General features: G+C 70.4%; 54 protein-coding genes and 1 pseudogene (2 of these 55 cut by a window edge). 27 read left to right on the forward strand and 28 right to left on the reverse strand.

Annotated features, from left to right (window positions below):
• Positions 1–93, forward strand: the final stretch of a protein-coding gene (locus A4R44_RS38920) for a hypothetical protein (protein ID WP_067592569.1). Its footprint begins 234 nt before the window's first position; 93 of the gene's 327 nt are visible here — the last part of the coding sequence; the start codon falls outside the window, past its left edge; it ends in the stop codon at positions 91–93.
• Here the strand turns inward: A4R44_RS38920 and A4R44_RS52855 are convergent.
• Positions 24–455 carry a response regulator transcription factor gene (locus A4R44_RS52855; RefSeq protein ID WP_161269328.1) on the reverse strand — a complete coding sequence of 144 codons (432 nt, stop codon included), beginning with the start codon at positions 453–455 and terminating at the stop codon, positions 24–26. The genes A4R44_RS38920 and A4R44_RS52855 overlap by 70 nt on opposite strands.
• Before the next feature lie 227 nt (positions 456–682).
• On the opposite strand from A4R44_RS52855, the gene A4R44_RS38930 reads away from it, so the two are divergent.
• From A4R44_RS38930 to A4R44_RS51385, 3 genes are read left to right on the forward strand one after another with little or no spacing between them, the layout of a single operon-like run.
• The gene (locus A4R44_RS38930) at positions 683–1,426 is read left to right on the forward strand and encodes an SDR family oxidoreductase (protein WP_157905113.1); all 744 of its coding nucleotides are present in this window, start codon (positions 683–685) and stop codon (positions 1,424–1,426) included.
• A complete protein-coding gene (locus A4R44_RS38935; protein ID WP_095213882.1) occupies positions 1,402–2,139 on the forward strand; it encodes an SDR family NAD(P)-dependent oxidoreductase in 738 nt (245 codons plus the stop codon). Before A4R44_RS38930 ends, A4R44_RS38935 begins: the two co-directional genes overlap by 25 nt.
• Positions 2,140–2,153: 14 nt before the next feature.
• A complete protein-coding gene (locus A4R44_RS51385; RefSeq protein ID WP_095213883.1) occupies positions 2,154–3,044 on the forward strand; it encodes an ACP S-malonyltransferase in 891 nt (296 codons plus the stop codon).
• Between the two features lie 171 nt (positions 3,045–3,215).
• Here the strand turns inward: A4R44_RS51385 and A4R44_RS38945 are convergent.
• Together A4R44_RS38945 and A4R44_RS38950 are read right to left on the reverse strand one after the other, a co-directional pair.
• Positions 3,216–4,421, reverse strand: a pseudogene (locus A4R44_RS38945) (threonine/serine exporter family protein); the annotation flags it as partial.
• Between the two features lie 887 nt (positions 4,422–5,308).
• Complete coding sequence (locus A4R44_RS38950; protein ID WP_067592582.1) at positions 5,309–6,577, reverse strand: NADH:flavin oxidoreductase/NADH oxidase family protein; 1,269 nt, start codon at positions 6,575–6,577, stop codon at positions 5,309–5,311.
• 63 nt (positions 6,578–6,640) lie between these two features.
• On the opposite strand from A4R44_RS38950, the gene A4R44_RS38955 reads away from it, so the two are divergent.
• The 3 genes from A4R44_RS38955 (at position 6,641) to A4R44_RS38965 (ending at position 8,940) form a co-directional block, all read left to right on the forward strand.
• Complete coding sequence (locus A4R44_RS38955) at positions 6,641–7,222, forward strand: TetR/AcrR family transcriptional regulator (RefSeq protein WP_067592585.1); 582 nt, start codon at positions 6,641–6,643, stop codon at positions 7,220–7,222.
• An 81-nt stretch (positions 7,223–7,303) separates the two neighbouring features.
• Positions 7,304–8,239, forward strand: a complete 936-nt coding sequence (locus A4R44_RS38960; RefSeq protein ID WP_067592588.1) for an acetoacetate decarboxylase family protein — start codon at positions 7,304–7,306, stop codon at positions 8,237–8,239.
• Positions 8,236–8,940, forward strand: coding sequence for a type 1 glutamine amidotransferase domain-containing protein (locus tag A4R44_RS38965; protein ID WP_067592592.1), 705 nt, complete (start codon positions 8,236–8,238; stop codon positions 8,938–8,940). Before A4R44_RS38960 ends, A4R44_RS38965 begins: the two co-directional genes overlap by 4 nt.
• Positions 8,941–9,426: 486 nt before the next feature.
• Here the strand turns inward: A4R44_RS38965 and A4R44_RS38970 are convergent, their stop codons facing one another.
• The 6 genes from A4R44_RS38970 to cysD form a co-directional block, all read right to left on the reverse strand.
• The gene (locus tag A4R44_RS38970; protein ID WP_067592595.1) at positions 9,427–10,836 is read right to left on the reverse strand and encodes a TfuA-like protein; all 1,410 of its coding nucleotides are present in this window, start codon (positions 10,834–10,836) and stop codon (positions 9,427–9,429) included.
• Between the two features lie 17 nt (positions 10,837–10,853).
• Positions 10,854–12,017, reverse strand: coding sequence for a YcaO-like family protein (locus A4R44_RS38975; RefSeq protein ID WP_067592598.1), 1,164 nt, complete (start codon positions 12,015–12,017; stop codon positions 10,854–10,856).
• 60 nt (positions 12,018–12,077) lie between these two features.
• Positions 12,078–12,212, reverse strand: a complete 135-nt coding sequence (locus A4R44_RS51965) for a hypothetical protein (RefSeq protein ID WP_255366215.1) — start codon at positions 12,210–12,212, stop codon at positions 12,078–12,080.
• Between the two features lie 67 nt (positions 12,213–12,279).
• Positions 12,280–12,996, reverse strand: a complete 717-nt coding sequence (locus A4R44_RS38980) for a bifunctional 2-polyprenyl-6-hydroxyphenol methylase/3-demethylubiquinol 3-O-methyltransferase UbiG (protein WP_157905114.1) — start codon at positions 12,994–12,996, stop codon at positions 12,280–12,282.
• A 203-nt stretch (positions 12,997–13,199) separates the two neighbouring features.
• On the reverse strand, positions 13,200–15,029 hold the full coding sequence (cysC, locus tag A4R44_RS38985; protein ID WP_067592604.1) for an adenylyl-sulfate kinase: 1,830 nt from the start codon (positions 15,027–15,029) through the stop codon (positions 13,200–13,202).
• Positions 15,029–15,937, reverse strand: a complete 909-nt coding sequence (cysD, locus tag A4R44_RS38990) for a sulfate adenylyltransferase subunit CysD (RefSeq protein ID WP_067592607.1) — start codon at positions 15,935–15,937, stop codon at positions 15,029–15,031. Before cysD ends, cysC begins: the two co-directional genes overlap by 1 nt.
• A gap of 82 nt (positions 15,938–16,019) precedes the next feature.
• Here cysD and A4R44_RS38995 point away from each other — a divergent pair, with 82 nt between their 5' ends.
• Positions 16,020–16,493: a nuclear transport factor 2 family protein gene (locus A4R44_RS38995; RefSeq protein ID WP_067592610.1), complete on the forward strand. Its 474-nt coding sequence runs from the start codon at positions 16,020–16,022 to the stop codon at positions 16,491–16,493.
• Here A4R44_RS38995 and A4R44_RS39000 read toward each other — a convergent pair.
• Complete coding sequence (locus A4R44_RS39000) at positions 16,481–17,371, reverse strand: helix-turn-helix domain-containing protein (protein WP_067592614.1); 891 nt, start codon at positions 17,369–17,371, stop codon at positions 16,481–16,483. The genes A4R44_RS38995 and A4R44_RS39000 overlap by 13 nt on opposite strands.
• Before the next feature lie 87 nt (positions 17,372–17,458).
• Here A4R44_RS39000 and A4R44_RS39005 point away from each other — a divergent pair, with 87 nt between their 5' ends.
• From A4R44_RS39005 to A4R44_RS39020, 4 genes are all read left to right on the forward strand, one after another.
• Positions 17,459–18,628, forward strand: coding sequence for a DUF1214 domain-containing protein (locus A4R44_RS39005; RefSeq protein ID WP_067592617.1), 1,170 nt, complete (start codon positions 17,459–17,461; stop codon positions 18,626–18,628).
• A gap of 4 nt (positions 18,629–18,632) precedes the next feature.
• Entirely contained in the window at positions 18,633–19,412 is a 780-nt protein-coding gene (locus tag A4R44_RS39010; protein ID WP_067592621.1) for an SDR family oxidoreductase, read from the forward strand.
• Between the two features lie 10 nt (positions 19,413–19,422).
• Complete coding sequence (locus tag A4R44_RS39015) at positions 19,423–20,571, forward strand: sulfotransferase (RefSeq protein WP_067592624.1); 1,149 nt, start codon at positions 19,423–19,425, stop codon at positions 20,569–20,571.
• Positions 20,572–20,665: 94 nt separating this feature from the next.
• Positions 20,666–21,241: a hypothetical protein gene (locus A4R44_RS39020; protein WP_067592627.1), complete on the forward strand. Its 576-nt coding sequence runs from the start codon at positions 20,666–20,668 to the stop codon at positions 21,239–21,241.
• Positions 21,242–21,247: 6 nt separating this feature from the next.
• On the opposite strand, the gene A4R44_RS48590 is transcribed toward A4R44_RS39020, so the two are convergent.
• The 4 genes from A4R44_RS48590 to A4R44_RS39040 all read right to left on the reverse strand — a co-directional run bounded on the left by A4R44_RS48590 (position 21,248) and on the right by A4R44_RS39040 (position 26,620).
• On the reverse strand, positions 21,248–21,433 hold the full coding sequence (locus A4R44_RS48590; protein WP_067592630.1) for a hypothetical protein: 186 nt from the start codon (positions 21,431–21,433) through the stop codon (positions 21,248–21,250).
• Positions 21,434–21,615: 182 nt separating this feature from the next.
• Complete coding sequence (locus A4R44_RS39030) at positions 21,616–23,205, reverse strand: hydantoinase B/oxoprolinase family protein (protein WP_067592634.1); 1,590 nt, start codon at positions 23,203–23,205, stop codon at positions 21,616–21,618.
• Positions 23,202–25,259, reverse strand: a complete 2,058-nt coding sequence (locus A4R44_RS39035; protein ID WP_067592637.1) for a hydantoinase/oxoprolinase family protein — start codon at positions 25,257–25,259, stop codon at positions 23,202–23,204. The genes A4R44_RS39030 and A4R44_RS39035 overlap by 4 nt, the downstream gene beginning before the upstream one ends.
• 26 nt (positions 25,260–25,285) lie before the next feature.
• Positions 25,286–26,620, reverse strand: a complete 1,335-nt coding sequence (locus tag A4R44_RS39040) for an MFS transporter (RefSeq protein WP_067592640.1) — start codon at positions 26,618–26,620, stop codon at positions 25,286–25,288.
• A gap of 138 nt (positions 26,621–26,758) precedes the next feature.
• Here A4R44_RS39040 and A4R44_RS39045 point away from each other — a divergent pair, with 138 nt between their 5' ends.
• Positions 26,759–27,811, forward strand: a complete 1,053-nt coding sequence (locus A4R44_RS39045) for a LacI family DNA-binding transcriptional regulator (RefSeq protein ID WP_067592643.1) — start codon at positions 26,759–26,761, stop codon at positions 27,809–27,811.
• Between the two features lie 70 nt (positions 27,812–27,881).
• On the opposite strand, the gene A4R44_RS39050 is transcribed toward A4R44_RS39045, so the two are convergent.
• From A4R44_RS39050 to A4R44_RS39060, 3 genes are all read right to left on the reverse strand, one after another.
• Positions 27,882–28,208, reverse strand: a complete 327-nt coding sequence (locus A4R44_RS39050) for a putative quinol monooxygenase (RefSeq protein WP_067592646.1) — start codon at positions 28,206–28,208, stop codon at positions 27,882–27,884.
• Positions 28,209–28,255: 47 nt separating this feature from the next.
• Entirely contained in the window at positions 28,256–29,584 is a 1,329-nt protein-coding gene (locus A4R44_RS39055) for an FtsX-like permease family protein (protein WP_067592650.1), read from the reverse strand.
• A 102-nt stretch (positions 29,585–29,686) separates the two neighbouring features.
• Positions 29,687–30,448: an ABC transporter ATP-binding protein gene (locus A4R44_RS39060; protein ID WP_067592653.1), complete on the reverse strand. Its 762-nt coding sequence runs from the start codon at positions 30,446–30,448 to the stop codon at positions 29,687–29,689.
• Between the two features lie 66 nt (positions 30,449–30,514).
• Between A4R44_RS39060 and A4R44_RS39065 the strand changes: the two genes are divergently transcribed.
• From A4R44_RS39065 to A4R44_RS39115, 11 genes are all read left to right on the forward strand, one after another.
• Positions 30,515–31,066, forward strand: a complete 552-nt coding sequence (locus tag A4R44_RS39065; RefSeq protein ID WP_067592656.1) for a TetR/AcrR family transcriptional regulator — start codon at positions 30,515–30,517, stop codon at positions 31,064–31,066.
• Between the two features lie 188 nt (positions 31,067–31,254).
• Complete coding sequence (locus A4R44_RS39070) at positions 31,255–32,292, forward strand: LacI family DNA-binding transcriptional regulator (RefSeq protein ID WP_067592659.1); 1,038 nt, start codon at positions 31,255–31,257, stop codon at positions 32,290–32,292.
• Positions 32,289–33,239 carry a carbohydrate ABC transporter permease gene (locus tag A4R44_RS39075; RefSeq protein ID WP_067592662.1) on the forward strand — a complete coding sequence of 317 codons (951 nt, stop codon included), beginning with the start codon at positions 32,289–32,291 and terminating at the stop codon, positions 33,237–33,239. The genes A4R44_RS39070 and A4R44_RS39075 overlap by 4 nt, the downstream gene beginning before the upstream one ends.
• A 3-nt stretch (positions 33,240–33,242) precedes the next feature.
• On the forward strand, positions 33,243–34,070 hold the full coding sequence (locus A4R44_RS39080; protein ID WP_067592665.1) for a carbohydrate ABC transporter permease: 828 nt from the start codon (positions 33,243–33,245) through the stop codon (positions 34,068–34,070).
• Positions 34,071–34,108: 38 nt separating this feature from the next.
• Positions 34,109–35,386, forward strand: a complete 1,278-nt coding sequence (locus A4R44_RS39085) for an ABC transporter substrate-binding protein (protein WP_067592668.1) — start codon at positions 34,109–34,111, stop codon at positions 35,384–35,386.
• Between the two features lie 93 nt (positions 35,387–35,479).
• Complete coding sequence (locus tag A4R44_RS39090) at positions 35,480–36,640, forward strand: ADP-ribosylglycohydrolase family protein (protein WP_067592671.1); 1,161 nt, start codon at positions 35,480–35,482, stop codon at positions 36,638–36,640.
• Positions 36,641–36,974: 334 nt separating this feature from the next.
• Positions 36,975–37,964, forward strand: coding sequence for an ADP-ribosylglycohydrolase family protein (locus A4R44_RS39095; protein ID WP_232791975.1), 990 nt, complete (start codon positions 36,975–36,977; stop codon positions 37,962–37,964).
• Positions 37,961–38,851 (forward strand): ribokinase, encoded by an 891-nt coding sequence (locus A4R44_RS39100; protein ID WP_067592674.1) that lies wholly within the window; start codon positions 37,961–37,963, stop codon positions 38,849–38,851. Before A4R44_RS39095 ends, A4R44_RS39100 begins: the two co-directional genes overlap by 4 nt.
• Entirely contained in the window at positions 38,851–40,800 is a 1,950-nt protein-coding gene (locus tag A4R44_RS39105) for an SUMF1/EgtB/PvdO family nonheme iron enzyme (RefSeq protein WP_067592678.1), read from the forward strand. The genes A4R44_RS39100 and A4R44_RS39105 overlap by 1 nt, the downstream gene beginning before the upstream one ends.
• Entirely contained in the window at positions 40,797–42,005 is a 1,209-nt protein-coding gene (locus A4R44_RS39110; RefSeq protein ID WP_067592681.1) for a CaiB/BaiF CoA-transferase family protein, read from the forward strand. The genes A4R44_RS39105 and A4R44_RS39110 overlap by 4 nt, the downstream gene beginning before the upstream one ends.
• Positions 42,002–42,826 (forward strand): CoA ester lyase, encoded by an 825-nt coding sequence (locus A4R44_RS39115; protein ID WP_067592684.1) that lies wholly within the window; start codon positions 42,002–42,004, stop codon positions 42,824–42,826. Before A4R44_RS39110 ends, A4R44_RS39115 begins: the two co-directional genes overlap by 4 nt.
• On the opposite strand, the gene A4R44_RS39120 is transcribed toward A4R44_RS39115, so the two are convergent.
• The gene (locus tag A4R44_RS39120; RefSeq protein ID WP_067592687.1) at positions 42,823–44,772 is read right to left on the reverse strand and encodes an MFS transporter; all 1,950 of its coding nucleotides are present in this window, start codon (positions 44,770–44,772) and stop codon (positions 42,823–42,825) included. The two genes, A4R44_RS39115 and A4R44_RS39120, sit on opposite strands and share 4 nt — an antisense overlap.
• 55 nt (positions 44,773–44,827) lie before the next feature.
• Here A4R44_RS39120 and A4R44_RS39125 point away from each other — a divergent pair, with 55 nt between their 5' ends.
• Positions 44,828–45,337 (forward strand): MarR family winged helix-turn-helix transcriptional regulator, encoded by a 510-nt coding sequence (locus A4R44_RS39125; protein ID WP_067592690.1) that lies wholly within the window; start codon positions 44,828–44,830, stop codon positions 45,335–45,337.
• A gap of 829 nt (positions 45,338–46,166) precedes the next feature.
• On the opposite strand, the gene A4R44_RS39130 is transcribed toward A4R44_RS39125, so the two are convergent.
• The 4 genes from A4R44_RS39130 to A4R44_RS39145 form a co-directional block, all read right to left on the reverse strand.
• A complete protein-coding gene (locus A4R44_RS39130) occupies positions 46,167–46,694 on the reverse strand; it encodes a pyridoxamine 5'-phosphate oxidase family protein (RefSeq protein ID WP_067592693.1) in 528 nt (175 codons plus the stop codon).
• 54 nt (positions 46,695–46,748) lie between these two features.
• Positions 46,749–47,603 (reverse strand): MBL fold metallo-hydrolase, encoded by an 855-nt coding sequence (locus A4R44_RS39135; protein WP_067592696.1) that lies wholly within the window; start codon positions 47,601–47,603, stop codon positions 46,749–46,751.
• A 28-nt stretch (positions 47,604–47,631) separates the two neighbouring features.
• The gene (locus A4R44_RS39140) at positions 47,632–48,039 is read right to left on the reverse strand and encodes a RidA family protein (protein WP_067592699.1); all 408 of its coding nucleotides are present in this window, start codon (positions 48,037–48,039) and stop codon (positions 47,632–47,634) included.
• Positions 48,040–48,110: 71 nt separating this feature from the next.
• Positions 48,111–49,109, reverse strand: coding sequence for a zinc-binding dehydrogenase (locus tag A4R44_RS39145; protein ID WP_232791970.1), 999 nt, complete (start codon positions 49,107–49,109; stop codon positions 48,111–48,113).
• A gap of 337 nt (positions 49,110–49,446) precedes the next feature.
• Between A4R44_RS39145 and A4R44_RS48595 the strand changes: the two genes are divergently transcribed.
• A complete protein-coding gene (locus A4R44_RS48595) occupies positions 49,447–49,647 on the forward strand; it encodes a hypothetical protein (RefSeq protein ID WP_157905115.1) in 201 nt (66 codons plus the stop codon).
• Between the two features lie 1,061 nt (positions 49,648–50,708).
• On the opposite strand, the gene A4R44_RS39155 is transcribed toward A4R44_RS48595, so the two are convergent.
• The 4 genes from A4R44_RS39155 to A4R44_RS39170 form a co-directional block, all read right to left on the reverse strand.
• Positions 50,709–51,401 (reverse strand): metalloregulator ArsR/SmtB family transcription factor, encoded by a 693-nt coding sequence (locus A4R44_RS39155; protein WP_067592710.1) that lies wholly within the window; start codon positions 51,399–51,401, stop codon positions 50,709–50,711.
• Positions 51,402–51,567: 166 nt separating this feature from the next.
• Positions 51,568–51,900 carry a ferredoxin gene (fdxA, locus tag A4R44_RS39160; RefSeq protein ID WP_067592713.1) on the reverse strand — a complete coding sequence of 111 codons (333 nt, stop codon included), beginning with the start codon at positions 51,898–51,900 and terminating at the stop codon, positions 51,568–51,570.
• A 49-nt stretch (positions 51,901–51,949) separates the two neighbouring features.
• Complete coding sequence (locus A4R44_RS39165) at positions 51,950–53,263, reverse strand: FAD-binding oxidoreductase (RefSeq protein ID WP_067592716.1); 1,314 nt, start codon at positions 53,261–53,263, stop codon at positions 51,950–51,952.
• Positions 53,264–53,335: 72 nt separating this feature from the next.
• Entirely contained in the window at positions 53,336–54,226 is an 891-nt protein-coding gene (locus A4R44_RS39170) for a LysR family transcriptional regulator (protein ID WP_202505834.1), read from the reverse strand.
• A 92-nt stretch (positions 54,227–54,318) separates the two neighbouring features.
• On the opposite strand from A4R44_RS39170, the gene A4R44_RS39175 reads away from it, so the two are divergent.
• On the forward strand, positions 54,319–55,317 hold the full coding sequence (locus tag A4R44_RS39175; protein ID WP_067592722.1) for a DMT family transporter: 999 nt from the start codon (positions 54,319–54,321) through the stop codon (positions 55,315–55,317).
• On the opposite strand, the gene A4R44_RS39180 is transcribed toward A4R44_RS39175, so the two are convergent.
• Both A4R44_RS39180 and A4R44_RS39185 read right to left on the reverse strand, forming a co-directional pair.
• Entirely contained in the window at positions 55,242–56,366 is a 1,125-nt protein-coding gene (locus A4R44_RS39180) for a hypothetical protein (protein ID WP_067592725.1), read from the reverse strand. The genes A4R44_RS39175 and A4R44_RS39180 overlap by 76 nt on opposite strands.
• On the reverse strand, positions 56,357–56,445 hold the final stretch of the coding sequence (locus A4R44_RS39185; RefSeq protein WP_095213888.1) for an alpha/beta fold hydrolase. Its footprint extends 739 nt past the window's final position; 89 of the gene's 828 nt are visible here — the last part of the coding sequence; its start codon lies beyond the right edge, outside the window; the stop codon is at positions 56,357–56,359. The genes A4R44_RS39180 and A4R44_RS39185 overlap by 10 nt, the downstream gene beginning before the upstream one ends.

Here is a 56,445-nt window from a genome sequence, read left to right on the forward strand (position 1 = left end):
TTCCCGGCCACCGGAGTCATTGCCTACGCGATATCGCTCCTCGCCGCCTGCCATCCCGATCCGTCCCCTGTGGACAGTATGCCGAGGCGGTAGGCAAGACTCACCGCCTCGGTCCGATGGGTGGCACCGAGCTTCAGGAAGACCGCGTGCACATGGGCCTTCACCGTCTGTTCCTTGATGCCGAGCGCCCGGCCGATCCGGCGATTGCTCGCCCCTCGGGCAAGCAGGTCGAGTACCTCCGCCTGCCGTTTCGTGAACGAAGCAGACTCCCGCACCTCCGGCGGGGCAGCCGGATTTCCCGAAAATTCGCTTTTCGCGACGGGCACCGGATCCGGAAAAAGGGAGTGCAGATGCTGCAGCTTGTCGATTGCCGCCTGCTGTGATTCGACAGCGTTGCGCAGACTCGAGATCACGCCTTCGATATCGCCCCACCCATCGAGATTCGATGCACGCACAGTCTCTTGAACCCTCCTCCTCGGATAACAACAGCGTAGCGTTTACGTAAAGTAGTCGTGACCGCCAATAGGGCTAACCACAGAGCCGGTTCCGGGTATTAATACGTGCCGATGGTCGCATTGAAATGCCGACCCGCCGAAGGCGAGACTGAGCCAAGGACAACCGACGACCGGGCGAGGGCAGGATGCCGCTCGAATCAGGAGCACTCGAAGGGAAGGTCGCGCTGGTGACCGGCGGGGCCAAGGGAATAGGTCGTTCTGTCACCGACCGGATCGCCCGGCTCGGCGCGCACGTGATCATCAATTACTGTCATGCGGAAGAGGCGGCAAAGGAAACCGAGGAGGAACTGCTCGGACGCGGTGCGTCGGTAGAACTGATTCGATCTTCGGTGGCCCGCGAGAAAAGCGTACGGCACCTGTTCGAGCAGGTTGCGAACCGGTGGCCCGCTCTCGACATCCTCGTGAACAATGCTGCTTCCGGCGCTTTTGGCAGCATTCGCACGCTTACTGAAAAGGATTGGACGAGAGCGGTGGACACGAACCTGTACGGCACACTCCGCTGCTCCCGATCAGCAGCCGCGATGATGCATCGCGGCGGAGTGATCTGCAATCTCTCTTCGACTGGAGCGCACAATACAGTTCCAGGATACGCCGCGGTGGGAACAACGAAGGCCGCAGTCGAAGCATTGACCCGATATCTCGCCGACGAGTTCGCTCCGTTGGGCATCAGAGTGAACTGCGCGTCCGCGGGACCGCTGGACACTCCCGCGCTGTCCGCGCTCGCGGCGGGCGATTCTGTCCACGACTCGCTCGTGGCGCGGACCCCCGCCGCACGCCTGGGAAAAGGCGAGGATCTCGCCAGGCTCGTCGGGTTCCTGGTCTCACCGGAATCCGATTGGATCCGGGGGCAGACTGTGGTCGCTGACGGCGGTCTCACGCTCTCGTCGTGGCCAGCGCGGGACAGCCGGTGACGGCCGCAGCGCCGGTCGCCCTCGTGACCGGAGCATCCGGCCTGCTCGGCGCGCGAGTCGCTGACCTCCTTGGCCGACGGGGAATTCCCACCGCGCACCACTACGCGAACCGGAATCCGTCGTCGGCACCGGGCCTGCCGCAGATTTCCGTCCGGGCCGATCTCGGGAATACCTCGGAAGTCGAGGCCATGATGGACGAGGTGCGCGAACGTCTCGGCCCGGTGGGAATCCTCGTACACTGCGCCGCGACCGCTGCCGATGGGCTGATCATCGACCAGGACGAGAAAACCTGGCGCGAGGTCGTCGACGTCAACCTCGTCGGAGCCTACCGCGTTATCCGGTGCGCTCTCCCGTCGATGGTCCGACGCAGGTACGGCCGCATTGTCGTGGCGTCGTCCCCGTCCGCTCTGCGCGGCGTGCCCGGGCAGTCGGCGTACGCGAGCGCCAAGGCAGGACTGCTCGGCCTGGTCCGGACGCTCGCCGCCGAATACGCGCCGCGGAACATCCTCGTGAACGCAGTCACACCAGGATTCATGGACAGCGAACTCACCGTCGACGTCTCCGAGCAGGCCCGAGCCGCCATTCTGGCCCGCACCGTCCGCAACCGGCCGCTCGATCCGGCACTCGCGGCCGAGGCCGTGCTCTTCCTGCTCGACAACGACGCCGTCACCGGTCACAACCTGGTGGTGGACGGTGGTTTCTCGCTCTGCTGAAAAGGACGGCTCCGATGACCGGCGAACCTGACCAGGTCGCATTGTGCTTCCCCGGCCAAGGAATACCGGCGGCCGATCTCGCCTGCGGGCTGCGCCGGCTGAGCCCCGGCCGAGCGGACCGGTTGCTGGCGACCCTGTCGGCTCACTCGCTCGACGACCTGGACCTCACTGACACAAGGGTCGTGCAGCCGACGATACTGGCGCTCAGCCTGTCCGGTGCCCGCGCGATGGTGCCCCGTACCGGCGATGTCGCCTTGGTACTGGGACACAGTTTCGGTGAAATCAGCGCACTGGCCTACGTCGGCTGCCTGTCCGAGGAGGACGCCCTGCGGGTCGCCGCGATCCGGGGCGAGCTGTGCTGGAAGCAGTCACTGCAGCGGGACGGCGCGATGGTGGCGATCCTCGGCCTGCCCCCGGCTGAGGTCGAATGGCTCCGCAGGCGGGTGCTGGGAAACCTGCCCGGAGCGCAGCTGGAGACGGCTGCCGTCAACGGGCCCCGGCAGCTGGTGCTGTCCGGCGACCGGCCCGCTGTGCACACCGCCGCCGAGGACGCGATCGCGCATGCCGCGGAGGCACGGATCCTTCCGATCAAGGGAGCGTTTCACGGTCCGCACATGGCAGGCGCAGTGCCTGACTGGGCGAGGTTCCTGGACACGGTGGAAATCCGCGAAGCCCGCATTCCCTTCGTGTCGTCGACCGAGGTGCGGCTGTGCGCGACATCAGCCGAAATCCGGCGGGCGCTCGTGCGCGCGCTGGTGCTGCCGGTCCGTTTCGCCGCCGCGCTGGACTTCGCAGCCTCCCAGGGCGTCCGCACCATGGTGGACAGCGGACCCGGCACGGTGCTGAGCAAGCTCGTCCGGCGGCACGGCGGATTCGCGCGCAGATTGACCGCATCGGGTCGATAAGCGAAAACGGCACGCGGACAGCGCCGCCGATGCCGTGACTGAGTGTCGATGTCGTCGCGGCGGTGGCGGACCCCCGGCAGCACTCGGTCCGATGTCAGTCAAGCAAGCGGGCTCCCCCGACATCGCGGCCGCAGGCCGGCGCAGTGCCGCAAGCTGCAACCCGAGCACAACGCCGACCCCGATCGCCGCGGTGGACACAATCGCCTCCGCCACCGCGTCCCCCGACCCGGGGACCCGCGCGAAAACCTGCGACAGGCCCAAATACATCGCGGGCCCCGGCAACACGGCACCGGTCAGACCCGGGATCGTGACCGCGGCAGTGGGCACCTTCAGCGTCCGCGCCGCCGCCCCAGCGAGCACGCCCAGCACCGTCGTGGCGAGAAAGATCGACACCGGAGCCGACAGGCCGAGCACCGACCGTCCCGTCCAGTTCGCCAGCGACGTCACGACCCCGGCCCCGCAGGCGAGCAGCCACCAGCGCGCGGGAGTGCCCATGAGGATCGCGTTGCCCAGCGCGCCGACCAGGGCCGTCACCGGCACCAGGGCCGGCGGCAGCGCGGCGAGGTGCACCCGGCTGGCCTCACCGAGGATGTCGAGGTCGTTCGCCACCGAGACCACGACCATCACGCCGGTCGCGATCGCCCCGGTGAGCAGCAGCACTGTCACGATCCGGGCGGCCGCCATCAACGGGAAATCGCCGACCGCGTCCTCGACCAGCGACACCAGCGACAGAATCGGCAGCAACAGCACGAGATTCGCCGCCGAAAGACTCGCCGCCTCGTGCCCGGTGAGCACACCGAGCGACAGCAACGAGACCGCGCCGGCCAGCACCGTGCTCGCTTTGGCCGCGACCTGGAAGAACTCCGCGATGCCGACCGTGCTCAACGCCCATCCGGCGCGGTTGGCGAAAACGAACAACCCGGCGGACACCACGGCGGCGAGCACGGTCCCGTTCGCCTGGAGGCAAATCATCGCCGCGAGCAGGCAGCCGCCGAGCAAACTTCCGTACCACGGCCATGTCGGCCCCGCTTGAGCGAGGATTCCGGCGTCACGTTCGGCTTCGGCAGGCGAAATCGTACCGGCGGCGGCGCGCACGGCGAGCGCCTCCCAGTCTCCCATCCGGCCGATGTCGCGCGCGTCGTTCGCCTGCACGCTCCCGAACAGCACCAGCGGTTCTTCCCCGCCGCCGCAATACTGGAGGTGAATAGCCCGTACTCCCACCGAAATCCGCAGATCCTCGACGCCGCCTGCCGACGCCAGCCCGCGGACCGTGCGCACGACGACGGCAGTTTCGATGCCCTGCCGGAACATCTGCATCGCCACGTCGAGAGCGAAGCTCAGCACCCGCAGCGCCCGTTCGCGCTCGTCCACTGCCATGACCGCACTCTAAGCAGCCGCCCCGACAAGAAAGCGCCCGCGAACGCGAGGAAAAGAATCCTTCGCCCGATCGTGGCGCAGCCTGACCTCCGCTGAGCAGAACACGCCCGGACAGCCGCTTGCGCGATCGACCGCGAGAGCCGCACTTTTGAGTGAACCGCCGCGATACCTGTGACACGGCCCGCATCCAAACCGATCCACCTTCTGTCGTGGCGGAGGAAGACGGACTGTCCTGGCATCCCCTCGCTGTCCCCGGCCGATTCCGAGCAGTGGACCAATCATCTGGGCGCCACTGCCGAAAGGGGCAGCTCTCCGACCCGCGCGGGGTATTCCGTGTGGCTGAACCGCCCGCCCAACCTCACCCCGATCCCGCCGAACCGGCTGTCTTCGACGAGGTCGTCCAGCGGCTTTCCGGCGGCCCGCCCTTCGCCGCGCCGCCGGGCTGTCGATCGTCCGCGGCGGCCACGTCCGGGTGCTGTTCACTTCTCTGGCCAGCCTCGACGAATGGGGCCCACCGGCCGCATGCACCACATTCCAGGCGATCTGCACCGGCAAACCCAGCGTGTGCAACGGCCGGTCCGCGCGGACGACGATGCCGCCCGCTGCCGTTCTCCGTCGCCGACCGGGGCCGCGGCGAAGGCATCCTTGCCCACGACGCCATCACGGCCGCCGTGCGCGAACGGCAACGCCGGCACGGCGGTGCGCACGCCTGTGTCCCAACTCGGCCTCATCGAGGATGATGCGGTGCCACTACGTCGGCCGAGGCGCGAGCGGGACCATCCAGTTCAGCCCCGATCAGGCGCGGTAGGGCAACCCGGTCGAGAAGCCGTTCCCGGTCGTCGAGATCAGGGCCGACGGGTCCGCCGCGACAGTGTGGAACAAGGCGGTCACGGCTGCGGCGCGGAAAACGTCCTGCTGATGCCGCGGCGGTCGAGCCAACCGCGGTAGCGACGCAACGCGCGTTGCTGCAGCACCGTCTCTTTCGCCAGCGCCAGCTTGGGATTCGTCCGCAGTCGCGGCGAACGGCCCGCTCCCGCCCGCCGCAACTGGCGGCGCACCCGGGCCATCCCCGCGGCCGAGGCCAGCGCCTTGTCCCTGATCGCCACCGGAGCGAGCTCCACCGCGGCGTCCTCGCCGTGGAGCCACTTCTTCGGCAGGTCGGGGTCCACCGCCAGCGCCGTCCCCATCCCGGCCAGGTCGATACCCCCGGCCAGCACCTGCTCCGCGACCGGCCGCCGGACGATGCCGCCGGTCAGCATCAACGGCAGCGGGCTGGTCCGGGCGAGTTCTTCGGCCAGCGTCAGGAAGTACGCCTCCCGCGCCACCGTGCGCTCGTCGGCGGAACGACCCGACATCGCCGGGCTTTCGTAGCTGCCACCGGACAGCTCGACCACGTCCACCCCGAGCGGAGCCAGCATCTCGATCACCCGGCCAGCGTCTGCGGCGTCGAAACCGCCGCGCTGAAAATCAGCCGAGTTCAGCTTCACCGCGACCGCGAACGCCGGTGACACCACGTCGCGCACGGCGCGCACGATGTCGAGCAGCAGCCGCGCCCGGTTCTCCAGACTGCCGCCCCATTCGTCGGCCCTCCGGTTGACCAGCGGTGAAAGGAACTGCGACAGCAGGTACCCGTGCGCGGCGTGGATCTCGACCCCGTCGAACCCAGCCTCCTCGGCACGACGCGCGGTCTCGGCGAACCGGGCCACCGTCTGTCCGATCTGGACTGCCGTCATCTCGGCCGGCCGCGCGAGCCGCTTGCTCTGCTTGCCGACGTTCACCTTGACCGCCGACGGACCCCACGCGACGCCGGGCATGTTCGCCATCACCTGGCGTCCGGGGTGGTTGATCTGCATCCACACCCGCGCGCCGCCGCTCTTGGCCGCGTCCGCCCACGCGCGGAACGGCTCCGGCGGCGACTGCTCGTCCAGGACGATGCCCGCCGGGCCGGTCATCGCTTCGGCGTGCACCATCACGTTGCCGGTGATGATCAGCCCGGCGCCGCCTTCGCTCCAGCGGCGGTACAGGCGGCGGATCCGCTCGCCGGGCAGCTGCCCGGGGCCGGCCATGTTCTCCTCCATGGCCGCTTTGACGATCCGGTTGGCGAGCGCGGGCCCGTGGGCGGGCGCGAACGGCGTGAACAGGGGCGAGGTCGTCATGATTCCTTCGATCCGTGCGGTATGTTTGCAGTGCTCACATGAGAGTAGGAGGCGATGTAAGCAGTGTCAACTTCGACGAAGGACGGCTACCATCACGGCGACCTGCGGGCAGCGCTGCTGACGACCGCGATGGAGATGCTCGAACAGGGCGAGCAGTTCTCCCTGCGGGCCGTCGCACGGAAAGCGGGCGTCTCCCCGACCGCCCCGTACCGGCACTTCGCCGATCGCGACGCCCTCGAATCAGCCTTGGCCGCCCAAGGGCTGCGCGATCTGAATGCCGATCTGAGCCAAGGCGGCACCCCGCCGAAAACAGTCGCCGAACTGGCCGAATTCGGCGTAGCGTACGTCGGCTTCGCCCTCCGCCGCCCGGCACTGTTCCGGCTCATGTTCGGCAACGCGTGCGACGACACCAGCGACGATCGCGTCAGCGCCGCCGCCGCCGTGCACGAGACCCTCGCCCACGCCGTCGCGAACGTGTTCCCCGAGGCCGACTTGGCCGCCATCACCATCGCGGGCTGGGGAATGGTGCACGGATTGGCCTGCCTGCACCTCGACGGCAAGCTCCCCAGCGCCTCCGCCGACGACGTCGCGAACCAGGTCCGGGCGTCTTTCACCGCGGTCTTCGCCGCCCGTACGGGTGAGTGACGACCCTCGTGTTGACAGTGCTCACATCGAGGCCTACCGTCATGTAAGCACTGCATACATGACCCGATGGGAGCGCCCGCGATGGCACCGAGCAGCCCGGCAACGGCCGGATCCGTGGAGGTCGACCTCGGCGGCCGCCGCGTCACTGTCCCCGAGGGCGGATTGTTCGACCGCTACCGGATGGACACCGACCTCGACGAGGTGGCCCGCGACCCGCGCGTCAGCGGCGTCGAGTTCTTCCGCGGGCTGCCCAAGACGAGGGTCGAGTCGCCGATCGGTCCCACGCTGACGCCGAACTTCTACTACCGGATGTCGTCGGCCCGGCTGACCATGCTCGCCCGGTCCCGCGCCATCCGCGCCCGGCTGCCGAGGGAGCTGGCGCCGCTGGAGGTCGCGCCCGGCCTCGGCCTGGTGTCGGTGATGTTCTTCCGCTACGACGTGTGCGACATCGACTTCTACACCGAGGCCGCCGTCGGCATCGCGGTCCGGCCCGCACGGCACGGGAAGCTCGGATTCGTCGACCTGCTCGCCGCGCTGAAGAACGACCACCTCGACACCTACGTCCTCTCGCTGCCGGTCAACACCGACATCGCGCAGGTCCGCGGCCACGACGGCTACGGCTTCCCCAAGTGGGTCACCGGACTCGACGTCGACATCGACGCCGGCCGCACCACCGCCCGGGTCGCCAACGACTCCGGCGAACTCGACCTGTCGCTGTCGGCAGCCACCCCCGCGCAGACGAGGTACCCGAGCGGCGAACGCGTTTCGGCCCTCACCTCCTACACCACCGTCAACGGTGCCTGGCACTCGACGCTCAGCCAGACCAACGCCCTGTCGGCGGGCAGCACAACCTTCCCGCGCCACGTCGATCTCCGGCTCGGCCGCGGCCGGATGAGCGACGACCTGCGCTCGCTCAACCCGACCCGTCCGGTCCGGCTGGACGTGCTCGCCGAAGGCCAGAACGCCCTGCACCTGCCGGTCCCGTACTCGGTTCCCCAGCAAGGAGTTTCGCGATGACCAAGGTTCTCCAGGTGCTTTCCGCGGCCCGGGTCTGGACGCTGAAGGACGGCACTGAGCACCCGACCGGTTTCTGGGCCGAGGAATTCGTCGTCCCCTGCACGCTGTTCACCGAAGCGGGCTGGGACGTCACCGTCGCCACTCCCGGCGGCAAGCAGCCCGTCGTCGACCAGCTCAGCCTCGGCGTCAAAGGCGGCGTTCTTCCGCACACCGCCAAGAAACTGCGCGCCGAACTCGACCGCCTCTCCCCCGTGCTGGCCGAGCCGGCCGATCTGTCCGAAGCGGACCCGGACGACTTCGACGTCGTCTTCTACTCCGGCGGCCACGGCCCGATGGAAGACCTCGCCCTCGACCCGGTTTCCGGCGCACTGCTGACCAAACGGCTCTCCTCGGCCCGGCCGCTCGCACTGCTGTGCCACGCCCCCGCGGCAGCGCTGGCCGCGAAAAACCCGGACGGCAGCTGGCCCTTCGCGGGCTACCGGATGACCGGGCTGTCCAATGTCGAGGAACGGTTGAACCCGTTCGCGTGGAAAGCCAAGTGGCTGCTGGAAGACCGGCTCAAGGAAGCCGGTGCGGACTACACGTCCGGCCTGCCGCTGAAGTCGCACGTGATCGTGGACCGCACTCTTTACACCGGCCAGAACCCGGGTTCCTCGGCCGCGCTCGCGCGCCGCATCATCGACGACGTCTCCGCCGCATAGCGCGAATGACGCGGCACCTTACGCTCCTGGGCTGATTGTGCTCACCCGTCCGGCGCGCGACGATACCCGGGCCGCTTCGCGAGGCGCGCCCCGAAGCGATGATTCCGGACAGAGACGGACGGATTTCCGATGAGACGATCGCGGTTCCGCTGACCGCTGTCTGCCGGTGGCAATTCTCCGACCGGGTAAAGGCCGACTTCACCGTGCCCAACAACGGCGGCCGATGCTGGGCCAATCCGTCCGCGTACGCCGACGTCGGCGGAATCGCGGTCAACCAATACTGCGACTCCCTCGGCTATTCCGCGCCAGTGTCGGCGACAATGTCGCGTCCTGGCGGTACGTCGAGCACAGAACGTCGGTTCCCCTCGACTTCCGCGCCGCGTGCCGCTGGCAGAATCCGGCTTGGGTCGCCAAGGGCTTCAGCCTGGTCCCCTGTTTCACCAAATACGGCGACCGTTTCGGGATCCGGTGCCTGGCCCTGTCGCGCTAGCCAGCACTCCGGCTCACCGCCGGGACCTCAGCCTCGACGGTGAGCCGCACCAGGTCCGGGTTGTACCGGGCGAGCAGGTAGAACGCCCGGGCCGCCATCACCAGGCTGTCCAGCGACTCCAGCCCGCGGTCCATCGCCGCCAGTTCCAGCTCCTCGCGGGCGACTTCCCACCGCTGCGCGAACAGGTCGAGGATCTTCTCGGATGAGAGGTCGTTGACGTCGCGTTCCTCTCCTTCGGCGAACACCCGGTCGTTGACCTCCCAGGCAACGCGGACGAGGTCCCGCGCCTGCTGCCACGACGGCTTCTCGCGCAGGTGCCGGAGAGGCAGTTCCTCCCACGTCAGGCCCGGATTCACCCGGAAGCTGCGGACGAGGAAGGTGCGGAGCCGCTCTGCCGGAGGCAGGGTTTCGCGCTCGTCCGCGGTCAGCCACTGCGCCAGGAACTCCAGCCGCGCGGGGTCGGCCGGGAGGCGGTAGNGGCGGTAGACGCCCTGGTGTTCGCCGTGCCGCACAGCAGTCTCCGCATCGTCGACCGAGGGCGCGGTGCCGCATTTCTCGACGCATTTCGCCGCCAGGGCGCGGAAAATCACCTTTCGGTGAAATTCCGGATAGTCGGCTGCGAACAGCTGGCAGGCGCGCAGCGCGCCGAGGTCGCCCTGATGCGGCGAGTCGCCGATCTCCAGACCCAACGCGGCCGTTTGCCACAGATAGAGGAAGGAAGTCCGGTTCACGGCCGGCGGGTCGAGCGGGGCCTGCCGTTCGCGGCGCAAGGCGTCCAGCAGCAGGATCGCGTCGGTGCGTTTGGGATCCAGCCGGTGCGCGACACAGTACTGGCCGATCTCGCGGACCAGCTTCGGTTCGATCCCGGCTTCTCGACCGGCCGCGGCCAGGCCGTCGTAAGATCGGCGGCCGAAGGGCCAGCGGGCCAGAACGGCGATCAGGCGTTCGGCGGTCGCGCTGTCGCACACCCCGGCCGCCACGGCCTGCGAGAAGGTGGCGCGCATGCACACCAAGGGTTCTGACAGCGGCCGGTAGTCCTCCTCCGGGGTGCTGTGCAGGAGGGTGACCTCGTCGTCCGCCTCCAGCCGCCCGTCGCGGTAGTCCGCGTAGATCCGGCCGATGCCCTCCATGCCGAAGACGTCCAGTTCGGCAGCCCGCAACGCGCCCATGCTGGCCGCGCCGAGCACCCGCACGCCCTCGCCCAGCAACGCCAGGATTTCCTTGTGCCGCACCGTGCCGATCTGGTGGAAGTAGCCGTCGACGATGCCGACCGCGTCGCCCTCGGCCAGCGACAGCCGGGGCAGCTCGCCCGCGGCCACCGGCGGCAGCACCTCGATCTCCGAATCCCGCGCCAGCTGCGCGGCATCGGGCAGGCTCGGACCGGCGAAAAGAATGCGACGGGGCATGAGGCGTCCGTTCCGGGTCACTGGTGCTGGAAGGAGGTGCCAGGGCAGACGACGTGCGCCACCGGGATGCCGATCTCCGGCTGGGTCAGGTCGACGTACAGCGGGGCATGTCCGGTCACTCGCTTGACCCGCGCCGCGACGTCGCGCACTTCACCGTCCAAAGTGGCCAGCGGTGCCGACTCGATTTCGCCGAACGGGATTGCCGGGCCGTCGTCGTCCTTGAACGGCGGCGAATCCGACGAACGCCGGACGCCGAAGACCCGGGCCTCCCGGTAGGGCGCCTTGCCGATGTCGTCCCGTGCGCCCGCGATGGCTGTCGCACGGGACTGGGCGGCCTCGGTGAGTGCCCGGGACAGCGCGACTGCCGCGTCGAGGTGGGCCCCGGAACCGGTGAACGTCGCGGGAAAGGCGTCGCTCCAGATCAGCACGTCGAACGCCGGGATGCCGAACGGATTCGGCAGGAAGCTCATCTGGACGTGCACCTTCGCCGCCCGGTACTTCTCCAGCAGTGCGCCCAGCCCGGCGTTCCCGACGGTCTCCGGATGGACCAGCAACGACTGTTCCCCTCGGCCCCTGCGTGCCATCGAATCGCGCTCCACCACCTCGTACATCCCGTGCAGCAGCGCCTCGTCCAGGGTGTTTCCGCTGGCCAGACCGTTGCTGCTGATCCGGAACAGCGGCGGGAGCCAGCGCTGGTCGAACCGGAAGTCCAGCGTGATCAGCTCGACCGGCACCAGCGACGTGCCGCCGCCCTCGACCAGCCGCGCCGTCCGCCACTCCAGGCGCGTGTCCGGATTGAGGCAGTTCCGGGCGGCGAGGGCGAGTTCGTCGACGCGATATCCGGTGAACCGCTCCGCCTCGCCGGCGGCGGCCGTCTGGGTCGAGAAGTCCAGCGGATGCTCCGCGTGCCACAGCTCGACGCCCTCCATCACTCCCGACACCCGGGCGAGCGCGGCGCTCGCGCCCTTGCCCTGCGAGACCGAGAGGGTCAGCGCGTTCGGCCGCATCGCCTGGAACACCGGGATCCCGATCTCGTCGAGCCAGGTGACGTCCGCGACGCGGGTGATGCCGAGCCGCGGCAGTTTCGGTTTGACCCACTCCCACGTCTCCTCCGGCCGACGGCTCCGGTGCGTTCCGTCGAACACCACTTTCGCCGTACCCCGGGCCGCCTGCTGCGTCATCTTCCCCTCGTTTCCTCGGTGCCGATCGGGCTGGCGGCACCGCCGCCAGCCCGACGCTGGTCAGCAGCCGCAGAGTTCGCTGCTCTCGGCCACGCCCTCGGCGAACGGCGACTGGAAGGTCGAGATCTTTTCCGAGCGCACGCTCGCCAGGTCGGCTTCCAGTTCGGCGGCCGTGGGCAGCACGATTTCGTTCATGCCGGTATTCCTTTCTTTCACCTTTCCCTGAAGGTCAGGGAAATTCGGGGGCGGATTTCCCGGGCGATCAGGCGGAAGCCGCTCGTTCGAGCAGCGCCGCGTACGCGATCCCGCCCTGCCATTCCTTGCGGTCCGCGATCCGCAGCCCCACGTCCGAACAGGCCTTTTCCAGCGCTTCCGGATCGGCGAACAGCCACGGGAACCACGGTCCCGCCACGTCCTCAAGCCACAGCCGCATGCGGATGTCCCCGCGGTACCCGCCTTCGGGAAGTTCGCCGTCGTTGAACGTTCCGGGCGGAAGCTTGCGCCAATCAGTGCTGGTGAACACGATGCGGCCGGTTTCGCTCAGCCACGAAGACAATCGGCGCAGGAATTCCGGCAGGGCGGCGAGCCGGGCCGCCATTCCGCCGTTTCCGCCGACCGCGAGCACGGCGTCCACGGTTCGCGGCGGCACGTAGGAGAAAACGTCCGCCCGCACGCAGGAAACACCCGCCGCGCGCGCCATCTCCACGGCGGCCGGGATCAGCTCGATCCCGTGCCCGCGCACGCCTCGCCGGGCGAGTATCTCCAGGTCACGACCGGTAGCGCAGCCGATGTCGAGCACGTAGCCGTCCTGGACCCAATCGAGCACATCCGAGCCGACCGGCGGCTTCGCTCCCGGTTCCCGTTTCCACCATTCCAGCGGTTGCGGAGCGACCGGCAGCGCGCTGTCCCCTATTTCGACGGTGAAGGAACCCGGCCGGACTTCGCGTCGCAAAGCTTCTTCGAAAAAAGTGACATCCACGCCTGACACTCCCAGCACCATTGCCGAAGCACCCACCGGGCAATCCGCCGGAGGCAGAACTCCAGCCTCGCAGCGCCCGCGACGCGAGGTCAAAGGTCGTTACCCGAAGAAACCGCGACGCCTGCCCGATCGGCTCTCGGCCGGAAATCCGGCCGCGCGCGCATTAGCCCAGCCGTACGAACAGATCCTGCGCCGCCTGGGCGTTACTCCAGGGCAGCGAGAACCAGCGCGGCCATCGCGGCCGGGTCGCCGTTTTCCGGGCGCAGCACCAGGTCCGGGGACGCGGGCCGTTCGTACGGCGCGCCCACTCCGGTGAATCCGGTGATTTCACCCGAACGCGCCTTGGCGTACATGCCCTTCGGATCGCGGTCCTCGCACACTTCGAGCGGGGTGTCGACGAAAACTTCCAAAAACGGCAAACCCGCGGTTTCGTGGACAGTTCGCGCGAGTTCGCGGTCAGCCTGGTACGGGCTGATCAACGACACCACCGCCACCACCCCGGCGTCCGCGAACAGCTTCGCGACCTCCGCGACGCGGCGGATGTTCTCGGCCCGCTGTGCCGGGGCGAACCCGAGGTCGCCGTTGAGCCCGTGCCGGAGATTGTCGCCGTCGAGCAGGTAGGCGGGGCGGCCCGAGGCGACCAGCCTGCGCTCCAGTTCCACGGCCACGCTCGACTTGCCCGAGGCGGACAGCCCGGTGAGCCAGACCGTCCGGCCGCGAGTCGCGCGTTCGTCCCGCGACACCGCCGCCGGATGCCAGACCACATTCGGCGCGGTCGCGCTCGGGCCGGTGATCATGCCCGCTCCGGCGGTGTCGCCGGAGTGTTCGTCGACCAGGAGGAAACCGCCGGTCGGCCGATTGCGGGCGTAGGGGTCGAACAGCAGCGGCTGCCGGGTCCGCAGCCGGATCCGGCCGATTTCGTTGAGCGACAACGATTCCGCGGCCTCGTCGCGGTGCAGCGTGGTGACGTCCAGCCGGTAGTCGAGCGCGCGGACCTCGGCCCTGGTCTCGCGCGTGGTGTGCCGGACGAGGTAGTTCGCGCCCGGGGCGAGCGAGGCCTGTTCGGAGAACCAGCACACCATGGCGTCGACGTCCTGGCCCACGTGCGGACGGTTGCCCGGACGGCAGATCAGGTCGCCGCGGCCGAGGTCCAGCTCGTCGGCAAGCTCGATGGCGACCGCCAGCGACGCGAACGCCTCGGGCACCTCGACCCCGCCGGGACCCCAGATCGCGCGCACGGTCGTGGTGAACCCGGACGGCAGCACAGTCACCTCGTCGCCGGGTTTGAAAACGCCGCCCGCCACCGTCCCGGCATAGCCGCGGAAATCCCGGCTGTGCTCGCGAATCACGTACTGCACCGGAAAACGCGCGTCGACCAGGTTCCGATCGGAAGCGACGTGCACCTGTTCCAGGTGGTGCAGCAGCGAAGTGCCTTCGTACCAAGGCATGCTCGCGCCCCGGTGCACCACGTTGTCGCCGTGCAGCGCGGACATCGGCACGAAAGCCAGATCCGGGGTCTGCAATTTCATCGCGAACCGGCGGAATTCCTCGCGGATTTCCTCGAACCGTTCCTGCGACCAGTCGACGAGGTCCATTTTGTTCACGCACACCACCAGATGGCGGATGCCCAGCAGGCTGGCGAGAAACGCGTGCCGGCGCGACTGTTCGAGCACGCCCTTGCGCGCGTCGACGAGGATCAGCGCGACGTCCGAAGTGGACGCTCCGGTGACCATGTTCCGGGTGTACTGCACGTGCCCCGGGGTGTCGGCGATGATGAACTTCCGGTGGGGCGTGGCGAAATACCGGTGCGCGACGTCGATGGTGATGCCCTGTTCGCGTTCCGCGCGCAGGCCGTCGGTGAGCAGGGCGAGATCCGGATACGCGTCGCCGCGGTCCCGGCTGGTGCGCTCGATCGCTTCGAGCTGGTCGGTGAACACCGTCTTCGAGTCGAAGAGCAGCCGGCCGATCAGGGTCGATTTGCCGTCGTCCACGCTGCCCGCCGTGGCGAGCCGCACCGTCGTGACCCGGCTCATCAGAAGTAGCCTTCCTTTTTGCGGTCTTCCATCCCGGCCTCGGAAATCCGGTCGTCGGCCCGGGTCGCGCCGCGTTCGGTCACCCGGGTCGCGGCGACCTCGGCCACCACTTCCGCCGGCGACGAAGCGGCCGATTCGACGCAGCCGGTGCAGGTCGCGTCGCCGATCGTGCGGAAGCGAACCGTTGCCGGGTAAGGAACTTCGCCCTCGCCCACGGCAAGAAACCGGGTGTCGGCGAGCAGCATCCCGTCGCGCTGGACCACCGGCCGGCGGTGCGCGTAATACAGCGACGGCAGGGTCACGTCCTCCGCTTCGACGTACTGCCAGATGTCCAGCTCGGTCCAGTTCGACAGCGGAAAAACGCGGATGTGCTCGCCCTTGCGATGCCTGCCGTTGTAGAGATTCCACAGTTCCGGACGCTGCCGCCGGGGATCCCATTGCCCGAACTCGTCGCGGAAGCTGAACACGCGTTCTTTCGCCCGGGCTTTCTCCTCGTCGCGGCGCGCACCCCCGAACACCGCGTCGAAGCCGTTCTCGCGAATGCCGCGCAGCAACGTGGCCGTCTGGAGCCGGTTCCGGCCCGCCTTCGGATCCTCGACGCTCCGGCCCGCGTCGATGTCGTCCTGGACGCTCACGACCAGCAGCCGCACTCCGCGGCGCTCGACGGTTTCGTCGCGAAACCGGATCACCTCGTCGAAATTGTGCCCGGTGTCCACGTGCATGACCGGAAACGGCAACGGCGCTGGCCAGAACGCTTTCGCCGCGACGTGCAGCATCACCATCGAGTCTTTCCCGCCGGAGAACAGCAGCACCGGCCGTTCGAAGGTCGCCGCGACCTCGCGGAAGACGTGCACGGCTTCGGCTTCGAGCGCACCGAGGTGGCTCAGCTCGTAGGCCTGGGTCGCCATCGGATCCGTCCTTCCGAGGTTCGAAGGAAGAAAACTAGAACAAGTTCTTGCGCTCGGTCAAGCGGCGGAGGACGCTGAGCGCATGGACCTGGCCGCACTCGAAGAGATCCGCCGCGTGAAATTCCGCTATCTCCGGTGCCTCGACCTGAAGCGCTGGGACGAGATGGCGGAGACGCTCACCGCCGACGCCCGCGTGCACTACGGCACGCCCTCCTACGGCGAACCGCTCAATTTCGAGAACCGCGACGCGCTCATGGAGTTCCTGCGCACCGCCGTCGGCCCCGGCATCACGACGATGCACTTCGCCGGCCACCCGGAAATCGAGATCGACGGCGGCACCGCGACCGGCCGGTGGATGTTCCAGGACAAGGTGATCGTCGCCGAGCACCGAGTGGTGATCGAGGGAGCCGCGTACTACGAGGACACCTACCGGCGCGAGGACGGCGCGTGGCGGATCAGCAGCACGGGGTACGAGCGGCTGTACGAAACCCTGGTCTCGATGAAGGACCAGCCGGGCTGGAAGCTGACCGCGAACATGTGGGGTCAGCCGGCCTGATCTGGACGGACCCCGCCCGCCTCGGCCGTCACCGCGTCCGCGACCGCGGCCAGCGCCGCACCCCGCCGCGCGATCTCCGCGCCCGTGACCGGCTCCCCGACCGACAACGTCAGCACCAGTTCCTGCCGTCCCGACGCGTCGAAGGTCGGGGCGGCCAGCAGGCTCACCGCGTGCTTCTTCCGCGGTTCCAGGTCCGCGCCGAGGTACACCCGCTCGCCCAGGCTCGACACCAGCTCGCCGACCAGCCCGCGCACCTCCGGCGGCAGATCTCCCGCCGCCACGCCCGCCATCAGCGTGTAGAGCCGACGGCCCGCCGACGTCAGGCTTTCCACCAGATAGCCGTGTTCCCGGCACTCCGCGACCACGCGCCGCAGGTACGCCTCGTCCAGCCGGACCGGCACCGCGGGCGGCGTCGCGAGCCACGCGTCGAAGGCGGAGCCGGCGTCCCACAGCACGTACATCAGCCCGACCGGCGGCGCGAACGGATACGTCTCGCCGAGCCGCACTTTGCCCGGCCCGGCGCTCTGCAGCATCAGGATGCGCCCGTCGACCACCGCCGACGCGGTGCACGTCGCCTGGTACCGGGCGCTGAGTTCTTCCAGGCGGGTACGCGCGATTTCGCTGGCGCCGAAGCCTTCTCCCGCCGCGCGTCCGGCCGCGATCATCGCCGGTCCGAGCCGGTAGGTCGTGGTACTCGGGTCGCGGACCACGTAGCCGCCCGCGGTCAGCTCGGTCAGGATGCCGAGGCAGGTCGGTTTGCTCAGGTCCAGTTCGCGAGCCAGCGCGGACAGTCCGAAGCGCCGCCCCGGCCGGGCCGCGAAATAGTCCAGCAGCCGCACGACCCGCTGCGTAGGCGGGGAGCGCCGGGCAACCGCCATTGACCCGTCCTTAGAACGCGTTCTAGTCTCAATCGACCCTGAACGTACCACTCCGGTACAGATCTGGACCAGTGTGAGGAGTCTCCGGTGCTGACCGAACCGCTCGCCGGCGCGATCGCCGAAGCCGAAAAGATCATCGCCGAGGCGCCGCACGTCCGGACCGAACAGGACCTGATCGAGGGCTACGACTACCTCGCGGGCAGCATCCGGGCCTCGATCCAGACCGCGTGGGCCTACGACCGGGACTTCCCGTACTTCGCCCAGTCCACCGGCCCGTACACGAAAATGGGCCTGGACAACCCGGACACCCTGTACTTCAACGCGAACATCCGCGAGGACCGCGAGTACGTCGTCACCGGCGCCCGGGGCACCACCGCCGACCTCAGCTTCCAGGTCCTCAACGGGGACTACACGCCGGTCGAGGTGCCCGACAGCATGACCGCCTTCGACGACCGCGACATCCCCGTCGCCGCCGACGGTTCCTTCGAGATCCGCTTCGGCCCGGCCAAACCCGACCCGGAGCCCGGCTATTTCGTGCTCGGCCCGGGTTCGTCGATGCTCGTCGTCCGCGAGGTCTACAGCGACTGGGCGACCGAACGCCGCGGCTCGATCCGGCTCCGCTGCGCCGGCACCGCCGGCCAGGCGCCGCCCGCGTTGTCGCGCACCGCGATGGAGAAACGCTACGGGGTCACCGGGAAGATCCTGCTCAGCCGGATCCGGACGTTCCTCGCCTTCCCGAAGTGGTTCTACCTGAACCTGCCGGCGAACACGATGACCGAACCGCGCAGCACGCCCGGCGGCCTGCCCACGCAGTACTCCTCGGCCGGGCATTACGACCTCGCCGACGACGAGGTCATGATCGTCACCGTGCCCCGCTCGGACGCGCCGTACCAGGGCATTCAGCTCGGCAGCAGCTGGTACGTCTCGCTGGACTACCTGAACCACCAGACCAGCCTCACCGCCGACCAGGCCCGCGTCGACCCGGACGGCAGGATGCGGTTCGTGATCAGCGAACGCGACCCCGGCGTCGCGAACTGGCTCGAACGCACCGGCCACGACCGCGGCTACGTCCAGATCCGCTGGCAGCGGCTTTCCCGGGACCTGACCGCCGAGGACGGCCCGGAAGTCGAGGTCGTGAAGTTCGGCGACCTCGCCGACCGGCTGCCTTACCACCAGGAGGCCCGCGTGACCCCGCAGGAATGGGCACAGCGGATCGCCGCTCGACAGGCCGCCGTGGCGGCCAGGATGCTGGGCTGACCCCGTGGATCTCCTGACCGGCAAAGTCGTTCTCGTTTCCGGAATCGGCCCGGGACTGGGCCGCTCCATCGCCCTGCGCTCCGCCGCGGCCGGGGCCGACGTCGTCCTCGCGGCCCGCACCGAATCCCGGCTCGCCGAGGTCGCCGCCGAGGTCGAAGCGCTCGGCCGACGTGCCGTCTCGGTCCCCGCCGACATCACCGACGACGCCTCGGCGACCAAACTCGTCGAGACCGCGCTGAGCGAGTTCGGGCGGCTGGACACCTTGGTGAACAACGCTTTCGCGATCCCGCCGATCACCGATCTCGCCGAAGTCGACCTCGACGCGGTGCGCGCCGGGTTCGAAACCAACGTGCTCGCCGCACTCCGGCTGACCCGGCTCTGCACCTCCGCGCTCGCCGAAAGCGCCGGTTCGGTCGTGATGATCAACTCGGCGGTGCTGCGGCATTCGCGCCGCACTTTCGGCGCGTACAAAATGGCGAAGGCGAGTTTGCTCGCACTCGCGCAGAGCCTCGCGTCGGAACTCGGCCCGCAAGGGATCCGAGTGAATTCCGTTGCCCCGGGCTACATCTGGGCGGACTCGCTCAAGTGGTATTTCGGTTACCTGGCCAAGGAACGCGGCGTGCCCGCGGAGCAGGTGTACGCGGAGACGGCGGAGACGATCGACCTGCGCCGCCTCCCGGAACCGGACGAGATCGCCGACACCGTCGTGTTCCTCGCATCCGCGCTCGCCCGCTGCGTCACCGGGCAATGCCTCGACGTCAACGCCGGCGAATACCATCACTGAGGGGAAGAGCATGCGTCCAGGACGAGACAGCGTCGGCACGGTCGAAGACCTCCACGCGTCCGCCACGAAACTCACCGGCCTCGACGATTTCGGCGGCGACGACTATCTCGAAGGCCTCCGGGTGCTGCTCGATTCCTATGCCGGCGAAGCCGCTTTGACCCCGTACGGCAACAAAGTCCACCGTGCTTTCCTGCGTGGCGCGCTGGTCGCGCGGCTGCTGAGCGAAGCTTCGTGGAAGCAGCATCCGCACTACGCCGACGTGCCCATCGAGCGGCCCGTCTTCGTGACCGGCCTGCCGCGCACCGGGACCACGGCGCTGCACCGGCTGCTGACCGAGGACCCCGCACACCAGGGCCTCCAGGTGTGGCTGACCGAAATGCCGCAGCCGCGCCCACCGCGCGAGACGTGGCCGGAAAACCCGGTGTTCCAAGCGATTCAGGCCGGATACGACCAGCACCATGTCGACCATCCGGAGTTCATGGGCTTGCACCACATGTCGGCCGGCCAGGTCGAGGAATGCTGGCAGTTGCTGCGGCAGTCGCTGAAATCCGTCTCGTACGAATGCCTCGCGCACGTGCCTGGCTACTCGCGCTGGCTCGACGGCCAGGACTGGACCGACGCCTACCGCAGGCACCGGCGCAACCTGCAGCTCATCGGCCTGCCCGACGCCGGCCGCCGCTGGGTGCTCAAGAACCCGAGCCACCTGTTCGCCCTCGACGCGCTGCTGGAGGTCTATCCGGACGCGCTGGTCGTGCAGACCCATCGCGCGCCCAGCACCATTATCGCCTCGGTCTGCAGCCTCACCGAACAGGCTTCGGAGGGCTGGTCGGACACCTTCCGCGGCGAGGTCGTCGGCCGCAGCCAGCTCGACCTGTGGGCCCGCGGCGCGGAACAGTTCGCCGCCGCCCGCGCCCGGCACGACCCCGCGCAGTTCTGCGACGTCCGGTACGAGGACTTCGTCGCCGACCCGATCGGCACCGTCGAGGGCGTCTATCAGCACTTCGGCCTGAATCTCGCACCGCAGGCGCGCGAAGCGATGACCGCGCTGCACGAGCGGAGCCGCACCGGCGACGCGAAGCCGAGGCACCGCTACGACCTCGCCGACTTCGGCCTGACCGCCGAGGAGGTCGACGAGCGGTTCGCCGGATACCGGAGTTGACGCCGTTTCGAGACCGGCCTCCTCGGCGAACCGGCCACGAGGGACGGGGACGTCTCCTAGGATCTGCCTGACGTTCGGTGAGCGGAGAGCAGGTATGACGACCTTCACGTACACGATCCTCGAGATCATCCCGCAGGCATTGCTGCTGATCGTGGGGCTGTTCGGGCTGATCCTCTCGATCGGCAGGCGCTCGCGCGGCGGCTCCGGGCTGATGGTGGCCGCCTTCGCGGTCATGCTCGTCACGACGGCGCTGAGCATCGCCTGGCAGCTCATGCTGTCGAACGTGCCGTCCTGGATGGCCTCGGACCACCTGAGCGCCGACGAGGTGCAGACGATCGTCCTCGTCGTGAGCATCTCGCTCAGCCTTCTCGAAATCCTGTCGTGGCTGCTGGTCGTGCTCGCGGTCGTGAAGGGCAATCGCGCGCCGCAGCCCGGTTTCGCGCCGGGCGGGCATCCGATGGGCGGGCAGCCCGGGTATCCGCAGACCGGGTACGGCCAGGCCGGGTATCCGCAGACCGGGTACGCGCAGCCGGGCTATCCCGCTCAGCCGCAGCCGGGGCAGCCGCAGCCTGGTTATCCGCAGGCGGATCCCGGTCAGCAGTCCGGTTACGCCCAGCCGCTGCCGCCGCAGTCCGACCCGGGCGAAGGGCCGCAGCGGCCCCCGAACTGACGCCGGTCAGACCGCCGCTTCGGCGCGGGCAGGAATCTCGTCCGCAGCCCGCTCGGCGGTCAGCTCCGAGGTGTCCAGCCACCGCCCGATGTGCGGAGTCTGTTCGCGGAGGTACGCGTCCAGCCCGGCGATCCGCGCCGCGGCTCGGCGCGGTGCAGAAGCGCAGGTCCAGCATGCCGAGTCCGCACCCATTCCCGGTCGCCGTCGGTGATCTCGTCGTCCGCCCATTCGACCAGGGTCCGGGTCTTTCCAGTGCACCCGGATCACCTGCGCAGAGGTCCGTGAGGGGAACCCTGACGGAATCAGGTTCCCTCAGCATTCCCCTCACGGACTTCCACCGGTGCGCTCGACGGAGCCCGTGCCGGAGTGGAAAGCTACGCGCCAGCAGCTTCCGGCACCCCGTAACCCCCTCCCCCGCCAGACTCGCAGCGCAGCACATCATCCCGGCGCACCCGGAGGCTGTTCACCTTCAGCATCTCCCGAGCGTCGGCCGTCCCCGGGTTCAGCACCACGCGCGGCGGAGCGCCCGACGACCCGCCGAACAGGCCCCACGCGGGCGTCACCGAGCGTTCCCACCACAGCGACAGGTCCTGATCCGCGGCCATCACGTACTCCCGGATCACCCCGTCGCCCCCGCGCCAGCGGCCCGCGCCGCCCGAACCCGTGCGGATGCGGTATTCGTTCACCCGTACCGGATACAGCGTTTCGACCACCTCGACCGGCAGGTCGCGCAGCGAGCCGTTGACGTTGTTGATCAGCGCTGTCTCCCCGTCGCCGCCATCCCAGGCGCCCCAGCCGCCGACGGTCGCCTCCAGCGTCACGAACGGTTCCCCCGTCCGCGGGTGGTCGCCGGCGAACTGCACGATCATCGAATCGCCGTAGCTGGCCGCGGCGACCCGGTCCGGCATCGCGGGGGCGAGCGCGGCCACCACGAGATCGATGAGCATGCCGAGGCTCGAGTAGTAGTACTGGCAGGCCGCCGGCTCCCGGGCGCCGAGCATCGACCCGTCGCGGACCCGCACGTCCAGCGGCGCGAACGAACCGCCGTTCAGGCTGACCTGCGGCGAGATCAGCAGTTTGTACCCGACCCGTGCGGCCGAAATCGCTTGGGAGCGGCCGCAGTTGACCGGGCCGGTGGCCTGGTCGGCGCAGTCGGTCAGGTCGATCGTCATCGATTCGCCCTCGACGGCGACCCGCACGCGCACCTTCAGCGGCGTGTCCGGGTCGAGCGCGTCGTTGTCCAGGTAGCCGGTCGCTTCGTAGTCGCCGTCCGGGATCGCCGCGATCCGTTCGCGTTCCAGCCGTTCGGTCTGGGCGAAGATCTGCTCGCGCGCGGCGTCGACGGTTTCCGCGCCGTAGCGGGCGAACAGCTCGCCCAGCCGCCGCACGCCCATCCGGGCACACGCGATCTGCGCGCGCATGTCCCCGAGGGTCACATACGGAAACCGCACGTTCGTCTCGATCAGCCGGAGGATGTCGGCGCATTCGACGCCACCGGCGACGATCCGCGTCGGACCCATCCGGAGGCCCTCTTGGTAGATGGTGGTGGAATCCATCGAACCGCCGGGGTCCTTGGAACCCATGTCGATCCAGTGCGCGCGCGAAGCCGCGAAGCCGGCCAGGTCCTCGCCGACGAAAATCGGCGCGTACACGGTGCAGTCGTTGAGGTGCGTGCCGCCGATGTAGGAGTCGTTGAGCACCCACACGTCGCCGGGCTGCCAGACGTCCGCGCCGAACAGGTCCTCGGTGTGCCTGGTGCAGATCTCCAGGTTTCCCAGGAAAATCGGCAGCCCGGAGGACTGGCCGAGGACGCGGTGCCGCCGGTCCAGCAGCGCGACGGCGCAGTCCTTGCCCTCGTAGATCGTCGGCGTGTAGGACGACCGGATCAGGGTCATGTTCATGTCCTCGGCCGCCTGGATCAGCGCCGAGCGGATGATTTCGGTGGTGACGGGGCTGATGCTCACGCGTGCTCCTCCTGCAAGTGGCCGGCGGCCGCGAGGGTGACGACCAGGAAGCCGTGGTCGTCGACGGCGAGTTCGGCGTCCGGCGGGACGACCGTGGTGGCGGTTTCCTCGTGCACGATCGCGGGTCCCGGCAACCGGGTTCCGGGGCCGAGCGACGAGCGCGCCACGATCGTGGTGGGCACCGGCTGTCCGGCGAAGACGACGTCGCGGACCACTCGATCCGGCCGCTCGGGGTTCGCTTCGGCGGCCGCCGCGGAACGGTCGACGACGCCGTGTCCGGTGGTGCGGAGCGCGACGAACTGCACTGGCGCGCCGGGGGTGGCGTGGCCGTAGCGCTGGTGGTGGATCTCGGCGAACCGCGCCTCGACCGCGGGCAGGAATTCCGGGCTGTCAACGGGATCGCCGTCCAGGATCGGGACGGTCAGGGTGTAGTCCTGGCTTTCGTACCGCATGTCGACGCCGTGCGTCACCGACCGGCGGTCCTCGGGGATTCCCTGTTCCCGCAACGCCTCCAGCGCCTGATCGCGAAGCGAGTCGAGAGCGGTACGCAACGCGCGGGTGTCGAGTTCGGCTCCGGTGGCGAAGAACTGCATGGTGAAGTCCCGCCGGACGTCGGCCTCCAGCATTCCCCACGCCGAGAACGCGCCGGGGAACCGCGGCACGATCACCTCGGTGATGCCGATTTCCCGCGCGATGAACGCCGCGTGCATCGGTCCCGCACCGCCGAACGCGAGCAGGGCGAACTGGCCCGGTTCCCGGCCGTGCTCGACGGTCAGGGTGCGGATCGCCTGCGCCATCTTGGCGTTGCCGACGTCGCAGATCCCGGACGCCAGCTCGACCGGATCCATGCCGAGCTGCTGCGCCAGCGTCGAGACGGCGGTGTGCGCGGCGTCCAGGTCGAGCGGCATGCCCCCGCCGGCGAACGACTCGGGATCGACCCGGCCGAGCACGCAGTTCGCGTCGGTGACCGTCGCTTGGGCACCGCCGCGGCCGTAGCACGCCGGACCGGGCACCGCGCCCGCCGACTCGGGCCCGACCCGCAGCGCGTCGCCCTCGGCGTATGCGAGCGAACCGCCGCCCGCGCCCACAGTGTGCAGGTTGACCAGCGGCATCAGCAGCGGGAATCCCTCCGCCTCGCCGTCCGGCGAAACATCGGCGGCGTAGTCCATCACCAGCGAGACGTCGAACGAGGTCCCGCCCATGTCCACGCAGATCAGGTCCGGACGGCCGAGCAGTTTCGCCGCCGCGACGCCGCCCATCGTGCCGCCGACCGGACCGGACAGCAGCGTCTGCAACGGATGCCGCCGTGCGAACCCGGCGTTGACCAGGCCGCCGGACGACTGCATGACGTGCACCGGGACGTGCAGGCCCTTCTCGGTGAACCGCGCTTCGATGCGGTCGAGATAACGGTGCACCGACGGGCCGGTGTAGGCCTCGAGCACGGCAGTCGACGTCCGCTCGTACTCCCGCCATTCCGGCGCGACCTCGTGGGAGAGCACGACCAGCGCGTCGTCGCCCAGCTCGTCGCGCAGGATCTCGCCTGCCCGCCGTTCGTGCCCGGAATCCAAGTAGGAGAACAGGAAACACACCGCGACGGCCTCGAAGCCCTCTTCGCGCACGCGTTTCGCGACCGTCCGCACGGCGTCCTCGTCGAGCGGTTCGAGTTCCGCTCCGGTGGCGTCGAGCCGTCCGGCGACCTCCGCGACCGCTTCCGGGCCGACGAGCGGCGCGGGCTTGCGATAATGCAGGTCGAACAGCCGGTTCCGGTTGCCGCGCGCGATCCGGTAGACGTCGCCGATCCCCTTCGTGGTCAGGATCAGCACCTTCGCGCCGCGCCGTTCGAGCAGCGCGTTCAGGCCTTGCGTGGTGCCGTGCACGAAGAACTCGATCTCCGCGAACGGCAGGTCGAATCCTTCCAGCGCGCCGAAAACGCCGCGCGCGAGGTCGTCGGGGGTGGTGAGCACCTTGCCCGCGCGCAGCCGCTGCGTCGCGCCGTCGTGGACGACCACGTCGGTGAAGGTGCCGCCGATGTCCATGGCGACCCGGTAGGTCATGGGAACTCCTTGTCGGATAAGGGAAATCAGGTGAGCGCGCGACCCTCGGTCTCGGGCAGCGGAAGGACGGCGAGCAGCGCGACGACCAGGAAGGCCACGATCGACGCGACGGTCAGCGAGGACGCCACGCCGTGGTCCATCATCGCGCCGATCACCGGCACCGAAACGGTGTTCGCCAGCAGGATCGCCGAGGTGGACCAGGAATAGCCGACGCCGCGCAGCCCGGTCGGCAGGACCTCGGCCGACCAGGTGTTCCAGATGCCCCAGGCGCCGAGCGAGAAGAACGCGAGGATCAGGTTGCCCGCGTAAAGCTGCGTGGAACCGGTGGCGAGACCGAACAGCACGCCGCCGATCGCCGAGGCGAGCGCGAACAGCAGGAAGATCCGCTTGCGCCCGTGGCGGCGGGTCAGCCACGCGGCGAGCAGGTAGCCGGGCACGGACACCACCTGCGTCACCGCGACGAACCACAGCGCGCCGGACACGCTCAGCCCGCGGTTCTGCAGCAGGACCGGCAGCCACGTCTGCAAACCCCAATAACCCCAGCTGAAAGTGAACGACGTGAGCAGCATCGGCAGGAACCGACGGCGCACCGGCGCACGGAACAGGTTGCGCACCGCGCCCGCCTCGCGGTCGGCGTCCTCGACGGAGAACGTGGTGCTGGCCGGGATGTCCGCACCGAGACCCCGCAACACGGCGGCGGCCTCCGCGTGCCGCCCGCGCCGCGCGAGCCAGTACGGCGATTCGGGCACCCAGCGCAGCACGGCGAACGCCCACAGCCCGGCCAGCGCGGCGACAACGGCGACCGCACGCCAGCTGATCGTCCCGAGCGACTGGCTCACGCCGATGCACAGAAGCGTGCCGATCGGAAACCCGATGCTGAGCGCGACCGCGCCCTGGCCGCGGCGAGCGGTGGGCAGCAGTTCGAGGAAGTACGGGAACGTGACCGCGTAAACCCCGCCGAACGCGACGCCGGAGAGGAACCGCAGCGCGACAAACGGCCAGAACGCCGGCGAAAGCCCCGCGGCCAGCGCGAGCACCGCGTAGATCAGCAGGCTCGCGACCGTCACGCGACGGCGGCCGAGCCGGTCGATCAGCCCGCCCCACAGCAGCGCGCCGGGCACCATGCCGAACGCGACCGCGGACAAGGCCCAGCCCAGTTTCGTGTTGTCCACCCCGAATTCGCCCGAGATCCCGTTCGAAACGTAGACGAGCCCGACCTGTTCCCAGGCTTCGACGACGAACGCGAAAAACAGCACCGAGCCGGCGAGCCAATGCCGTCGGGTCAGCCCCATCCCGGTGCAGACGTCGCCGACAGTCGGCGCGGCGGCGGTGGGCGGGGCGGGCTCGTGCGCGGCGGCCATGGCGGCTCCTATCATCATCAAAACGTTTTGATGAGCTTTCGCGGCATCAAACCCGCGCGCCGGTGCGGTGTCAAGACCTCCGGGGCCGCCCGGTGGGCGATACTGGGCCGTCCGGAGGCAGGGCGAAGGGGAACGACGGTGGACACGGAGGGCGGCAAACGGCCGGTGACGATCCGGGAGGTCGCCGAGCGCGCCGGGGTTTCGATCAGCACGGTTTCGCACGCGCTTTCCGGGCGCAGGCCCATTTCGGCGGCGACCAAGGCGCGGGTGCGCGAGGCCGCGGCGGAGCTGGGCTACGACCCGAACCCGAACGCGCGCTCGCTGCGCACCGGCCGGTCCGGGCTGGTCGGGCTCATCCTGCGGCCGCGCTACGCGGTGGCGGGCACGCCCGACCGCGCCGAGACGTTCAACCGGCTCGTCGGGTCGATCGCGACCGAGATGCTGCGGCACAAAACCGGCCTGATCCACGTGCCCGACCTGCACGACCCGGCGGTGGCGAGCGTGCCGATGGACGGCTGCATCGTGGCCCACCCCTACGGCGGCGACACCGCGCTGGCCGAACTGCTCGGCCGCGGCCTGCCAGTGGTGACCGTCGAGGAGGACCCCGAGCAGCCGGACCTGCCGTGGTCGGTGCGGCTGGACTATCCGCCGGTGGTCGAGGCGCTGCTGGACCACCTCTACGACCAGGGCGCGCGCGACGTGCTGCTGCTGTCCGGCACCGAGGACAACGCCTGGAACCGGCGACCGCGCGAAACCTATCTCGCGTGGTGCGAACGGCGCGCGCTGCCGCCGCGGACCGCCTTGCTCAGCGAGGGCCTGACCCCAGGCGACGTACCCGAACTGGTGCAGCCCCTGCTGTCCGGCCCGGACCGGCCCGCCGCGATCGTGGTCGCGACCAGCGATTTCGCCCCGCTCATCGTCGAAGCCGCCGCCGCACAGGGCCTGCGCATCCCGGACGATCTGCTGCTCGCCGCGCTGACCGACAGCGAACACGCCCGCACGAGCACACCGCCGATCACCGCGATGGACCTGACGCACGAAGCGCTGGCCGAGCGCGCGGTGGACTTGATGCTGGCGCGGCTGTCCGGTGCTGAGACGCCGGCGGGTCCGGTGTTCTTGACTCCGGAGCTGCGGCTGCGGGAGTCGACTCAGCGAACAGTCCCGCGCACCACACGACCGAAAAGTACGTGAGGGGAGCCCTGAGGGAATCAGATTCCCTCAGGGCTCCCCTCACCTACATCCGGAGTGCGGAGCCAAGCCGCTATTCCACCGGCGTGACCTCGGCCATTTCCGACCAGGCCGCGCCGTCGAGGTTCTGGTAGTTGATCTCGGGCTTCTTCGCCACGACCGTCGACATGAACGGGAAGAACTCCCGCGCGTGCGCGGTGGCGACGTGCGCGTCCCCGGCGGCGCTGTCGGCGAAGACCTCGACGAGGACGAACTCGTTCTCGTCGCCGCCGTTCTGGTAATAGTCGAACGACACATTGCCCGGTTCGCCGCGCACCTGCTCGGTGTAGCGCTGGATTCCTTCGAGCCATTCGGCGCGCTTGCCGGGGCGGATCTGTGCTTTGAGGACAATCAAGATCATGCGCCGAGTATCGCAGGAACCTCCCCGATTCCGCAGAGCCGCGACCGCTAGGCGGCCACCGCCGCGGCGCGGATCACCCGTGCCCCGGCCAAAGCCGTCACGAGCAGCGCCACTCCTCCCCCGAAAACCGCACTCGCCGCGAACGGCCAGATGCTGAACGCGGCCGCCGGACTGCCCGTTTTGCCGATCGAGAACGGCAGCACGCACAGCACCGAGCCCACGATCGCGACGGCAATCGCCAGCAGGGTGGCGGCGGCGGTCTCGCGCAGGAGCATGCCGCGGACCTGCCGGACGGTCGAGCCGATCAGCGACAGCGTCGCGAACTCCGTCCGGCGGTCGCCGATCGCGGCCACCAGGTTGTTGGTCAGCGCGATCGCCATGAAGAGCGAGATCAGGGCGACCACCAGGTAGTTGATCGACGCCAGCACCTCGGCGGTGCTGCCCGGGACGCTGTGCTGGTTTTCGATGCCCTGCATGGCCAGCGTGCCCGCGGAAACGCCGACCAGCAGCGTCAGGAAGGTGACGATCGGACGGGCGCGTTCCGGAGCGGCGCGCAGGTTCACGCCCGCCAGATGCGCCTCGGCGCTCTTCGCACCGCGCGAAAGCCGGCCGACGATCCGGTTGGCCGCCGCGAGCAGTTCCGGTGCCAGAATCGCGAACCCGATCGAGCACAGCACCACGGCGGGACCAGTCAGGCCGGTGGTCGCGATGGCGTCGGCAGGCAGGGCGAGCACCGCGCTTGCCGACCCGAAACCCGTTGCCAGCAACACACTCGCGGCAATCCGTCGCGGCCGCGCCGACCCGGCCCGGCGCGGACCGGACGACGCTTCTTCCACCGGACTTCGCCGAGCCGGACCGCGACTCCCGATCCACGCCGCGAGAACTCCGGCCAGCAGCACCACCGCGACGCCGATCATCGGCAGCACGATGCCGGGCGCGTACGACGTGCTCGGCGAGGTGAGGCCGGTCGACCGCACGCCGGTCAGGAGCAGGAGCCCGAGCAGGTAGCCGAGCCCCAGGCCGGGCAGCGCGGCCACGGCGGTGATCGCGAGGGTTTCGGCCGAAACGAGCACGCGGATGTTCCGCGGCACCGCACCGATCAGCCGCAACCCGCCGATCTCGCCGGACCGCGCGGCAAGCGTGACGCCGATGGTCGACACCATCGCGAACACGACGATCGCCACCACCCAGCCGCCCAGGATGAGCGGGAACTGGATGAGGAATCCCCGGTCGGCCGGGGCGGTGCCGCCGGAGAGGCCGGTTCCGAGCAGGGCGGCCATCGCGACCACCAGTGCCATTCCGGCGAGCGCGACCAGCCCGGTGGCCACCGCGGCGGCGCGGTGGTGGCCGAAGAGCCGCAGAGCAAGTCTCAGCATGTCAGTCTCCCGTCGGATTCACTTGCCAGGCACACAGAACCTGTCTGCCGCTCCGCGATTGGCCAGGCAGCAGGTCCGCTTCGGGCTCCCGGCCACGCCACCTCATCGGGCGCCCACGGCATTCGCCGCCCGCTCGGCCGACTCGACCAGCACAGCCATCCGGTTCGCCACCGCCGCCGCGGCCGGCCGGGTCAGCTGATCGACCACCAGGCCGTCAGCCAGGAACAGGACCGCGTCGGCGTAAGACGCGGCCACCGGGTCGTGGGTCACCATCACGATCGTCTGGCCTCGGTCCGCCAATTGCCGCAGCAAGCCCAGCACTTCCCGCGCGCTGCGGATGTCCAGCGCGCCGGTCGGTTCGTCGGCGAACACGACCTCCGGGTCCGTCACCAGCGCCCGGGCCACCGCCACCCGCTGCTGCTGGCCGCCGGAAAGCTGGCCCGGCCGGTGTCCTCCGCGCTGCGCGAGACCGACCTGCGCCAGCAAGGCCGCGGTGCGCCGCGGGTCCGGGTCTCGACCGTCCAAGCGCAACGGCAGTTCGATGTTCTCCCGCGCGGTCAGCGCGGGCAGCAGGTTGAACTGCTGGAACACGAAACCGATCCGCTGCCGGCGCAGTCCGGCCAGCCGTGGTTCATCCAAAGCGGACAGATCGGTGCCGTCCAGTTCGACGGTCCCCTCGGTCGGGGCGCGCAGACCGGCCGCGCAATGCAGCAACGTGGTTTTCCCCGAGCCCGACGGGCCCATGATCGCGGCGAAAGCACCGCGCGGAACGTCCAGGTCCACGCCCCGCAGTGCGTCGACCGGACCGCCTTCGCCGTCGAAGCGGCAACACAGCCGCCGGGCGCGGATCGCGGGTGCGGTCATCTCAAGTCCTCCCAAGGGTCATGAACGATCGTTTAAAACGAACGTTTACATGATACGGTAGCACGTGTGGGACACCGCGAGAACCTGATCACCGCCGCCCGGGAATGCCTCCTCAAGGCCGGTTACGCGCGCACTACAGTGCGGGACCTCGTTGCCGCGTCCGGGGCGAACCAGGCGTCGATCAACTACCACTTCGGCTCGAAAGAACAGCTGCTCACCCAGACGTTGTTCGACCTCAACACGGAGTGGGGCGACATGTTGTTCGCCGTTCTCGCCGACCCCGCCGACGAGAAAGCCGGGCCGGAGCGGCGCTGGGCGCGGATCATCGAGTCGATCCAGGAGCACCGCGAACTGTGGTTCGTGAACTTCGAGAGCGTCAGCTACTTACAGCACGACGAGACGATCCGGAAGATCAACGCGGAAGGCCAGCGGCAGGCGCGCGTCGCGCTCGCGAACGCCTTCGGCGACCTCGGACCGGACGCCGACCCGAAGGACGTCCACGCGGTCGGCGCGCACTACTACTCGCTGCTGGTCGGGACCGCACTGCAGTGGCTGACCGACCCGGACGAGGCTCCCTCGGCCGCGGACGTCGTCCGCGCGGACCGGCGATCCGGCTAACTCGGCACACATCACGCTGACGTCACGGATCCCCGGCCCCGCGGCAGCTCCGTTGACACGTCCGCCATCCGGGTGACATTATTCGGACACCGCTTGGAAACGTTTCCAGATCTGCTGGAACGTCGATTGGAAACGTTTCCAAGCACGGTTTCCGCACCGCTTGGTGCTGTGTCCGACTGGGAGGGACGATGACGTCAACCCGAGCCACGCTGATCCAGGTGGCCGAGCGCGCCGGCGTGTCGCTGGCTTCGACCTCGCGCGCGCTGCACGGGACCGGCGCGAGCAAGGCGATGGTCGAGCGCGTGCGGGCCGCCGCGGCGGAACTCGGGTACAGCGCGGACGCGATCGGGCGGTCGCTGCGGCTGAAGAAGACGTCGCAGATCGCGTTCGCGGTGGCGGACATCGGCAACCCGGTCTACGTCGAGATCATGCGCGGCATCCACGAAGTCCTCGCGCCGCACGGGTACCGGGTCGTGGTGATGTCCACCGGGGACACCGCGGCGTCGACCGCCGAACTCTTGCACAGCCTGCACGGCGGGTTCGCCGACGGGATGATCGTGATCCCGCTGCGCACCGACGACGAGCTGATCGAGCAGATCGGCCGGGCCCCGGTGCCGGTCGTGGTGATCGGCCGGGCGATGAGCGACCGCGGGATCAGTTCGGTCTCCACCGATTCCGCGGCCGGGATCGGCGCGGCGGTGCAGCACGTGGTTTCGCTGGGCCGCCGCCGGATCGGGTTCCTCAACGGGCCGCTCGACACCACGCCGGGCTCCTCGCGCCAGCGCGGATTCGACGAGGCGGTGTCCGCGAAGGACTTCGCCGCGCAGACCGACGTCGAGGTCGCGGCCGATTTCACCGTCGCGGCGGGGATCGAGGCGGCACGGAAGCTGCTCGACCGTCCGCACCGGCCGGACGCGATCGTGGCGGCCAACGACCTGCTCGCCATCGGCGCCATCCGCGCCGCCCGGGAGCTCGGGCTGAGCATCCCGCACGACGTCGCCGTGACCGGGATGGACGACACCGAACTCGGGCAGGTTTTCCTGCCCCGGCTGACCAGCGTGTCCCTCGGTTCGGCCGAGCGCGGGCGCGCCGCCGCCCGGCTCATGCTCGGGCTGACCGACGACGCGGAGGCTCCGGCGCGGCAGATCTCGGTCGGGACCGAGCTGTTCGTCCGGGAATCCACCCGGGACTCCACTCCGGACCAGACCGCGGAGGACGCAGAATGACCACCGCGACGCGGCCGCGGGTCGCTCCCGCTCCCCCGCCGCGCCCGAAGAAGACCACTCAGGCCCGCACCCGCCGGCGCGAGGCGATCGCGCTGGTGATGCCGTCGCTGATCCCGATCCTGGTGCTGTCGGTCGCCCCGCTGGTGATCGCCGTCGTGCTGGCCTTCACCGACACCCGGCTGGTGCGGCATCCGGACTTCGGCTTCGCCGGGATCGACAACTTCGTCCGCCTCGGCGGGAACTCGCTGTTCTGGGACTCGCTCCGGATCGGTCTGATCTGGACGGTCGGGGTGACCGTCCTGCAGCTGGCCGCCGCGATGGGGCTCGCGCTGCTGCTCAACTCCGGACTCAAACTCCAGGGCCTCACGCGGGTGCTCGCGCTGATTCCGTGGGCGATGCCACCGGTGGTCGTCGCGATTATGTGGCAAATGATCTACTCGGCCAACGGCGGTCCGCTCAACGCGTTCCTCGGCAGTATCGGATTGCCGGACGGAATCAACTGGCTCGGCGATTTCACCACCGCCTTGCCCGCGGTGATCGTGGTCGGCGTCTGGGTCGGCATGCCGCAAACCACGGTGACGCTTCTGGCCGGCCTGCAACAGATCCCGGCCGAACTGCACGAGGCGGCAGCGGTGGACGGCGCCGGTGCGTGGCGGCGGTTCGCCGCGGTGACCTGGCCGAGCATGCGCCCGATCGTCAGTTCCATCACCTCCCTGAACTTCATCTGGAATTTCAATTCCTTCTCGCTCGTCTACGTGCTCACCGCGGGCGGACCGGGCGGCAAAACCATGGTCCCGGTGCTGTTCGTCTACCTCGAAGCGTTCAAGAACCGCGAAATCGGCTACGCCGCCGCGATGGGGCTGGTCCTCGTGATCGTGGTCGTCGCGCTGCTCGCGATCTACCTGCGGTCGCAGTTCCGCGGCGACCGCCCGGAAAGGGGGCGGTGATCCATGCGCTGGTCCGTGCGCCCCGCGCAGTACCTGGCTCTCGTGCTGTACCTGCTGTTCCTCGGTTTTCCGCTGCTGTGGCTGATTTCCGCGTCGGTGAAGTCGTCGGCGGAGCTGAACTCGCTGTCGGTCAACCTGGTCCCGGGCGAATGGCACTGGGACAACTACGGCGAAGCGCTCTCCCGCCAGGGCCTGCTGCATTCGGCGTTCAACAGCCTGCTGGTCGCGCTGGCCAGCACCGTGCTGGCGGTCCTGATCTCGGTGCCGGCGGCCTACGTGCTGGCCCGGCTCAAGGGCAAGCTGCGCGTCGCGGGCGTCACCTGGATCCTGGTCAGCCAGGTGTTCCCGGTGGTGCTGGTGATCCTGCCGCTGTTCCTCGTGCTGCGGACGCTCGGCCTCGCCGACAGCCTCGTCGGGCTGACGCTCGTGCACACCACCTACATCCTCCCGTTCGCGTTGTGGATGCTGCAGGGCTACGTCGCGGCGATCCCGGTCGAGCTGGAGGAGGCCGGGGCGATGGACGGCGCGAACCGGTTCACCGTGCTGCGCACCATCGTGTTCCCGCTGCTGGCCCCCGGCGTGGTCGCGACGGCGATGTTCAGCTTCGTGTCCTCGTGGAACGAGTTCTTCTTCGCGCTGGTGCTGCTGCAGTCGCCGGAGAACTACACGCTGCCGATCACGCTCACCATGTTCATCGGCGGCGAGGGCAAAGTCGCCCTCGGCCCGCTGGCCGCGGGCGCGGTGCTCGCGGCGATCCCGAGCATCGCCTTCTTCAGCCTCCTGCGGAAGAAACTCACCGGCGGCCTCATGGCCGGGGCGGTGAAGGGATGAGCCCCACCCCATCGGAAACACCTTCGAAAGGTCGGTCGATGAAGACACGACGCGCGGCCGTCGCCGCCAGCCTCGCTCTCACCAGCCTGCTCGCCGCCGCGTGCGGCAGCGGCGGTGACAGCGGGGACGGCGGTCCGGTCACCCTCACGTTCCAGTCCCTGTCGGACCAGCCCGCCGCGATCGCGGCCACGAACAAGATCGTCGGAGCGTGGAACCAGGCGCATCCCGACACTCAGGTGAAGGTCGTCCAGGCCGGCTGGGACAGCGCCTACGACAAGCTGATCACCCAGTTCAACGCGGGCACCGCGCCGGACATCGTGCACTACGAGGCGGCCGGGATCGGTCCGTTCGCGACCGACGGCTACCTCGCCGACCTCTCCCCCTACCTGTCCGAGCAGAAGCGCGCGGACATCCCGAAGGGCGTGCTCGACTCAGTGACGGTCGACAGCAAGGTCGTCGCCTACCCGACCGAACTGCAGTCCTATGTGGTCTTCGCGAACAAGAAGCTGCTTGAGCAGTCCGGCGCGCAGATCCCGACCGGCGAAACGATGACCTGGGACCAGCTGCGCCAGCTGGCCAAGACCGCCACGAAGGACGGCAAGTACGGTCTCGGCTGGGGCCTGTCGAGCCCGGCCGCGACGTTCGTGGCGATGGCCCCGGCGTTCGGCGGCAAGTACTTCGAGGGCACCGGCGACCAGGCGCAGATCACCGTCGGCCAGGGCGAAATGGCGCTGCCGCAGCTGGTGCGCGACATGAACGCGACCGACCACTCGATCCTGCCGGTGACGCTGACCCAGTCCGGCGGCAAGGCGCTGGCCCCGTTCTACGCGGGCCAGGTCGCGATGACCGTGCAGGGCTCGTATCAGGCGGCGAACATCGAGAAGGACGCGCCGAAGGACCTCGACTGGATCGCGCTGCCGCCGATCGCCGGCCCGGCCGGACCGGCGCAGGCGGCGAACCCGCAGACGCTGTCGGTCAACAAGGACTCCAAGCACGTCGAGCAGGCCGCGAAGTTCCTGGACTTCTTCACCAACACGGAGAACCTCGCCGCGCTCAACGAGGCCGACACGCTGATCCCGGCGAGCAACTCCGCTCGGGAAGCGCTCGACAAGAAGCTCAGCGCCAAGAAGGGCTGGAGCACGATCCTGGCCTCGGGCAAGTACCTGACCTCGGCGCCGTATCTGTTCGCCGGCAAGTACGCGCAGTGGAAGGACACTGTCGCGACGCCCGCCTACCAGCGCTTCCTGGCGAACCAGATCGACGCGAACACGCTGGCGCAGCAGCTGAAGGACGGCTGGACGAGCGTCGGCAAGTGACCGCCGCGCCGGGGCCGGGCACACGTCCGGTCCCGGTGCGCACAACAGGCGCGGGCGGCCTGCCCGCGCCGGGGAACGAAGGGACGCAAGCCGGTGACCTGGCTGGAGGACCGCGCGGTGGCAGTGATCACCGGCGCGGCAGTGGGGGACGCGCTCGGCGGCGCGACCGAAGGGTGGACGCCCGAGCAGATCGAGGAGCGGCACGGCGGCCGGGTGACCGGGATCGTTCCGCCGTGGTACCCGAACTGGCGGGACGCGCGCCCGATCGCGCCGTACCACAAGGGCGACGGGCATATCACCGACGACACCTTGATGACCCGCGCGATCGTGGAGGTGTACGCGAAGCGCCGCACGCACCTCGACGCGTACTCGATGGCCGAGGACCTGGTTCCGCTGATGATCGGCGAACCGCGCTGGGTGCCGGAGCTGGAGTCGACGGCGCTGTTGCTGCAGCGGGTGTTCCTCGCCGAGAAGTGGATCGTCGCGAAGCTGCACTACGGGCATGTGGACCCGCGGGAGGCAGGCGTCGGCAACATCGTGAACTGCGGCGCGGCGATGTACATCGCGCCGGTCGGCGTCGTGAACCCAGGTGATCCGCAGGCAGCGTATGCCGAGGCGATCGACCTGACCGCGCCGCACCAGTCGAGCTACGGCCGGGAGGCCGCCGGGGTGCTGGCCGCGATGGTCGCCGCTTCGGTCGCGCCGGGTGCCTCGATCGACGACGTCGTGCAGGCGGCGCTCGCGGTGTCGCACGACGGGACTTTGGCGGCGATGCAGGCTGTGGTCGACGCCTTCCAGGGATGGAACGCCGCGCCCGAGACCGACGACGCGGAGCGTGCGCTCGCGCGGAAGATCCGCGAAGTGGTCGCGCCGTTCGATTCGGTCGGGCCGGAGTACCGGCAGATGTCGATGGACGCGCGGCGGCCGTCGCGGACCAAGGCGATCGAGGAATTGCCTGCCGCGCTGGGGTTTGTGCTGGGCCATCAGGGCGATTACCGCGGTGCCGTGCTGGCCTCGGTGAACTACGGCCGGGACGCCGACTCGATCGCGTCGATGGCGGGTGCGCTCTGCGCCGGTCTCGGCGGGGCGGCCTCGGTGCCGGACGAGTGGATCGATCCGGTCGGCGAGGCCAGCAAGACGGACCTGCGCGAGACCGGGTGGCTGCTCGCGTCGGCCGCAACCGACATCGTGAAGGCCGACCGCGCGCGGGCGAAGGCACGCCTCGCCGCGCTCGACGCGCTGGACGCGGCATGAGGCTCACCTGGGCTCAGCCCGAAGACCTGCTCGCGCACGAGTTCGTCCAGTCCGCTGCGGAGGGCAAGGACGTGACCTCGGTGCGGGAGCGCTGGATCGCCGCCGGCGGCGATCCGGCACCCGCCGTGAGCGGGGCAGGACCGCGGCCGGCGCCCCCAGCGTTGCGGGCGCTGGCCCGGACGCTGCTGGACGAACTGGCCGCGCTCCCCTGCCCGGCCGCGCCGCACGAGCCGGACGGATGGGACGAGATCGCCGCGCTGCTCCCGGCCGCGCCGGTCCTCCCCCGGCCCGGCGCGGACCGCACGCTCGGCGCGTGGACCGGCCGGGCGGCGGGATGCCTGCTCGGAAAGCCGGTCGAGAAGATCCCGCGCGAGGGCATCGAGGAGATCCTGCGCGCGACCGGACGCTGGCCGCTGGACCGCTGGTTCACCGCGGTCGGGCTGCCGGACGACGTCGCGGCGCGGTGGCCGTGGAACCGCCGGTCGGCACCGGCTTCCCTGGAGGAGAACATCTCCGGGATGCCGGAGGACGACGATCTCAACTACCCGATCCTCGCGCTNTCGCGCTCACGCTGCTGGAACGGCACGACCGCGAGTTCACCGCCGACGATGTCGCGCAGCTCTGGCTGGAACAGCTGCCTGCCGGGCGGGTGTTCACCGCCGAGCGCGCCGCGTACCGGAACCTGCTGGACGCGCGCCCGGTGCCGGAAACGGCGACGCACCTCAACCCGTTCCGCGAATGGATCGGCGCGCTGATCCGGACCGACGTCTTCGGCTGGGTCTCCCCCGGCGACGTCCGCGCCGCCGCGCGCCTCGCGTGGGTCGACGCGCGGCTCAGCCACACCCGGAACGGCATTTACGGCGCGATGTGGGCGGCTGCGCTCGCGTCGGCGGCGATGGTGTGCGATTCCGTCCACAGTGTCCTCGACGCGGCGGAAACCGTTCTGCCGCCTAGCAGCCGGCTGGCCTCGGCGGTGCGATTCGGGCGGGCGGCCGCTGCTTACGACGACGGGCTGGACCGATTGCACGCCCGCTACGGCGACCTGCATTGGGTGCATGTGCTGAACAACGCGGCGGTGATCGCGTACGCGCTGGCCCGCGGCGATGGCGACTTCGGGCAGAGCATCTCGCTCGCCGTCACGGCTGGCTGGGACACGGACTCGGCGGCCGCGACGGTCGGCGGCGTGGTCGGTGCGCTGGCAGGGGCGGACGGGATCGGCGAGCAGTGGACGAAACCGCTCGACAACCGGATCGCGACCTCGTTGCCCGGCGGCGAGCAGCGGATCACCGATCTCGCCGCGCGGACGGCCAGGGTGGCGCGATGACCGGGCGAGTTGTCGTCGTCGGCTCGGCGAATGTCGATCTGGTGGTCGGCGTTCCGCGGCACCCGGGCGCGGGCGAGACCGTCCTCGGCGGCGACCTGCGGCGCAGTCCCGGCGGCAAGGGAGCCAACCAGGCAGTCGCCGCGGCGCTCGCGGGCGGCGCGGAGACGACGTTCCTCGGCGCGTTCGGTCCCGGCGACGGCGCGGGCTTTCTGCTGTCGTCGCTGGCGAAGGCCGGGGTGCGGACGGATCTGGTGTCGCGAGTGGACAGTGCGACCGGGACCGCGTTCATCATGGTGTCGCCGGACGGCGAGAACTCCATCGTGGTCGCGCCCGGGGCCAACTCGCGGCTCTCGCTCGCCGGGGAGCAGCTGGAGCGGATCGCCGCGGCGGACGTCGTGCTCGCGCAGCTGGAGATTCCGCTCGAAGCGGTGACCGCTGCCGCCGCGGCCCGGCGGCCCGGGGCCCGGATGGTGCTCAATGCCGCGCCGTCCCGGCCGCTGCCGGAGATCGATGCGGACGTGCTGATCGTCAACGAGCACGAGGCGGCCGACCTGGCGGGCGCGTCCGCCGCGCCGGAGGAATTGGCCCGGATTCTGCAGCGGCGCGCACCCGCGGTGGTGATCACGCTCGGGGCGGCCGGTTGTGTCGTCGCGGAGCGGGAAGTCGCGCACCTGCCCGGCTTCCGGGTGTCCCCAGTGGACACCACCGGTGCCGGGGACACGTTCTGCGGCGTGCTCGCGGCGGCGTTGGCCGAGGGCCGTCCGCTCCGCGAGGCCGCCGAACGCGCTGGGGCCGCCGCGGCGCTCGCCGTCACCCGGCCCGGTGCGCAATCCGCTGTCCCGACCGTCGCAGAGGTCGCCGAGTTCGCGGCCGGAGGAAACACCTGATGACCTACGTGTTCGACCCGCTCGTCCCGCGCCCGATCGACCAGCCCACCGAGGTCCCGCTCGGCGCGCCCCTCTCCCCCGAGCAGCTCGCGGCGCTGGACGAGGCCAAGATCTTCGTCGGCCCGGCGGACCCCGCCGACCGTCCGGAATGGCGGGCTCGGCTGCGGCAATGGCGTGCCGACGCGCACGAACGGCACGGCTACCACGGTCGCGCCTACGACCGGCCGGAAGCCGCGTGGGCCGCCGGATGCCACACGGTCGCGCAGGTCTGGCTGTGGGACGAGTTGCTGTATTCGTTCGAGGAGCACCGGTTCACGCCGGAGCGGTTCCTCGCCGACGCGCACCAGCGGTTCGGCGGCCTCGACGCGGTCGTGCTGTGGCACGCGTACCCGGTGATCGGCCTCGACGACCGCAACCAGTGGGATTTCTACCGCGATGTGCCCGGTCTCCGCGAGCTGGCCGAGACATTCCATTCGGCAGGCACGCGGGTGTTCGTGGACTACAACCCGTGGGACGTCGGCACGCGCCGGGGCGAGGACGACGCTGCGGAGCTGTCCGCGGTACTGGCCGATTCCGGCGCGGACGGCGTCTTCCTGGACACCCTGAAGAAGGCCGACCCGGCGCTGGTCGAGCAACTCGAACGCGCGCGGCCCGGGGTCGTGCTGGAGGGCGAATCGAAGCTGCCGGTGGAGCGGATCGAGGACCACTCGGCGTCGTGGGCGCAGTTCTTCGCCGATTCGCCGGTGCCGGGCGTGCTGCGTTCGCACTGGTACGAGCGGCGGCACATGCAGCACCACGTGCGGCGATGGCACCGCGACCACACCGAGGAACTGCATTCGGCGTGGCTGAACGGCGTCGGCGTGATGGTGTGGGAAGTCGTGTTCGGCGTGTGGGTCGGCTGGTCGCAGCGGGACGCGGCGACGGTGCGCCGGATGGTGTCTGTGCAGCGTGCGGCGGGTGAGCTGCTGCGCGAGGGCGAGTGGACGCCGTTGGCTCCGCTGACGCCGGAAGCCGAAGCCGCCGGGGTCTACGCGTCGCGCTGGGAACTCGGCGACTGGACACTGTGGACAGTCGTGAACCGGGGCGATTCGGACTATCTCGGGCCGGTCGTGGACGGGCCGGTGATCGATCTGTTCGCCGACGGGCGGGTGCCCGCGCGCGGGATTTCGGCGTTGCTGCGGGTCGCCGACGGCGCGGCGGAACCGTCGTGGCTGTCCCAGGTGGCGACCCTGCCGCATGATCCGGACGCTCGTTTCCCGCATCGGCTCGCGACGCGGGTCCAGCCTCAGCCGACGAGCGGTACGCCCGAGGACGACGCGGTCATGGTGCCTGCCGGGCCGTATGTGCTGACGGTCCGGTACCGCGGGCGCGAGACCGGGATGTACCAGGGCGCGCCGTATGTGGACGAGTGGAAGCCGCTGCCGCCTCGGCTGCACGACGCCCGGACGCTGCAACGCGACGGTTCGCTGGCGTCGCCGGTCGCGGTCGCCGCAGCCGAGGTGACGAACGGCGAGTTCGCGGAATTCCTTGCCACTACGGGATATCAGCCGGTCGAGGCGCATCGGTTCCTCGCGCACTGGGCCGACGGTCAGCCTGCTGCCGAGGACGAGCCGGTGACCTTCGTGGACCTCGACGACGCCCGGGCGTACTGCGCGTGGCGCGGCGGCCGGTTGCCGACCGAGGACGAATGGCAGCTCGCCGGGGAGACCGGCGGTCTGCGGCGCGGCACACCCGCGGTGTGGAACTGGACCGAAAGCGAACACTCCGACGGGAGGACCCGGTTCGTGATGCTCAAGGGCGGCAGCGACTACCGCGCCGAGGGTTCCGAGTGGTACGTCGAGGGCGGCCGGCACGCGCCGGACTACAGCGTGAAGCTGCTGCTGCCCGGGTTCGGGCTGGCGCGCGGGGCGACCGTCGGGTTCCGCTGTGCGTGGGACGTGACGCGATGACCGTGTCGAGGGAAGCTTCCGCGGGCGCACTGGCCGGGCTGCGGGTCGTGGACGCGTCGACCTTGTTCGCCGGGCCGATGGCCGCGATGCACCTCGGCGACATGGGCGCGGAGGTGATCAAGGTCGAGCATCCGGCGCGACCGGACCCGTCGCGCACGCACGGGGTGGCCAAGGGCGACGTCAACCTGTGGTGGAAGACGTTGGGGCGCAACAAGCGCACCGTCACGGCGAATCTGGGCAGCGACGGCGGGCGCGAGGTGTTCCTGGCGCTCGCCGAAACCGCGGACGTGGTGATCGAGAACTTCCGGCCGGGCACCCTGGAACGCTGGGGGCTCGGTTACCCGGAACTGTCCGCACGGAACCCGGGTCTCGTTCTCGCGCGGGTAACCGGATTCGGCCAGTTCGGGCCGTACTCCCCGCGGCCCGGTTTCGGCACGCTCGCCGAGGCGATGAGCGGATTCGCCGCGGCCACCGGCGAACCGGACGGCCCGCCGACGCTGCCGCCGTTCGGGCTCGCCGACGGGGTCGCGTCGCTGGCCACCGCGTACGCGATCATGGTCGCGCTCGCCGGGCGCGCTGCCCGCGGGCGCGGCCAGGTCGTGGACGTCGCGATCATCGAGCCGATTCTCGCCATGCTCGGACCGCAGATCACGCGGTGGGACCAGCTCGGCACGGTCCAGCCGCGCACCGGCAACCGCTCCACGAACAACGCGCCGCGCAACACCTACCGCACGAGCGACGGACAATGGGTGGCGGTGTCGACGTCGGCGCAGTCGATCGCGGAACGCGTGGTGCGGCTGGTCGGACGGCCAGAACTCGCTGCTGAGCCGTGGTTCGCGACCGGCGCGGACCGGGCGGCGCACGCGGACGAACTGGACGAGGCCGTCGGCGGCTGGATCGCGCGGCACACACGGGACGAGGTCGTGGCGGCCTTCGAGGAGGCGCAGGCGGCGGTCGCGCCGATTTACGACGCGGCCGACATCGTCGCGGACCCGCAGTTCCGTGCGCTGGGCACGATCCACGAGATCGAGGACCCGGAGCTGGGCACGACATTGATGCAAGGACCGCTGTTCCGGTTGTCGGACAACGACGGCGTCATCGGCTTCACCGGACGCCCGCACGGCGCGGACACCGACGAGGTGCTCGGTTCGCTGGGCTTCACGGCGTCGCGGATCGCGGAGCTTCGGGCGGAGGGAGCGGTATGACGCCCGCGCTGACCCTGCTCTACGTCCCGGCCGACCGACCCGACCGCGTGGGCAAAGCGCTCGCCTCGGACGCCGACGTCGTGCTGGTCGACCTCGAAGACGCCGTCGCGCCCGCACACAAGGATGCCGCACGAGACAACGCGATGCGGCTGTTGGCCGACGTGCCCGCGGCGCGGCCGGTGCAGGTGCGGATCAACCACCCGGACACGCCGTGGCACGCGGCCGACCTGGCCGCGGTGGCCGCGCTCCCGGCCTGGGTGGGCGCACGGCTGCCGAAGGTCGAGAGTTCGCTCGACGTCCGGTCGCACGCCGATGCCTTGCCGGGGCGGGAATTGCACCCGCTGATCGAGTCGGCACTCGGGGTGGAGCGGGCGTTGGAGATCGCACTCGCGTCTCCGCGGACGGCGTCGCTCGGGCTCGGCGAGGCGGATCTGCGTTCTGACCTGCGGCTCGCCGACGAAGCCGGACTCACCTGGGCGCGCAGCCGGATCGTGAACGCCGCCCGCGCCGCGCGGCTGCCCCCGCCCGCGATGTCGGTGTACGCGAACGTCCGCGACCTCGACGGCCTGGCGGAGAGCTGCCGGGCCGGGCGGGCGCTCGGCTTCCGCGGCCGGAGCGCGATCCACCCGACGCAGCTGCCGACGATCCGCGCGGCGTTCCTGCCGACGGCGGAGGAGATCGCGCGGGCGCGGGAGGTCCTGTCCCGAATGGACGGGGCCACTCAGGCCGGGGTGGGCGCGATCGCGCTCGCCGACGGGACGTTCCTGGACGTCGCGATGCGGGACCAGGCCCTGGCGGTGCTGGCGCTCGTCTCCGACTAGGCCTTGTCCGCGGAAACCAAGCGCAGCAACGGGTCGAAGCGGGCCGGTCCTTCGGTCGTCAGCTGCACCGGTTCCGCGACCGGCTGGTATCCCGTCACGACGACGGTGTACTCGCCGGGGAACAGATCGTCGACGGTGTAATGGCCCGCCTCGTCCGTGACCGTCACCCGCTGGACCTGGCCCTTCGCGTCCAGCACCGCGACCTGCGCGCCGGGGAACGGACCCCGGATCGCGTGCACGGTGCCGGTGAGCCGGACCGACCGCGCCAGTCCGACGTCCTCGCGCACCGGCTCGGCGCCCACCTGGACATGGCGGGCCACCGGCTCCCGGCCGCCCGCCTGGACCAGCAGCAGATAGGTGCCCGCCGGGGCGTCCAGGGCGAACGTGTTGTCCGCGCCGGTGGTGGTGCGGCGTACTTCGTGGGTCTCCAGAGACGTCAACGAGACAGACGCGGTTTCCGCGGGAGCGAGGCCGCTCACGGAGCCGGAAACCGCCGCGGGTGGCGCGCTTTGCGTTGTGCTGCGGCGTTTGCGTGTCCGCGACAGCAGCACATCGACGACGCCGAACAGCAACGCGAGCACGACCAGCGCGGTCGAACCGATCAGCCCGAGGGCGGTCGCGGAGTGGTAATCCCCGTGCGAACGCCCGAGTTCGCCGAAGAACAGCGACCCGCCGAGCGCGGTGCCGACCGCCGAGCCGATCCGCTGACCGGTCTGCAGCACGCCGGCCGCGGTGCCGCCTTCCGCGGGCGGGACTTCTTCCAAGGCGAGCGTCGAGTTCGGCGAAATCACCAGCCCGCTGCCGAACCCGCCGACGAACAACGGCCCGGCCAGCACGAACGCGGTGTTCGCGCCGGAGTACTCGCGGACGAGCCACGCGGTCGCGGCGAGCCCGATCGCCACGAGCAGCGTCCCGAGCACGACCATCGGCCTGCCGAACCGGTGCACGAGCCGCCCGCCGATGGTCGGCGAGATCGCCGAACCGATCGCGAACGCGAGCATCGCCGCGCCGGCCTGCAGCGCCGTGTAGCCGAGGCCCTGCTGGAAGAAGAGCGTCAGGACCAGGAAAATCCCGGTGAATCCGGCGAAATAGACCATGCCGAGCGCGGAACCCATCGAGTAGCTGCGCACGGTCAGCAGCTTCAGGTTCACCAGCGGCTGCTTGCCGCGGTTGCCGAGCCAGCGCTCCCACAGCACGAACAGCACGAGCAACCCGGCCGCGACGCCCATCAGCCACCAGCGCGGCGCCGTCGCCTGCTCTTCTTCCTCGATCAACGGCAGCATCACCAGCACGACCGCCACGCCGAGCAGCACGCTGCCGACCAGGTCCGGCGTCCGCTTCCGGCCGCTGCGCGCGTCCTTCGGCAGCAGGCGCAGCCCGAACAGGATCGCGAGGATGCCGATCGGCAGGTTGACGTAGAACACCCAGCGCCACCCCTGGTCGACGCCGATGCCCTGGATCAGCAACCCGCCCAGCACCGGCCCGATCGCGGTGGACAGCCCGACCGTCGCCCCGAACGCGCCGAATGCCTTGCCCCGCTCGCGGCCGGAGAACAGCTGCTGCATCAGGCCGATGATCTGCGGGTTCAGCAACCCGCCCGCGACGCCCTGGCCCAGCCGCGCGACGACGAGCCACGTCGCGTTCGGCGCCGCGCCGCACAGCACGCTGGCCGCCACGAACAACGCCAGCCCGAGCAGGAACATCCGGCGGCGCCCGTAGTCGTCGCCGAGCCGCCCCGACGGCACCAGCGCGAGCCCGAACGTGAGCGCGTAGCCGGAGACGACCCACGAGACGTCCGCGGGCGTCGCGCCGATCCCGTGCTCCATCGAGGGCAGCGCGACGTTGACGATGCTGACGTCGAGCAGCGTCATGAACCCCGCGATGAGGCACACCCACAAGGCGCGCCAGCGCTGCGGATCGGGCTCGGCTGAAGGGGAAGAGTGCACGGACCGTCCTGATTCGAGACCGGTAAGATAATTACTGGTGTTAGAATACTCGCCCATGCCAGCGGAGCGGGACCACGTCGACGGAGTCATGGCGCAGATCACCGGCGTGCGCGCGGAAGACCGGGTCAGCAAGGCGCTGAGCTTCCGCCTGCTGCGCGCCGCCCGGCTGCTGGAAACGGAACTGCGCCGCGAATTCGACGCCTTCGGGGTCGGCCTGTGGGAAGTGGAACTGCTGGGCGCGCTCAAACGAGCCGGCCCCCCGCACCGGCTTTCGGCCGGGCAGCTGCTGGACAGCATGCGCCTGACCTCCGGCGGGGTGACCAAACGCGTCGCCGGACTGGAACGCAAAGGCTGGGTCCGCCGCGACATCGCCCCCGGCGACCGGCGCCAGATCCTGGTGAGCCTCACCGACGAGGGGCTGGCACGGGCGCAGGAGGTGTTCGGGATGAAGACCCAGACCGAGGCCCGGCTGCTGGGAGTTTTGTCGCACGCGGAACAGGACCGGATGAACGCCGATCTGCGGGAGCTGCTGCTGGACTGGGAAGGGCCGGACAGACGGGCTTGACCGCACGGCGGGCGGCAATTCCGCCACGCCCGCTCCCGCGGCAAATCGGACCGCCCCGCGCTACGCCCCGCGAACTCCCGGCCGCGGCTGCCCGGCAGCTCCGCCACGGCAGACCCCGGCACTCGGAAGACCTCGGCACTCGGCAGAACCCGGCACTCGGAAGACTTCCGCGCGCCGCAGCAGCCAACGCCGCCACGGCACACTTCGCCGCCCGGCGGACTCCCCCACACGCAACGGCAGCCAACCCCGNCAGCAGTCACCCCCGCCACAGCGCACTTCGCCGCCCGGCGGACTCCCCCACACGCAACGGCAGCCAACCCCGTCACGGCGCACCTCCCGCCCCGCGGACTCCCCGCACAGCACCAGCCCACACCGCCACGGCGCACCTCCCCGCCCGCCCGACTCCCCGCACGCGGCAAGAGCCAAATCCGCCACCGCTCGTCCCCCGGCAGACCGCGTCGGCGCTCACGCATTCCCGGCAGCCAGCTCCGCCACGGCAAACCTCGGCACCCGGCAGCCTTCCGCACGCCGCAGCAGTCAACCCCGCCACAGCGCACTTCGCCGCCCGGCGGACTCCCCCACACGCAACGGCAGCCAACCCCGCCACGGCACACTTCGCCGCCCGGCGGACTCCCCGCACAGCACCAGCCCACACCGCCACGGCACACCTCCCCGCCCGCCCGACTCCCCGCACGCGGCAAGAGCGACTCCCCGCACGCGGCAAGAGCCAAATCCGCCACCGCTCGTCCCNGTCCCCCGGCAGACCGCGTCGGCGCTCACGCATTCCCGGCAGCCAGCTCGGCCCCCGCGCCGGAATCAGGCCACGTGTTTAAGCCTCGGCGAACTCCCAGCAAGTCGCCCCGTGCGGTTCCGCCGAAGCGACTCCCGCCGCGCGTCGCAGGGCAAGCCGGTACAGGTGCCGCGGCGGCGGGCCCGCGCTCGGGGCGCTGAAGGGTGCCGTGAGCGCGGCGCCGGACGCCGTCGCTCGCCAGCCGCCGGAGCGGTACACCTCGGCTAGGCGCGCCGCTGTGCCGCTGTCCGCGACTCGGCGGGCGTCGCCCTCCAGGATCAGGTCCAGGCCGCGCAGGCGCACCGAAATGCTGCATGCCGGGTTCCCCGCGAGGTTCCGCGAACGGCGCGTACCCGGGCCGCCGACGACATACAGGGCGTTGGCCACCCAGACCGCGCCTGCGCCCGCCGAGTGGGGGCGGCCGTCTGGGCGGACGGTCGCGACGAAGAACGTCAGATCGGCGGTCGGGGTGTCGGCAGCCAGGACATCGCGGGCGCGGCTCCACGGCAGCGGGGCGTTCCCGTAGCGGTCGAGGTTCCGGGTCGAGGTCGGTTCGTCATCAGTCATGCCTCTGCCTCGAACGGGGCGACGTCGAATCGACACGGCCCCGCGGGCAGAGGTTCAGGCGGCTCCTAACGAGACGGGGCGGTAGCGGAAACCGTCGCCGTCTCGGTCGATTCGTCCGGCTCCGAAGTGCGCGGGCAGGAGTAGGGCGTCCCGTTCGACGGCTAGTTCGCACAGAATCCGCCGGGACTCCGCGGCGGTGGCGGGGTCTGCGTCGCCGCCTTGGGCGAGTGTCAGGTCCGCGAACTGGAACGGGTGGTGCAGCACATCTCCGCTCACCAACGCGTGTTGACCGCCGCCGGCGAGTTCGGCGATCAGGTGGGCGGTGGTGTGGCCGGGCAGGGCGCGCAGGGTGATGCCGTCCGTTACCTCGTACGGGAGGTCGATGAGTTCGACCAGGCCCGCCTCGACGACTGGGAGGACGCTGTCTTCGAATGTCCTCGCCAGGTCGGCCGCCGCCCCGCCTTCGGGTGCCGCGGCGTGCACCTCTTGAAGCCAGGCGTATTCCTCGGCCGGGATCAGGTACCGGGCGCGCGGGAAAGTCGGGTCCCACGAACCGTCGACCAGTTGGGTGAAGCCGCCGCAGTGGTCCGGGTGCAGGTGGGTCGCCACGACGACGTCGACGTCCTCCGGCACGACGCCCGCCGCGGCCAGGCGGTCCAGGTACGGCGTGTCGAACTGGTGGTGTGCCAGCAGGACCGGACGTTCCTTCGCGTTGCCGTTCCCGGCGTCGAGCAGCACGGTCTGGTCCGGCGTGCGCACCAGGTACGTGGTGATCGACAGGTCGAGCTCGCCGCGGTGGTCCCCCAGTTGCGCGGGCGTGACCGCGGGGAACAGGTCGGCGGGGGCGAAGGGCCAGTGCTCCAGTTCGGTCACCGGGTCGATCCGCAGCGGCCCGAGCGTGACGGTCATCGGGCTTCCTGCCGTTCGGGGAACTGGATCATCGCGGCACCGCGGCCATCGCCTCGATTTCCACGGCCAGCTCCGGTTTCGCGAGCGCGGACACCACGATCAACGACTGCGGCGGCCAGTCGCTCTCCGGGAACCACCGGCTGAGCACGTCGCCGCTCGCGGCGCGGAAACCGGCCAGGTGCTCGGTGCCCGCGACCATGCTGAACACCTTCACCAGGTGCTCCGGCCCGGCACCGGCCGCGGCGAGCAGGCGTTCGATGTTGGCCAGTGCCTCCCGGGTCTGTGCTTCCGCGTCCGGCCCGGCGAGCGTGCCGTCCGGTCGTGCGCCGATCTGCCCGGCCACCACGACCAGCTCGTGATCAGCGGGAATCTGCGCGAGGTGGCTGTAGCGGCCGACCGGCCCCGCGACCGTCCCGGGATTCCAGCGCTTGCTCATCAGGTGTTCCCCTCCTTGGGTTCGTGCCCACAGTTCACCACGAGGCACCGACAAAAAAATCAACGGCCGGGTCAGCCGATCGCGACCACCAGCTTGCCGAACTGGTCCCCCGACGCCAGTTCGGCCAGCGCGCGAGGCCCGTCGGCCAGGTCGTAGACCTCGTGCACCACCGACCGCACACGGTGTTCCGTCACCAGCGCGACCATCTGCGAGAACTCCCGCGCGCTGCCCATCGACGTGCCCAGCAGGCTGATCTGCCGGAAGAAAAGATCGCGCAGCGACAGCTCGACATCCGGGCCGGCGGTCGCGCCGAGCGTCACCATCCGGCCGCCGGAGCGGAGTACGGAGAGACAGGCGTCGAAGGTCGCCGAGCCGATGCTGTCCACGACCAGGTCCACCGGCTCGCCGAGTTCGGCTGCCCAGTCGCCGCCGCTGCCGATCGCACGGTCGGCGCCCAGTTCCGTTGCCCTCGCGAGCTTTTCGGGGCTGCGCGAAGTGACGCTGACCGTCGCGCCGACGGCTTTCGCCATGGCGAGGGCGAACGTCGCGACTCCGCTTCCGATGCCCGGCAGCAGCACGTGTTCCCCTGCGGCGAGGCCGCCGCGAGTGAACAGCGCTCGGTACGCGGTGAGCGCGGCCAACGGGAGCGCGGCGGCTTCGGTCCAGCTCAGGTGCGCCGGTTTCGGCACGACGTTGCCCGCCGGAACGACGACGTACTCGGCCAGCGTGCCGTTCGCCGGCACCCCGAGAATGGCGGGAACCTCCGGCACCGCGCCCGGCTCGGCCCAGTCGAGGGACGGGTTGACGACGACCTCGGCACCGACCTCGACGGCGGCGTCCGCTCCCGCCGCTGCGACCACTCCGGCACCGTCCGAGCCCAGCACCGTCCAGGGGTCGGCCGGACCGCGACTGTCCACGATGAACAGGTCCCGGTGGTTCAGCCCGGCCGCCTTCAGCCGGACCAGCACTTCGCCCGGGCCGGGCCGCGGGGCCGGAACCTCCGCGACCCGCACCCCGCCGACTCCCGCCGTGCCTTCGTGAACCACTGCCCGCATCGCTTTTGTTGTCACGTCCGCGAACCTAACAGCCGCGCCGGTCCCTTGCCGGCCTGGCGCGAATCCCGTCACAGCAGGGAATTTTCCGCTCCGGGACGCCGTCACGCCGTCCGATCTTTTTCACTAATCTAATTGTATATATGACTCCTCGCCCCGCCGCCGCGGCCTCGTTCGCCGCAGGCGGGGGGCGTCCGCGGTCATCGCCCCGCGGCCGACCCAGCATGGCGCGCGAGCGGTCGCGTAACTCGTCCTGGCCGGCCTCGGGATCGGAAAGGCATTGCTCTCCCCGGCACTGCCTGCCCGCCGGCTGGTCGTCGCTCAGGACGCGGCTGGGAATCTCGGAAATCCGGCCGTGCCAGGCGGAACACTTTCCGCGACGATCCCCGCGATGGGCGGCGGCGCGATTCTGATCGTCGGCTCGGCGCTGTTGGTTCTCGCAGTGCGCGACAGCTCGCCGGACGGTCGCGGACGTGGGGCGCGACACGGCTTTCAGGCACTCGTCGTGCTGCTCGTCAGCATCCCGGCGGGCTCGTCCTCGCGCGGACTGGCCTGACCCGAGTCCGACGCCACGCGCGCCAGCTTGCTCTTTTGCACTATTACTATCGTAACTACTCTTTCCGAAAGGTTCCCAGCACCGACCCCGCGTTCCGCGCCGAATCCGGCCGAGTACCGGGACAAAGCCGCCGTGGTCACGGAACCTCCAGCTCGATGGCAGCTCCCGCGAGGAGGCCAACGCCCGGCTGATCGAGTTCGCGTCGGGCCGGTTGACCGAGTACCTGTCCGCCGACCGCGTCCTCAACACGACCGCCGCCGGCACCCCCGCGACGCGCCTGCAGGTCCGCGCCCTGCGGCGGATCCAGGACGCCGTGCTTCGCACCGTCGAGGAACTGCGGGAATCCGACACCTCGGCCCAGGCCAGCCACGCCGCGCAGGCATTGGACGTGCTCCTCGGCGCCTGTCTGGACACCGAACCCAGCGTCCTGCCGCCCGCGCGGTGCCGACGTCCCGTCCTGGTCAACGACCTCCGCACGCTCCTCGACGGCGGCGAATTGGACCGCGCGGAAGTCCTCGACGTCCCCTCAATCCCGCACGGCACCCGGCATCCGCGCATTCGGCCGCTCCGCGCGGCTCGCCCCCGGGGAATCGTTCGTGCTCGTCAACAACCACGATCCGAAGCCGCTGCGCCGCGAGTTCACCGCCGCGCACGGCGAGGATTTCACCTGGAAGTACGTGGAATCCGGGCGGAGAAGTGGCGGGCCCGGATCGGCCGCGCCGCGGTCCCGGCCTGACCCCGATACCGCGACGGCCGGTCGCCCCCGCCCCGGCCGCCGCGGACCGGCTTGCCGTGCAGCAGGAACGCTCACACAGCCACTGCACTTCGCGGGGGAACTCCGTCTGGCACCGCAAATCAGCGCCGCCGCGCCTGATCCGGCCGCCGGAAACGCTGCCCCACCACCGCGTTCCGCGGGCGAAACTCCGCTAGACGCCGCGAATCCGCGCCCTCGCGCCGATCCGGCACGGCACCGCGAAAATCCCGATCGGACCGGCAAGCGGCGAGCATGGCCGTCAGGGCCGCCAGGGCCGCCAGGGCCGCCAGGGCCGCGAAAACGACCGTCAGCGGCGGTGGTTGCCAGTCCGCCTCAAGTGCGCCAAACACAACGACGGCTCGACAAACGCCTCCAGCCGCTCCGCCGTCAACGGTGCGCGCACCTCGTCCAGCACCCCGCGCATCAGCCCGAGATGCAGGCCGCACACCACATCCCGGCGTTCCTCCGCGATCTCGCGGAAGGGGCAGTGCCGCACCCGGATGACCGGCCGCTCCGGAGAACCGGACGGATCCGGGGCGAATCCGGCGTCGCTCAGCACAGTGGACAGTCGGCGGATCCCCTCGGCCTCGTCGACGCACCGGGTCGGCGGCGGGCGGTCGGCCAGGTACCGCCCCCACGCTTCTCCGGCGGATTCCGCGGCTTTCCCGGGCTCGGCCACGTTTTCCGCGATCAAGCCGGTCAGCATTTCCGCGAGCAGCCGGTAGCTTCGCCGTCCCTCGGCGGCTTCCTCGGCGATCGCGACGTAGACCGTCCGCGGGCGGCCGGGGCGGGTGCGGTCTTCCGCGCGACGTTCGGCGAGGCCGGATTCGACGAGGCCGTCCAGGTGGAATCGCGCGGTGTTGGCATGCAAGCCGACCTGCCCGGCGACGTCCCGCACCGCGACCGGGCCGCCCGCCGACCGCAGCGCGGCCAGCACGCGGGCCCGGCTTTCGCCCAGCGCGCGGGAGGCCGGCGGATCGGTCAGCGTCTGCTCGCTCATGCCGGCCAGTTTAACCGAGCCGGATGAGGTTTTCTCCGCAGTGCGCTGCGCGGCGGGTTCGCGGCGCGACCCCGCTCCGGTGGAAGTACGTGCGGGCCAATCTGATTCCCTCAGGGTGGCCCTCACGTACTTCGGCATCGCGCGACGGGCCCCCGGCTGGGGCACACTACCGCTGCGCGGGAATGTCCGGCCGCGGCTGCTCGGCGACCAGCGGCGTGGCCACCCCGAGATCGCCGAGTTTCGCCGCGCCGGCGGGAGTGTCGAGGGGCGCGTCGCGGCGGGGCAGGGTTTCGCTGAAGAACCGGGCGTTGTCCTCGGCGTGGATCCGCCAGCGGTCTGGAAGGTCGTCCTCGTAATAGATCGCCTCGACCGGGCACACCGGTTCGCACGCGCCGCAGTCGACGCACTCGTCCGGATGAATGCAGAGCGAGCGTTCGCCGACGTAGATGCAGTCCACCGGGCATTCGTCCACGCACGGCTCCGCGATCACATACGCCACGGCCCGCCTCCTTCCGCCATCTTTTTCACCAATGTACTCGGCAAAAAGGTCATCCCAGCGGAATGGCGCGGAAAACCCCATCCGGGTCGTAGCGGTGTTTGATGTCCCGCAACCGTCCGGCGTTGCGGCCGAAAGGGTCCGCCTCGGGGACATCCGGCCCCAGCAGGTTCGCGTACGCGCCGGGCAAGGCATGGGGGGCCAGCGCCGCCGAGGTGGTCTCCGCCCAGGCTCGGTCGTCGTTGCCCTCCCCCAGTCCGAGGATCTCGACCATCAGATGGTCCTCCCGCAGCGGAAACGCCGTCGCCGTGGCCGAAACCCGTGCGGCCGAGCCGTGGAAGTGGTGGATCGACAGGCCGGACAACGGCGAGGTCCGGGTTTCCGCGGCCGAAGCCAGCACCGACACGACCTCCGGAGTGAACGACGGAAGCGACCGCGTGCGGATGGCGACCGAGCGGCCGCTGGGGAACATCGCGTCCCGGCGGGCGATCTCCGCCGCGTAAGACGAGACGGTCTCGATTTGTGAAGCGAGAGGGTGCCCGACGCGGGCGAGGAAGCCGTCGGGATCAGCGGGGCCGCACCAGGTCGGCCAGACCAGCACACACAGCGAACCGCCGGCGCCGGCGAGTACACCGGTCTGCACGGTGAGTTCGTCCGGCGCGTCGGCCTGGATTTCGGCTACCGCAGCGAAAACCCGGGCCGCCTCCGACGCCGGATACCAGGCCGGGCCAGTCGTGATCGGCCGTGCCTCGTGCAGGCGCACGCCGAGCGCGGTCACCACGCCGAAATTCCCGCCGCCGCCCCGCAGCGCCCACCACAGGTCCGGCAGCCGGGCAGCGTTGGCGAGCACGACCTCGCCGTCCGCGAGGACGATCTCGGCACCGAGCAGATTGTCCGCGGCGAGCCCGTATTCGCCCAGGAACGGACCGTATCCGCCGCCGAGCGCGAGCCCGGCGAACCCGACCGTGCCGATCGTCCCGACCGCGGCGGTCAGGCCGTGCGCCTCCGCTCCCGCAAGCACAGCGTTGGCCCGGGCGCCGCCGCCGACCACCGCGGCGCGCCGCCCGGAATCGACCGCGACCCGGTTCAGCGGACGCAGATCGAGCGTGATCCCGCCGTCCGCGATCGCGCGTCCGGCCCAGTCGTGCCCGCCGCTGCGCACCGACAGCGGCAAACCCAGCTCGCGCGCGGCACGCACCGAAGCCTGGACATCCGCCGTGCTCCGGCATTCGACCACCACCGCCGGACGCGCGAGGACGGCGGCGTTCCAGACCGCCGCCGCCGACGCGTACTGGGGGCCGGACGTGTGCACCTGCCCGGCAGGCAGTCGAGCCCGCAACGCGCGGGCGGCATCCTCGGCAGTCATGGGCGGCTCCCCTGCTCGTCGATTCCGACTCTAGGGCCGAACCGGCCGGAAAAGGCAGCCGCGCAACAAGATTCAGTGATTCAGATAAGCCGCCGATGCCTCGCCGAGCGCCTCCAGCGCCGCCCGCACCCCGCCGTGCGCCTCTTCCCCGGATCGGCACGCGGCGATGATCGTGCGGTTCAGGACCGGCCGCGTCGCGAGCATCCGAACGCCGTCCGGCACCGGTCCGCGGGCGAGCCGCGGGACGAGCGCGGCGCCGACGTTGCCGGCGACGAGCGCCAGCTGCGTCACGTAACTCCCGATGGTGCAACTGATCCGCGGCTCCAGGTCCTGCGAACGGAGCACGTGCACGAGCCATTCGTAGCAGCCGGAACGGCCGGTCCAGCTGATCCACGACACGTCGTCCACCTCGGAGAGATCGACCGTGCGGCGGTGCGCGAGCCGGTGCCCGGCGGGCAGCGCGAGATCGGCGACGTCGGAGAACAGCGTGACCTGCGTGATCCCCGCGGGCACCACGGTCGGCCGGTCGGCCCAGCTTTCGAACACCGCCACGTCGAGGTCCCCGGCGAGCACCTTCGGCAACGTCTGTTCGGCTTCGCCCTCGCCCAGCGTCACGTTCAGCCGCGGGTGTTGTTCGGTGAGCACGGCGAGCGCGGGCGGCAGCAGGGCGTGCACGCACGTCGCGATCGACCCGATCCGCAACGGCCCGAAGACGTCCTCGCGCAGCCGTTCGAGATCCGTGCGCGCTTCGGCCAGCTGAGCCAGCACGCGTTCGGCATGCCCGACCAGCACCTGCCCGGCGCGCGTGAGCCGCACAGTCCGCCCGCGCGGCTCCAACAGCGCAAGCCCCGCTTCCCGTTCCAGTTTCGCCAGTTGCTGCGACACCCCGGACGGCGTGACGTGCAGCGCGGCCGCCGCGCGAGCGACCGAGCCGTGCTGCGCGACCGCGTGCAGGGCGCGCATCCGATCCACACTGAACACGGTAGTGATGCTACCGGATTTCCCGCAGGAACATTCACTTGTCCTTGATAGTTAGCGCCCCCACCATTGAGGGCATGACCAGCGAATCCGCCCCGTTGCCCGCCGCCGGCCCGATCGCCGCGCTCACCGGCCGCGCCGACCCCCGGCTGCTGGCCGCGGCGGGCTGCCTCTGCATCGCGCTGACCTCGGTGCTCATCAAGGTTTCCGGGGCCAGCGGGGCGACCAGCGCGTTCTGGCGCTGCGCCCTCGCGCTGCCGCTGCTCGCGATCCTGGCCTTCAGCGAGGCGCGGCGGACCCGCGTGCGCGCGAAGATCCTGCTGCCGTTGCTGGCCGGGCTCGGCCTCGGTCTCGACTTCGTCCTGTGGGGCGAGGCGATTCCGCGCGTCGGCGCGGGCGTCGCGACCATGCTGCTTTCGGTACAGGTGGTGATCGTGCCGCTGCTGGCGTTCGTCTTCCTCAGGGAGCGGCCGGACCCGCGGTTCAAGTTCGTCGCGCCGACGCTCGTCGGGGGCATCGTGCTCGCCGGCGGCGTGTTCGGTTCGTCGATGACCGGCTCGAACCCGGTGCTGGGCATGGTTTTCGCGCTCGCCGCCGGAGCGGGCTACTCGGGGTACCTGCTGTTGCTCCGGCTCAGCAGCACCCCGGCGACGCAGGTCCGCTCGCTGTCGCTGGCCACCGTGTCGGCGGGCTTCGTCTCCGTCGTGCTCGGACTGCCGTCCGGCCGCCTCGACCTGGCGCCGAGCCTGCCCTCGCTCGGCTGGTTCGCCGCACTGGCCCTCGTCGGCCAGGTCATCGGGTGGCTGCTGATCGCCGGGGCGCTGCCCCGGCTGGCGGCCTCGACCGGCGCGACGATGATGCTGCTGCAGCCGGTCGGCGCGGTCGCCTTCGGCGTCCTGCTGCTGAGCGAACGGCCGGGCGCGCTGCAGCTCGCCGGCTGCGTGATCGTGCTCGGCGCGGTGTGCTTCGCCGGCCGCGGCGCGGGGAAGAAGCCCGCGGTTCAGCCGTCGGCCAAGCTCAGCCCGGCCGCGTCGAGCAGCCCGCGCGCGATATCCCTGAACTCGTCGCGGCGCTGATCGACCAGGCCGTCCCCGCCGAGCAGGTCCGCGGCCAGCTCGCCGACCGGCCAGCAGACCAGCGTGCCGTGCCGCCCGAGCAGCAGCCCGACCTCCCGGATCCGGTACAGGTCGGCGACGTCGAGCCAGGCGTACAGCAGGATCTGCCACAGCCAGCGCCCGGCCCGGTCCGGATCGCCGGCGGTCAGCACGGTCTTCACGTCCAGCAGCGTGCCCTCGGCGATCCCCGCTTCGGGGTCGAGCTTCCCGAGCAGGAGGTCGCCGTCCGCCCAGCCGGGCACGATGGTCGGCCCGGCGATCCCGAGCGGGCGGCCTTCCGGCGGAGTACCGCCGAGCCGCCGCAGTTCCCACAGCGCACCGTTGTCGTGCAAGCGTTTCGCGAGTTCCGCCAACTCGGTCACCTGTGCGTCGGCGGGCAGCGCGCGCAGCTCCGCGATCGTGCCGCCGCCGTCGACGACCCGGGCGAGCCGGGGGTCGATGCGGCCGGAGCGGTAGATGTCCTCGCACGCCGACAGCACCCAGTTCGTCCGTGCCAGTCCGGCTTCCGCGCCCGGTCCGCCGAGCGCGCCGGGCGGAGCGTGGCGCGCCTGGTAGCGGCGAGCCCGTCCCAGCAATTCGCCCCACAGCTCCTCGGCGCCCGGGATCGCCCCGTCGTCCGGCAGCCCGTCGCCGAGGTCGAGCCAGGTCGCCGCCGCCGGGCGGATGCCGAGCGCCCGCGCCCGGTACTCCGGCGGAAGCTCGTCGTGCGTCGGGTACCCGGCGGCTTGCGCGTGCGCCCACGGGCCGCTGCCCCACTGCGCCCGCACCATGCCGAGCAGCGCGTAGTACGGCGGCGCGGGCTGCACGAGGTCCGCGATCCGCTGGCCGAACGCACCGCCGATCTCGGCCCAGTGCTGCCGCGGCGGCCGCGCGAGCGCCGGGCGGATCGGGCGGACGCCGTTCGTCGCCTCCTCGATCCGGCGCGCGGCCGCGGTCGTGCCGGTGAAGACCCGGGCGCACCAGCGCGCGAGCTTCCCGCGCGGGTCAGCCAGCTCGGACGTCAACGACACCCGGCCAGTATCTCCCGGGACAGGAACGGCAGCAGGAGATCGAGGAACTCGCGCGGACGGTCCAGCGGGATCAGGTGCC

The organism is Amycolatopsis sp. M39 (assembly GCF_001651785.1).
GTDB lineage: Bacteria > Actinomycetota > Actinomycetes > Mycobacteriales > Pseudonocardiaceae > Amycolatopsis > Amycolatopsis rubida.

Bases quoted from the DNA above. Each gene is read 5' to 3' on its own strand.
- A4R44_RS51385 (WP_095213883.1), top strand. From the start codon at position 2,154: ATGACCGGCGAACCTGACCAGGTCGCATTGTGCTTCCCCGGCCAAGGA.
- A4R44_RS38950 (WP_067592582.1), bottom strand. From the start codon at position 6,577: ATGACGACCTCGCCCCTGTTCACGCCGTTCGCGCCCGCCCACGGGCCC.
- A4R44_RS38960 (WP_067592588.1), top strand. From the start codon at position 7,304: ATGGCACCGAGCAGCCCGGCAACGGCCGGATCCGTGGAGGTCGACCTC.
- A4R44_RS38965 (WP_067592592.1), top strand. From the start codon at position 8,236: ATGACCAAGGTTCTCCAGGTGCTTTCCGCGGCCCGGGTCTGGACGCTG.
- A4R44_RS38975 (WP_067592598.1), bottom strand. From the start codon at position 12,017: ATGACGCAGCAGGCGGCCCGGGGTACGGCGAAAGTGGTGTTCGACGGA.
- A4R44_RS51965 (WP_255366215.1), bottom strand. From the start codon at position 12,212: ATGAACGAAATCGTGCTGCCCACGGCCGCCGAACTGGAAGCCGACCTG.
- cysC (WP_067592604.1), bottom strand. From the start codon at position 15,029: ATGAGCCGGGTCACGACGGTGCGGCTCGCCACGGCGGGCAGCGTGGAC.
- cysD (WP_067592607.1), bottom strand. From the start codon at position 15,937: ATGGCGACCCAGGCCTACGAGCTGAGCCACCTCGGTGCGCTCGAAGCC.
- A4R44_RS38995 (WP_067592610.1), top strand. From the start codon at position 16,020: ATGGACCTGGCCGCACTCGAAGAGATCCGCCGCGTGAAATTCCGCTAT.
- A4R44_RS39000 (WP_067592614.1), bottom strand. From the start codon at position 17,371: ATGGCGGTTGCCCGGCGCTCCCCGCCTACGCAGCGGGTCGTGCGGCTG.
- A4R44_RS39015 (WP_067592624.1), top strand. From the start codon at position 19,423: ATGCGTCCAGGACGAGACAGCGTCGGCACGGTCGAAGACCTCCACGCG.
- A4R44_RS39020 (WP_067592627.1), top strand. From the start codon at position 20,666: ATGACGACCTTCACGTACACGATCCTCGAGATCATCCCGCAGGCATTG.
- A4R44_RS48590 (WP_067592630.1), bottom strand. From the start codon at position 21,433: ATGGGTGCGGACTCGGCATGCTGGACCTGCGCTTCTGCACCGCGCCGA.
- A4R44_RS39035 (WP_067592637.1), bottom strand. From the start codon at position 25,259: ATGACCTACCGGGTCGCCATGGACATCGGCGGCACCTTCACCGACGTG.
- A4R44_RS39040 (WP_067592640.1), bottom strand. From the start codon at position 26,620: ATGGCCGCCGCGCACGAGCCCGCCCCGCCCACCGCCGCCGCGCCGACT.
- A4R44_RS39050 (WP_067592646.1), bottom strand. From the start codon at position 28,208: ATGATCTTGATTGTCCTCAAAGCACAGATCCGCCCCGGCAAGCGCGCC.
- A4R44_RS39055 (WP_067592650.1), bottom strand. From the start codon at position 29,584: ATGCTGAGACTTGCTCTGCGGCTCTTCGGCCACCACCGCGCCGCCGCG.
- A4R44_RS39060 (WP_067592653.1), bottom strand. From the start codon at position 30,448: ATGACCGCACCCGCGATCCGCGCCCGGCGGCTGTGTTGCCGCTTCGAC.
- A4R44_RS39070 (WP_067592659.1), top strand. From the start codon at position 31,255: ATGACGTCAACCCGAGCCACGCTGATCCAGGTGGCCGAGCGCGCCGGC.
- A4R44_RS39075 (WP_067592662.1), top strand. From the start codon at position 32,289: ATGACCACCGCGACGCGGCCGCGGGTCGCTCCCGCTCCCCCGCCGCGC.
- A4R44_RS39080 (WP_067592665.1), top strand. From the start codon at position 33,243: ATGCGCTGGTCCGTGCGCCCCGCGCAGTACCTGGCTCTCGTGCTGTAC.
- A4R44_RS39085 (WP_067592668.1), top strand. From the start codon at position 34,109: ATGAAGACACGACGCGCGGCCGTCGCCGCCAGCCTCGCTCTCACCAGC.
- A4R44_RS39100 (WP_067592674.1), top strand. From the start codon at position 37,961: ATGACCGGGCGAGTTGTCGTCGTCGGCTCGGCGAATGTCGATCTGGTG.
- A4R44_RS39105 (WP_067592678.1), top strand. From the start codon at position 38,851: ATGACCTACGTGTTCGACCCGCTCGTCCCGCGCCCGATCGACCAGCCC.
- A4R44_RS39110 (WP_067592681.1), top strand. From the start codon at position 40,797: ATGACCGTGTCGAGGGAAGCTTCCGCGGGCGCACTGGCCGGGCTGCGG.
- A4R44_RS39115 (WP_067592684.1), top strand. From the start codon at position 42,002: ATGACGCCCGCGCTGACCCTGCTCTACGTCCCGGCCGACCGACCCGAC.
- A4R44_RS39125 (WP_067592690.1), top strand. From the start codon at position 44,828: ATGCCAGCGGAGCGGGACCACGTCGACGGAGTCATGGCGCAGATCACC.
- A4R44_RS39130 (WP_067592693.1), bottom strand. From the start codon at position 46,694: ATGACTGATGACGAACCGACCTCGACCCGGAACCTCGACCGCTACGGG.
- A4R44_RS39135 (WP_067592696.1), bottom strand. From the start codon at position 47,603: ATGACCGTCACGCTCGGGCCGCTGCGGATCGACCCGGTGACCGAACTG.
- A4R44_RS39140 (WP_067592699.1), bottom strand. From the start codon at position 48,039: ATGAGCAAGCGCTGGAATCCCGGGACGGTCGCGGGGCCGGTCGGCCGC.
- A4R44_RS39155 (WP_067592710.1), bottom strand. From the start codon at position 51,401: ATGAGCGAGCAGACGCTGACCGATCCGCCGGCCTCCCGCGCGCTGGGC.
- A4R44_RS39165 (WP_067592716.1), bottom strand. From the start codon at position 53,263: ATGACTGCCGAGGATGCCGCCCGCGCGTTGCGGGCTCGACTGCCTGCC.
- A4R44_RS39170 (WP_202505834.1), bottom strand. From the start codon at position 54,226: ATGCGCGCCCTGCACGCGGTCGCGCAGCACGGCTCGGTCGCTCGCGCG.
- A4R44_RS39175 (WP_067592722.1), top strand. From the start codon at position 54,319: ATGACCAGCGAATCCGCCCCGTTGCCCGCCGCCGGCCCGATCGCCGCG.